Origin of the sequence: Variovorax boronicumulans (assembly GCF_009811375.1) — a bacterium.
Classification (GTDB): domain Bacteria; phylum Pseudomonadota; class Gammaproteobacteria; order Burkholderiales; family Burkholderiaceae_C; genus Variovorax; species Variovorax boronicumulans.
Window position 1 is genome coordinate 1 of record NZ_BKDH01000005.1, and the last position, 57,671, is coordinate 57,671.

General features: G+C 67.3%; 49 protein-coding genes (1 of these 49 running past the window's edge). 30 read left to right on the plus strand and 19 right to left on the minus strand.

The window, feature by feature from the left end:
* The 5 genes from VHAB30_RS27350 to VHAB30_RS27370 form a co-directional block, all read left to right on the plus strand.
* Positions 1-479: ABC transporter ATP-binding protein (locus tag VHAB30_RS27350; RefSeq protein WP_174250301.1), on the plus strand; the 479-nt coding region annotated here is incomplete at its 5' end.
* Complete coding sequence (locus VHAB30_RS27355) at positions 479-1,474, plus strand: ABC transporter ATP-binding protein (protein WP_159279272.1); 996 nt, start codon at positions 479-481, stop codon at positions 1,472-1,474. The genes VHAB30_RS27350 and VHAB30_RS27355, both read left to right, overlap by 1 nt.
* Entirely contained in the window at positions 1,471-2,778 is a 1,308-nt protein-coding gene (locus VHAB30_RS27360; RefSeq protein ID WP_159279273.1) for an alanine racemase, read from the plus strand. The genes VHAB30_RS27355 and VHAB30_RS27360 overlap by 4 nt, the downstream gene beginning before the upstream one ends.
* A 19-nt stretch (positions 2,779-2,797) precedes the next feature.
* A complete protein-coding gene (locus VHAB30_RS27365) occupies positions 2,798-4,282 on the plus strand; it encodes an N-acyl-D-amino-acid deacylase family protein (protein WP_159279274.1) in 1,485 nt (494 codons plus the stop codon).
* Positions 4,283-4,328: 46 nt separating this feature from the next.
* The gene (locus VHAB30_RS27370; RefSeq protein ID WP_159279275.1) at positions 4,329-5,285 is read left to right on the plus strand and encodes a LysR family transcriptional regulator; all 957 of its coding nucleotides are present in this window, start codon (positions 4,329-4,331) and stop codon (positions 5,283-5,285) included.
* 33 nt (positions 5,286-5,318) lie between these two features.
* Here VHAB30_RS27370 and VHAB30_RS27375 read toward each other — a convergent pair whose 3' ends face one another.
* From VHAB30_RS27375 to VHAB30_RS27385, 3 genes are read right to left on the minus strand one after another with little or no spacing between them, the layout of a single operon-like run.
* On the minus strand, positions 5,319-6,761 hold the full coding sequence (locus VHAB30_RS27375; RefSeq protein WP_216850753.1) for an aldehyde dehydrogenase family protein: 1,443 nt from the start codon (positions 6,759-6,761) through the stop codon (positions 5,319-5,321).
* 18 nt (positions 6,762-6,779) lie between these two features.
* The gene (locus VHAB30_RS27380; RefSeq protein ID WP_159279277.1) at positions 6,780-7,976 is read right to left on the minus strand and encodes an ABC transporter ATP-binding protein; all 1,197 of its coding nucleotides are present in this window, start codon (positions 7,974-7,976) and stop codon (positions 6,780-6,782) included.
* A 36-nt stretch (positions 7,977-8,012) separates the two neighbouring features.
* Positions 8,013-8,801: an SDR family oxidoreductase gene (locus VHAB30_RS27385; protein ID WP_390904059.1), complete on the minus strand. Its 789-nt coding sequence runs from the start codon at positions 8,799-8,801 to the stop codon at positions 8,013-8,015.
* A gap of 330 nt (positions 8,802-9,131) precedes the next feature.
* Here VHAB30_RS27385 and VHAB30_RS27390 point away from each other — a divergent pair, with 330 nt between their 5' ends.
* From VHAB30_RS27390 to VHAB30_RS27410, 5 genes are all read left to right on the plus strand, one after another.
* A complete protein-coding gene (locus tag VHAB30_RS27390; protein WP_070062654.1) occupies positions 9,132-10,355 on the plus strand; it encodes an ABC transporter substrate-binding protein in 1,224 nt (407 codons plus the stop codon).
* Between the two features lie 91 nt (positions 10,356-10,446).
* Positions 10,447-11,337: a carbohydrate ABC transporter permease gene (locus tag VHAB30_RS27395; protein WP_159279278.1), complete on the plus strand. Its 891-nt coding sequence runs from the start codon at positions 10,447-10,449 to the stop codon at positions 11,335-11,337.
* Positions 11,334-12,188 carry a carbohydrate ABC transporter permease gene (locus VHAB30_RS27400; protein WP_095948089.1) on the plus strand — a complete coding sequence of 285 codons (855 nt, stop codon included), beginning with the start codon at positions 11,334-11,336 and terminating at the stop codon, positions 12,186-12,188. Before VHAB30_RS27395 ends, VHAB30_RS27400 begins: the two co-directional genes overlap by 4 nt.
* A 127-nt stretch (positions 12,189-12,315) precedes the next feature.
* Positions 12,316-12,894 (plus strand): DJ-1/PfpI family protein, encoded by a 579-nt coding sequence (locus VHAB30_RS27405; protein ID WP_139704853.1) that lies wholly within the window; start codon positions 12,316-12,318, stop codon positions 12,892-12,894.
* 76 nt (positions 12,895-12,970) lie between these two features.
* Positions 12,971-13,390 (plus strand): ribbon-helix-helix domain-containing protein, encoded by a 420-nt coding sequence (locus VHAB30_RS27410; RefSeq protein ID WP_070062657.1) that lies wholly within the window; start codon positions 12,971-12,973, stop codon positions 13,388-13,390.
* A 20-nt stretch (positions 13,391-13,410) separates the two neighbouring features.
* Here the strand turns inward: VHAB30_RS27410 and VHAB30_RS27415 are convergent, their stop codons facing one another.
* The 6 genes from VHAB30_RS27415 to VHAB30_RS27440 all read right to left on the minus strand — a co-directional run bounded on the left by VHAB30_RS27415 (position 13,411) and on the right by VHAB30_RS27440 (position 21,506).
* Positions 13,411-16,521 carry an autotransporter outer membrane beta-barrel domain-containing protein gene (locus tag VHAB30_RS27415; RefSeq protein ID WP_159279279.1) on the minus strand — a complete coding sequence of 1,037 codons (3,111 nt, stop codon included), beginning with the start codon at positions 16,519-16,521 and terminating at the stop codon, positions 13,411-13,413.
* A 350-nt stretch (positions 16,522-16,871) separates the two neighbouring features.
* Positions 16,872-17,885, minus strand: a complete 1,014-nt coding sequence (locus VHAB30_RS27420) for a Bug family tripartite tricarboxylate transporter substrate binding protein (protein ID WP_159279280.1) — start codon at positions 17,883-17,885, stop codon at positions 16,872-16,874.
* A gap of 56 nt (positions 17,886-17,941) precedes the next feature.
* Positions 17,942-18,919, minus strand: a complete 978-nt coding sequence (locus VHAB30_RS27425; protein ID WP_159279281.1) for a Bug family tripartite tricarboxylate transporter substrate binding protein — start codon at positions 18,917-18,919, stop codon at positions 17,942-17,944.
* On the minus strand, positions 18,919-20,124 hold the full coding sequence (gene pcaF / locus VHAB30_RS27430) for a 3-oxoadipyl-CoA thiolase (protein WP_070062661.1): 1,206 nt from the start codon (positions 20,122-20,124) through the stop codon (positions 18,919-18,921). Before pcaF ends, VHAB30_RS27425 begins: the two co-directional genes overlap by 1 nt.
* Before the next feature lie 33 nt (positions 20,125-20,157).
* A complete protein-coding gene (locus tag VHAB30_RS27435) occupies positions 20,158-20,799 on the minus strand; it encodes a 3-oxoacid CoA-transferase subunit B (RefSeq protein ID WP_174250304.1) in 642 nt (213 codons plus the stop codon).
* Between the two features lie 5 nt (positions 20,800-20,804).
* Positions 20,805-21,506: a 3-oxoacid CoA-transferase subunit A gene (locus VHAB30_RS27440; RefSeq protein WP_159279283.1), complete on the minus strand. Its 702-nt coding sequence runs from the start codon at positions 21,504-21,506 to the stop codon at positions 20,805-20,807.
* Between the two features lie 137 nt (positions 21,507-21,643).
* Here VHAB30_RS27440 and VHAB30_RS27445 point away from each other — a divergent pair, with 137 nt between their 5' ends.
* Positions 21,644-22,441: an IclR family transcriptional regulator domain-containing protein gene (locus VHAB30_RS27445; protein ID WP_159279284.1), complete on the plus strand. Its 798-nt coding sequence runs from the start codon at positions 21,644-21,646 to the stop codon at positions 22,439-22,441.
* Between the two features lie 27 nt (positions 22,442-22,468).
* Here the strand turns inward: VHAB30_RS27445 and VHAB30_RS27450 are convergent, their stop codons facing one another.
* The gene (locus VHAB30_RS27450; protein WP_159279285.1) at positions 22,469-23,473 is read right to left on the minus strand and encodes a Bug family tripartite tricarboxylate transporter substrate binding protein; all 1,005 of its coding nucleotides are present in this window, start codon (positions 23,471-23,473) and stop codon (positions 22,469-22,471) included.
* Positions 23,474-23,678: 205 nt separating this feature from the next.
* On the opposite strand from VHAB30_RS27450, the gene VHAB30_RS27455 reads away from it, so the two are divergent.
* From VHAB30_RS27455 to VHAB30_RS27530, 16 genes are all read left to right on the plus strand, one after another.
* A complete protein-coding gene (locus tag VHAB30_RS27455) occupies positions 23,679-24,860 on the plus strand; it encodes a nuclear transport factor 2 family protein (protein ID WP_159279286.1) in 1,182 nt (393 codons plus the stop codon).
* Positions 24,860-26,332 carry a L,D-transpeptidase family protein gene (locus tag VHAB30_RS27460; RefSeq protein WP_390904060.1) on the plus strand — a complete coding sequence of 491 codons (1,473 nt, stop codon included), beginning with the start codon at positions 24,860-24,862 and terminating at the stop codon, positions 26,330-26,332. The genes VHAB30_RS27455 and VHAB30_RS27460 overlap by 1 nt, the downstream gene beginning before the upstream one ends.
* A gap of 373 nt (positions 26,333-26,705) precedes the next feature.
* A complete protein-coding gene (locus VHAB30_RS27465; RefSeq protein ID WP_308789340.1) occupies positions 26,706-26,930 on the plus strand; it encodes a Flp family type IVb pilin in 225 nt (74 codons plus the stop codon).
* Between the two features lie 10 nt (positions 26,931-26,940).
* A complete protein-coding gene (locus tag VHAB30_RS27470; RefSeq protein WP_159279288.1) occupies positions 26,941-27,438 on the plus strand; it encodes an A24 family peptidase in 498 nt (165 codons plus the stop codon).
* A 79-nt stretch (positions 27,439-27,517) separates the two neighbouring features.
* Complete coding sequence (gene cpaB, locus VHAB30_RS27475; protein WP_159279289.1) at positions 27,518-28,531, plus strand: Flp pilus assembly protein CpaB; 1,014 nt, start codon at positions 27,518-27,520, stop codon at positions 28,529-28,531.
* A 139-nt stretch (positions 28,532-28,670) separates the two neighbouring features.
* Positions 28,671-29,960, plus strand: a complete 1,290-nt coding sequence (locus tag VHAB30_RS27480) for a type II and III secretion system protein family protein (RefSeq protein WP_235926960.1) — start codon at positions 28,671-28,673, stop codon at positions 29,958-29,960.
* Positions 29,961-29,997: 37 nt separating this feature from the next.
* The gene (locus tag VHAB30_RS27485; protein ID WP_159279291.1) at positions 29,998-31,284 is read left to right on the plus strand and encodes a histidine kinase; all 1,287 of its coding nucleotides are present in this window, start codon (positions 29,998-30,000) and stop codon (positions 31,282-31,284) included.
* 4 nt (positions 31,285-31,288) lie between these two features.
* A complete protein-coding gene (locus VHAB30_RS27490; protein WP_159279292.1) occupies positions 31,289-32,602 on the plus strand; it encodes a CpaF family protein in 1,314 nt (437 codons plus the stop codon).
* Entirely contained in the window at positions 32,595-33,590 is a 996-nt protein-coding gene (locus VHAB30_RS27495) for a type II secretion system F family protein (protein WP_159279293.1), read from the plus strand. The genes VHAB30_RS27490 and VHAB30_RS27495 overlap by 8 nt, the downstream gene beginning before the upstream one ends.
* A complete protein-coding gene (locus VHAB30_RS27500; protein WP_159279294.1) occupies positions 33,587-34,543 on the plus strand; it encodes a type II secretion system F family protein in 957 nt (318 codons plus the stop codon). The genes VHAB30_RS27495 and VHAB30_RS27500 overlap by 4 nt, the downstream gene beginning before the upstream one ends.
* Positions 34,540-35,397 carry a tetratricopeptide repeat protein gene (locus VHAB30_RS27505; RefSeq protein ID WP_159279295.1) on the plus strand — a complete coding sequence of 286 codons (858 nt, stop codon included), beginning with the start codon at positions 34,540-34,542 and terminating at the stop codon, positions 35,395-35,397. Before VHAB30_RS27500 ends, VHAB30_RS27505 begins: the two co-directional genes overlap by 4 nt.
* Entirely contained in the window at positions 35,394-35,792 is a 399-nt protein-coding gene (locus VHAB30_RS27510; protein WP_159279296.1) for a DUF3613 domain-containing protein, read from the plus strand. Before VHAB30_RS27505 ends, VHAB30_RS27510 begins: the two co-directional genes overlap by 4 nt.
* Positions 35,793-35,831: 39 nt before the next feature.
* The gene (locus VHAB30_RS27515; protein WP_159279297.1) at positions 35,832-36,314 is read left to right on the plus strand and encodes a TadE/TadG family type IV pilus assembly protein; all 483 of its coding nucleotides are present in this window, start codon (positions 35,832-35,834) and stop codon (positions 36,312-36,314) included.
* Positions 36,311-36,805 carry a TadE/TadG family type IV pilus assembly protein gene (locus VHAB30_RS27520; RefSeq protein WP_235926939.1) on the plus strand — a complete coding sequence of 165 codons (495 nt, stop codon included), beginning with the start codon at positions 36,311-36,313 and terminating at the stop codon, positions 36,803-36,805. Before VHAB30_RS27515 ends, VHAB30_RS27520 begins: the two co-directional genes overlap by 4 nt.
* 18 nt (positions 36,806-36,823) lie before the next feature.
* On the plus strand, positions 36,824-39,016 hold the full coding sequence (locus VHAB30_RS27525; protein ID WP_159279298.1) for a TadG family pilus assembly protein: 2,193 nt from the start codon (positions 36,824-36,826) through the stop codon (positions 39,014-39,016).
* Positions 39,017-39,049: 33 nt separating this feature from the next.
* Positions 39,050-40,465, plus strand: coding sequence for a sigma 54-interacting transcriptional regulator (locus tag VHAB30_RS27530; protein WP_095746755.1), 1,416 nt, complete (start codon positions 39,050-39,052; stop codon positions 40,463-40,465).
* 132 nt (positions 40,466-40,597) lie between these two features.
* On the opposite strand, the gene VHAB30_RS27535 is transcribed toward VHAB30_RS27530, so the two are convergent.
* The 7 genes from VHAB30_RS27535 to VHAB30_RS27565 all read right to left on the minus strand — a co-directional run bounded on the left by VHAB30_RS27535 (position 40,598) and on the right by VHAB30_RS27565 (position 53,987).
* Entirely contained in the window at positions 40,598-42,172 is a 1,575-nt protein-coding gene (locus tag VHAB30_RS27535) for a TolC family protein (RefSeq protein WP_159279299.1), read from the minus strand.
* Positions 42,169-43,464: an HlyD family type I secretion periplasmic adaptor subunit gene (locus tag VHAB30_RS27540; protein ID WP_235926961.1), complete on the minus strand. Its 1,296-nt coding sequence runs from the start codon at positions 43,462-43,464 to the stop codon at positions 42,169-42,171. Before VHAB30_RS27540 ends, VHAB30_RS27535 begins: the two co-directional genes overlap by 4 nt.
* Positions 43,465-43,563: 99 nt before the next feature.
* Positions 43,564-45,402, minus strand: a complete 1,839-nt coding sequence (locus tag VHAB30_RS27545) for a peptidase domain-containing ABC transporter (protein WP_159279301.1) — start codon at positions 45,400-45,402, stop codon at positions 43,564-43,566.
* A gap of 91 nt (positions 45,403-45,493) precedes the next feature.
* Positions 45,494-45,772, minus strand: coding sequence for a hypothetical protein (locus tag VHAB30_RS27550; protein WP_174250300.1), 279 nt, complete (start codon positions 45,770-45,772; stop codon positions 45,494-45,496).
* 11 nt (positions 45,773-45,783) lie between these two features.
* Positions 45,784-48,879: a glutamate ligase domain-containing protein gene (locus tag VHAB30_RS27555; protein WP_095746759.1), complete on the minus strand. Its 3,096-nt coding sequence runs from the start codon at positions 48,877-48,879 to the stop codon at positions 45,784-45,786.
* Between the two features lie 111 nt (positions 48,880-48,990).
* A complete protein-coding gene (locus VHAB30_RS27560) occupies positions 48,991-49,488 on the minus strand; it encodes an OmpA family protein (RefSeq protein ID WP_062479666.1) in 498 nt (165 codons plus the stop codon).
* Between the two features lie 89 nt (positions 49,489-49,577).
* The gene (locus tag VHAB30_RS27565) at positions 49,578-53,987 is read right to left on the minus strand and encodes a hypothetical protein (RefSeq protein ID WP_235926941.1); all 4,410 of its coding nucleotides are present in this window, start codon (positions 53,985-53,987) and stop codon (positions 49,578-49,580) included.
* Positions 53,988-54,285: 298 nt separating this feature from the next.
* Between VHAB30_RS27565 and VHAB30_RS27570 the strand changes: the two genes are divergently transcribed.
* Positions 54,286-54,720, plus strand: a complete 435-nt coding sequence (locus VHAB30_RS27570) for a DUF1841 family protein (protein WP_062482964.1) — start codon at positions 54,286-54,288, stop codon at positions 54,718-54,720.
* A gap of 7 nt (positions 54,721-54,727) precedes the next feature.
* Here VHAB30_RS27570 and VHAB30_RS27575 read toward each other — a convergent pair whose 3' ends face one another.
* Positions 54,728-55,726 (minus strand): LysR substrate-binding domain-containing protein, encoded by a 999-nt coding sequence (locus VHAB30_RS27575; protein ID WP_235926942.1) that lies wholly within the window; start codon positions 55,724-55,726, stop codon positions 54,728-54,730.
* 103 nt (positions 55,727-55,829) lie between these two features.
* Here VHAB30_RS27575 and pcaH point away from each other — a divergent pair, with 103 nt between their 5' ends.
* Together pcaH and pcaG are read left to right on the plus strand one after the other, a co-directional pair.
* Positions 55,830-56,552, plus strand: a complete 723-nt coding sequence (pcaH, locus tag VHAB30_RS27580; protein WP_062482599.1) for a protocatechuate 3,4-dioxygenase subunit beta — start codon at positions 55,830-55,832, stop codon at positions 56,550-56,552.
* Between the two features lie 12 nt (positions 56,553-56,564).
* Positions 56,565-57,176 (plus strand): protocatechuate 3,4-dioxygenase subunit alpha, encoded by a 612-nt coding sequence (gene pcaG, locus VHAB30_RS27585; RefSeq protein WP_159279303.1) that lies wholly within the window; start codon positions 56,565-56,567, stop codon positions 57,174-57,176.
* Between the two features lie 81 nt (positions 57,177-57,257).
* On the opposite strand, the gene VHAB30_RS27590 is transcribed toward pcaG, so the two are convergent.
* Positions 57,258-57,671, minus strand: the 3' portion of a protein-coding gene (locus tag VHAB30_RS27590) for a c-type cytochrome (RefSeq protein WP_070062690.1). It continues 279 nt past the right edge of the window; the window shows 414 of its 693 coding nt (coding positions 280-693); its start codon lies beyond the right edge, outside the window; its stop codon occupies positions 57,258-57,260.

Consider the following 57,671-nt stretch of genomic DNA (forward strand, 5'->3'; position numbering starts at 1 on the left):
TGATCGCCGACGAGCCCACCACGGCGCTGGACGTGACCATCCAGGCGCAGATCCTCGAACTCATGCGCCGGCTGCAGGCCGAGACGGGCATGAGCATCCTGTTCATCACGCACAACCTGGGCGTGGTCGCGCACCATGCCGACGACGTGGTGGTCATGTACTCGGGCCGCGTGGTTGAGCGTGCGCCGGTGCGGCCGCTGTTCGCGCAGCCTGAGCATCCGTACACGCAGGGCCTGTTGGCCTGCCTGCCGGGCAAGGCGCGGGTTCCTGGGCAACCGAAGCCCAAGCGGCTGTTCGCCATCCGCGGGCAGGTGTCGAGCCCGCTGGCGCCGCCGCCCGGCTGCGCTTTCGAGCCGCGCTGCGACCAGGCGCTGGCGAGCTGCAAGGACGCCATGCCGCCCCTGATCGACATTCGGCAAGACCGCCAGGCGCGCTGTGTGCGCGTGCAGCCCGACCAACCGCTCGCGAGGGCTGCATGATGACCACCGCTGTTTCTTCCTCGCCCCTCATCGAAGTCCGCGGGCTTAAAAAATACTTCGGCAGCAGCGAGCGCCCCGTGCGCGCAGTCGACGACGTGTCCTTCGCGATTCACCCCGGCGAGACGCTGGGCCTGGTCGGCGAATCGGGCTCGGGCAAGAGCACCATCGGGCGCACCGTGCTGCGCCTGGTCGAGCGCACCGAGGGCCAGGTGCTGTACCGGGGCGACGACATCGGAGATCTTTCCGGCGAGCGCATGCGCAAGCTGCGCAGCAAGCTGCAGATCATCTTCCAGGACCCGTACGCCAGCCTGAACCCGAAGATGCGCATCAGCGCCATTCTGGGCGAGGCGCTGTCCACGCACGGCCTGCACAAGGGCGCGGCGGCGCGCGACAAGCGCATCGCCGAGCTGCTCGAAACCGTGGGCCTGCGCCCCGAGCATGCGAGCCGCTTTCCGCACGAGTTCTCGGGCGGCCAGCGACAGCGCATCGGCGTGGCGCGCGCGCTGGCCGTGGAGCCCGAGTTCATCGTGGCCGACGAGCCGCTCTCGGCGCTGGACGTGTCGATTCAATCGCAGGTGATCAACCTGCTGGCCGACCTGCGCGAGCGCCTGGGGCTGACGATGCTCTTCATCTCGCACGACCTCGATGTGGTCGAGTACCTGTGCGACCGCGTGGTGGTGCTGTACCTGGGCAAGGTGATGGAAGTGGCCACCACCGAGGAGCTGTTCGCGAACCCCTCGCACCCCTACACCCAGGCGCTGCTGGCTGCGAGCCCGAAGCCCGACCCCGAGATGGCGACCGAGCGCATCGCCTTGAAGGGCGACATTCCCAGCCCGATCTCGCCGCCCTCGGGCTGCGTGTTTCGCACGCGCTGCCCGCATGCCATCGAGGCCTGCGCGCAGACGGTACCCAGCCTGGATGAGGTTTCCGCAGGACACTACAGCGCCTGCATCCGCAAAGAACTGCTCTCCCACATCGCCGTTGCACGACCATGACCGACACCGTTTCTGCTACCCAAGACTTCATCGACCCGCTGCTCAGCGACCGTTTCAAGGGCTACCCGCGCACCCAGCCGCCGCGCCTGCGCAGTGAAGTCGGCGCGGCCGGCTGGAACGTGCTGGCCGGCGACCTGCCGCTGCCGCTGGCCGTGCTCAAGCGCGAGGCGCTCGAGCACAACCTGGCGTGGATGCAGGCGCGCGTGCGCGAATGGGGCATCGACCTGGCACCGCACGGCAAGACCACCATGTCGCCGCAGTTGTTCCAGCGCCAGCTCGATGCCGGCGCCTGGGGCCTGACCTTTGCCACCGTCACGCAGCTGGCGGTGGGGGTGGCTGCCGGCGCGCGCCGCACGTTGATCGCCAACCAGGTCGTGAGCGACGAAGACCTCGCGGGCATCCAGCTGCTGCTGGCCGACCATGCGGACCTGCGTGTGGTGTTTCTGGTCGATTCGATCGCGCAGCTGGCGTTGATCGAAGACTGGTCGAAACGCAACCCTGCGAGCGTGCCCTTTGAAGTCATGCTCGAGATCGGCATCGACGGCGGACGCACGGGTTGCCGCACGCATGCGGAAGCGGTCGCCGTGGCGAGCGCGGTGCGTGCCAGCAGCGCCGCGAAGCTGGTGGGCATCGAGAGCTACGAGGGCCTGAATGCCACCGGGTCCACCGAACAGGACACCGCCTTTGCCAAGGCCCTGATGGACCGGATCGAAGCCGTGGCCCGCCATTGCGACACGCATCAGCTCTTCGAGACCGACGAGGTGCTGGTCTCGGCCGGCGGCTCGGCCATCTTCGACCTCGTGGCCGGGCGCCTGAAGCCCGCGCTGGGTGCGCCGGTGCGTGGCCTGCTGCGCTCGGGCTGCTACGTCACGCACGACCATGGCTTCTACAAGCGCATGGTGAACGTGGTCGACGAGCGCCTGGGCTGCGAATGCGGCGAGGGCCTGACGCCGGCGATGGAGGTCTGGGCCAACGTGCAGTCGCGGCCCGAGCCGGGACTGGCGATCCTGTCGGTGGGCAAGCGCGACATCTCTTTCGACATGTCCATGCCCATCCCCATTGCGCACGCGGCACGCGGTGCATTGCAGTCGCACGCTGTGCCCGCCAGCTGGAAGGTCACCGCACTGAACGACCAGCACGCCTACCTGCGCTGGGACGCGAACGACGAAGCGCAGGCACCGGTCGTCGGCGACCGCGTGGGCCTGGGCATTTCGCACCCCTGCACCACCTTCGACAAATGGCACTGGATGCCCGTGGTCGAGAACGACTACCGCGTGAGCGATGCGGTCGTGATCCATTTCTGAGCAAGACGACGCCTCCCCCATGAACACACAGAAGAACAGCGCGACACTGCTCGAAGGCGGCCTCGTGGTCGACGGCTCGGGCGGCCCTTCGTGGCCCGGCGACGTGCTGCTGCAGGGCGACCGCATCCTCGCGTTAGGCGAAGGCCTGCGCACGCGGCTGCCAGCAGGGCTGGACATCGCCGACGTCGACGTGGTCGACTGCCGCGGCAAGGTGATCGCGCCCGGCTTCATCGACGCGCACACGCATGACGACGCCATCGTGCTGCGCGATCCGCTGTGCCTGCCCAAGGTGTCGCAGGGCATCACGACCGTGGTCACGGGCAACTGCGGCATCTCGCTGGCACCGTACCGCACGCCGCAGTCGAAGCCGCCGCTCACGCTGCTGGGTGCCGACTCGTTCAAGCACGCAACCATGGCCGAGTACCGCGCCGCCGTCGATGCGGTGCAGCCTGCGCTCAACGTGGCCGCGCTCGTAGGCCACACCACGCTGCGCTTCGCGGCCATGCAGGCACTCGACCGGCCCGCGAACGGCGACGAACTGGCACACATGGCCGCACTGCTCGACGACTGCATGGCCGCCGGCGCGCACGGCCTGTCATCGGGCCTGTTCTACGAAGAAGCCTTTGCTGCGCCGGCCGAAGAAGTCACCGCGCTCGCGCGCGTCGTGGCACGCCATGGCGGCGTGTACGCCACGCACCTGCGCAGCGAGATGCAGCAGATCATCGAAGCGATGCATGAGGCCGGCGACTCGGCGTTCGAGGCCGGCGTGCCCTTGATCATCTCGCACCACAAATGCGCAAGCCCCGCCAACTGGGGCCGCACCAAGGAGACGCTGCCGCTGATCGACGCCCTGTCGCAGCGCCAGGAGATCGCGATGGACGTGTATCCCTACGTGGCCGGTTCCACCGTGCTGCGCGAGGACATGGTGGACGGCGTCATCGACGTGCTGCTGACCTGGTCCGAGCCCCACCCGGAGATGACCGGGCGCCTGATCTCCGATATCGCACGCGAATGGGGCACGACGGAGAAGGAAGCCAGCCTGCGCCTGAAGCCCGGCGGTGCGTGCTATTTCCTGATGCAGGAAGAAGACGTGGAGCGCGTCATCGCCCATCCGCGCAGCATGATCGGCAGCGACGGCCTGCCGCACGACCGCCATCCGCACCCGCGCCTGTGGGGCGCGTTCCCCCGCGTGTTCGCACGCTACTGGCGCCAGCGCAAGCTCTTCACGCTGGAGCAGGCGGTGCACAAGATGACGGGCATGACGGCGCGCAACCTGCGCATCGCCGATCGCGGCCTGCTGCGCGTCGGCACCATGGCCGACGTGGTGGTGTTCGACCCCGAGACCATCACCGACACCGCGACCTACGACCAGCCGCTGGGCGTGAGCGAAGGGATCGAACGGGTGTTCGTGAACGGCGTGCTCGCGTACCGCGGTGCGAGCGAGGCGCGCGTGCTCGCGCGCGCGGGGCGCATGCTGACACGGCAGGCACGCGCCGCGAACTAACTGAACGTCGCCGCGCCCCTTCCCCGCCATCCCGTAGAGTGCACGCATGATCGAATCCACCACCCTTCGGTACTTCTACGAGGTCGCGGCCTTCGGCTCCGTGCGCGTGGCGGCGGAAAAGCTCTTCGTGGCCCAGAGCGCCGTGAGCCGGCAGATCGCGCTGCTGGAAGACGAACTGGGCGTGCCCGTCTTCGAGCGCCATGCACGGGGCATGGCGCTGACCGCGGCCGGCGAACTGCTGCTGCGCTATGCGCAGGACAACAAGACGCAGCTGGCCGACCTGAAGGGCCAGATCCACGAGTACGAGACGCTGGCCAAAGGCCACGTGCGGGTGGGGTGCGTGGAAGGCATCCTGCACGGCCTGCTCACCAGCTTCATGCCGAGCTTCATCCGCACGCACCCGGGCATCACCTTCTCGCTCGATCTCATGGGCTCGCATGCGGTGGGCGAGTCGGTGGCGGAGCACAAGTACGACCTGGGCATCCTGTTCGGCGCCTCGCCGCGCCCCGACCTCATCGAGCTGCAGAAGATCGAGCAGCCGCTGTGCGTGATCGCTTCGACGCAGCATCCCCTGGCACAACAGCGCAGCTGCACGCTCGCGGAAGTCGCCGACGCGCCGCTGGCGTTGCCCGACCGCTCCTTCGGCCTGCGCCAGCTGGTCGACCGCGTCAGCTCCAAAGGCAAGTTCAAGCTGAACATTGCGGTCGAGACGAATTCCCTGTCCTTCGCGAGCCGGCTGGTCGCGGAGTCGGACCTCATCACCTTCCAGCCGAGCGACGTGGTCGCGCCGCTGATCGAGGCCGGCAAGGTGGTGGCCATTCCGCTCACCGATGCGTCGCTGCGCTCGGCGCGCGCCACGCTGGTGGCGAGCTATTCCCGGCGGCTGTCGCTCGCGGCCAATCACCTGTCGCAGTCGCTGATCGCCTACATGCAAGGGTGGCAGCGGCCCGTGAAGCCGGGGCGCGCCGCCGCTCGCACGCCCGCCAGGGGAAAGCCGGACTAGTTCCGGCGCGCGGGATCGTCGGCATCGAAAGGCTCAACCCGGCAGCGTGACCGTGATCATCTTGATCTCGGTCATCGCCTCCAGCGTGTGCATGCCGCCCAGCCGGCCGATGCCGCTCTTCTTGCCAGAGCCGCCGCCGAAGGGCAGGTGGATTTCCCACCAGGTGGTGCCCGCGTTGATGTTGACGATGCCGGCGGGAATCGCCTTGGCCATGGCGATGCCGCGGCCGATGTCTTGCGTGAAGACGCCCACCGAGAGTCCGTAGTCGTTCTGCAAGGCCAGCGCCAGGGCCTGCGCTTCATCCTGGAAGGCGATGACCGGCACGACGGGGCCGAAGGTTTCTTCCCGGCACAGCCGCATGGCGGGCGTGACGTCGCGCACCACGGTGGGTTCGAAGAAGAGGTCGCTGCCCAGGTCCGGCCGCGCGCGGCCGCCGCACAGCACGCGTGCACCCTGTTCAACGGCATCGTCCACATGCGCGCGCACCTTGGCCGCCACCTGGGCGTTGTTGAGCGGCCCCATGGTCGTCGCGGGATGCAGGGGATCGCCCAGCACCTGCTCGGCGGCCTTGGCGACCAGCTTGTCGCACAGGCGGTCCACCACGCTGGCATGGGCCAGCACGCACCCTGTCGCCGCGCACACCTGCCCGGCATTGAAGAACGCGCCGCCTGCCGCTGCAGCGGCTGCCGCATCGAGGTCGGCGTCCTCGAAAACGATCAGGGGGCCATTGCCTCCGAGCTCGAGCAGCAGGGGCTTTCCGGCGCCCCGCTCGGCGATGCGCTGGCCCGTCGCGGTGCTGCCGGTGAAGGCGATGGCGGTCACGTCCGGATGCACCACCACCGCATCGCCCACGGTCGCGCCCTCACCGATCACCAGATTGAGAACGCCAGCAGGCAGGCCTGCCCTTTCGATGGCCGCCATGAGCGCGCAGGCCACGAGTGCAGTGGACGGCGCAGGCACCCAGACGAGGGTGTTGCCGGTGGCGATGCCGGGAGCGATGTACTCCACCGGAATGTTGACCGGGAAGTTCCAGGGCGTGATGACGCCATACACGCCGCGCGGCTGCCGCAGCGTCATGACGAGCTTGCCCGGGTCTTCCGCCGGCAGCGTCTTGCCGCCCATCTGCTTGACGAGTTCGGCGGCGAGCCGGAAGCCGTCGGCGGCCTTGGCGACCTCGCCCAACGCCTCGGCCAGGACCTTGCCCTGCTCGCACGACAGCGTGTGCGCGAGGGCCTCGCGCGCGGCATCGATCTCGGCCGCGATCGCCATGCACATCGCGGCGCGCTCGAACACGGGCGTGGCGGCCCATGCCTTGGCCGCGGCCTTGGCGGCGGCCACTGCCTCGTCCGCCGTCTCGCGGCCCGAACGGGGCACGGTGGCGATGGTGTCGCCGTTGGCCGGGTTGACCACCGGCAGGGTGTCGGCGGTGGTCGACCAGCGCCCGCCGATGTGGTTGCCCGTTTCGACTTCGGACATGCAGTGGTTGCGCATGGCCTAGCCGTACGAATACGCGATCGACGCGGCATGGCGCTGGCCGTCACTGCCGCCGGCACGCGCGTCCACGCTGGACGCGGACGGCCTGTACCCGGCCGGCGCCGGGGCCGCGACGCCCACATGGCGCTCGGTCTGTGCATCGAAGCAATGGGTCGACGCGGCCTCGCGGACCTGCAGGTGCACGAGGTCGCCAGGCTTGAGGGCCACGCGGTCGTGCACGGACACGCACCAGGGCGTCTCGCTGCCCGCCACGGTGCCGTAGATCTGCGTCTTGTCGCCCGTCGACTCCGTGAGGATCACGCGCAACGCCAGGCCCTCCGGAGCCAACTGCAGGTGCTCGGGCCGCAGCCCCAGCAGCACGTGCTGTCCATCGGCCAGCAGCGGCGTGCACCCGGACGTGGGCAAGTCCCAGGCCTGCCCGTCGGGCAGCGCGAGCCAGGTGCGGCCGTGTGCGCGATGCACCTGCCCCTGCGTGAAGTTCATGGCGGGCGAGCCGATGAAGCCCGCCACGAAGCGGTTGACCGGGCGGTCGTAGAGCTCGAGCGGTGCACCGACCTGCTCCACCCGGCCCGCGCGCATCACGACGATGCGGTCGGCCATGGTCATGGCTTCCACCTGGTCGTGCGTGACGTAGACCATGGTGTTGCCCAGGCGCTGGTGCAGGGCCTTGATCTCGGCGCGCATCTGCACGCGCAGCTGCGCATCCAGGTTGGACAGCGGCTCGTCGAAGAGAAACAGCGCGGGCTCGCGCACCACGGCGCGGCCCATGGCGACGCGCTGGCGCTGTCCGCCCGAGAGCGCGCGCGGCAGGCGGTCCAGGGAGGGCGTGAGGTTGAGCAGGCTGGCGGCCTTTTCGATGCGCGGGCGGAAGTCGCTTTCGGCCTCGCCGCGCGTGCGCGGGCCGAAGGCGATGTTCTCGTAGACCGACAGGTGCGGGTAGAGCGCATAGCTCTGGAACACCATCGAGATGTTGCGCTTTTGCGGCGACAGGTCGTTGGCGCGTGCGCCGCCGATGCGCAGCTCGCCGCCGCTGATGGGCTCCAGCCCCGCGATCATGCGCAGCAGCGTCGACTTGCCGCAGCCCGAGGGGCCGACGAGCACGACGAACTCGCCGTGGGCAATGTCCAGGTCGATGCCGTGCACGACGGGCACGCCCGCGAAATCCTTGCGCAGTTGCTTGAGTTGAACCTGAGCCATGGGGTCTCCTTGTCTTTGTGGAAGTGAATCGCTGGCTCAGTAGTCTTCGACGGTGATCTCGCGGGCCATGGGCAGGACGCCCGCCATGAGGCCCGCGTCCACCGGCAACGCCACGCCGGTGATGACGCGCGCGGCAGGCGACGCCAGGAACAGCACGGCATCGGCCACATCGTCCGGTGTCGCGAAATCGCCCAGGGGGTACCACTTCTTCAGCTGCTCGAACACCTGCGGGTTCTTGTCGGCCCGTGCCTGCCAGGCGGGCGTCTTGACGGTGCCCGGCAGCACGATGTTGGCGCGGATGCCGTAGGCGCCCAGCTCCATCGCGAGCGAGCGGGTGTAGCTGACCAGCGCGGCCTTGGCCGCGCTGTAGGCCGGGTGGCCGAGCGTGGTCAGCGCGTTGACCGAGCCGATGAGCACCAGCTGCCCGCTGCGGCGCTCGACCATGGCGCGGCGCACCGCCTCCACGCAATGGAACGCGCCATTCAGGTTGAGCTGGATGTCGGCCTGCCAGTCCTGCGGCGTGGTCTTGCGTACCGTCGGCCCGCGCGCGGCGCCCACGTTCGACACCAGCACATCCACCGGCCCGACCGTGGCGACGGCCGCGGCCACCTTGTCGCACAGGCCTGCGCAGTCGGTGACGTCCGCCACCAAAGGATGCAGCCGCGCCAGATCGTCGGCACTCACGCCCTGCCCGGCCAACACGGCCGCCAGGCCTTCCAGCGCGCCCGCGTCGTGGTCCAGCGCGATCAGCCGGTCGCCGGCCTGCAGCACGCGGCGGCACAGGGCCTGGCCGATGCCGCCCGCGGCGCCCGTGACCAGCGTCACGCGCCGGGACGGCGCGTGGGGATGAACAGGAGACGGAGTCGAAATTGATGTGTCCACGCAATGCGCCCTGTGAATTGCCAATACCTCTCCCGACCGGGCGGCAATGAATTACCGCGCGCAATTCGAGCTCGAATTTTGAAGCGTACAGGACGCCACGGGAATTTGTCCTTCAATATTTCGCAGGCAGGGTTCTGTTTTTTAGAAATCGAGGGTTAGCTCTATCTATGGCGCCATTCGACCGACTCGTAAGATAAAAAAGCGCAAGCATTGATCGCAGCAGATCCCGACGTGTATTCAATTAATTTTCAATCACTTCACGAGGAATTAAATATGAAAAAACGAAATACAACTCTATTGGCAGGTGCAATTCTTCTGGGTCTTTCCTCCCTCACGGCCCAGGCGGGAAATATCCGCATCGCCATGTCCAGCTACAGCGACAACACGCGCCCCTGGCTGGAGGCGCTGGCCCGGGACTACGAAAAGGCCAACCCGGGAGACAAGGTCAAGGTCGAGGTGGGAAGCTGGGAGAACATGCAGCAGAAACTGCAGGCGGAAATCGCCAGCAACAACCCGCCCGACCTGGCCCACGTCGCGACCCGCTGGGTGGGCGATTTCGTGAACGACGGCCTGGTGGAGCCGGTCGACAATTACGCCAATGCGGCGTTCAAGGACCAATTCATTCCGGCTTTCCTGAAAGCCGGCAATATCAATGGCAAGCCTTATGCGCTGCCTATTGCGGCCAGCGTGCGCGCCATGTTCTATAACAAGGACATGCTGAGCAAGGCAGGCTTTCCCAATGGCCCCAAGACCTGGGACGACGTGATTGCCGCCGCGAAAAAGATCAAGGCCACGGGCGCCTACGGCTACGGCATTCAGGGCAAAGACCTGGATACCGACACTTATTTCTACTACGCGCTGTGGAGCATGGGCGGCGACGTGCTGGATGCGGGCAACAAGGCCGCCTTCAATTCGCCGACCGGCGTGAAAGCCGCCACGCTCTACAAAAGCATGATCGACCAGGGCCTGACCGAGCCCGGCGTGGCCGGCAACACGCGCTACGACCTGCACAACCTGTTCAAGCAGGGGCGCCTGGGCATGGTCATTTCGCTGCCGCCGCTGGCCAAGGAAATCGCCAAGGACGCGCCGCAACTGAAATACGGCATCACCGGCGTGCCCAATGGCGGCAAGGACATCACCTTCGGCGTGACCGATTCGATCATGATGTTCAAGACCTCGAAGAACAAGGAAACCGCCCAGAAATTCCTGAACTTCATGTTCTCGAAAACCGCGCGGCTGAAGTTCGACCAGGGCGAAGGCTTCATGCCGGTGACGCGAGAGGTGGCCAACGACCCCGTGTTCAAGGACGACCCGGTGCTCTCCGAGTTCGTGACCCTGCTGCCCAACGCACGCTTCGCCCCGCTGGTCGCCGGCTGGGAAGACTCGGCGCAGGCCGTCACCAACGCGCTGCAGGCCATCTACCAGGGCAAGGCGGAACCGAAGGCGGCGCTGGACAAGGCCGCGGCCGAAGCCAACACCAAGCTCAACAAGAAGTAAGCCAGCAAGCCCCGGGGCGCAGCCGCCGGGCTGCGCCGGCTTTCCGCGTGTCGCACCACGCCCAACCACGCCTATCCGATCGAATCGACCTATGCAGAATCCCGTTCGAGGCCCTGCCCTGGCTTGGGGGCTGATTGCGCCGAGCCTGTTGCTCACCCTCTTCATCCTGGCCTACCCGCTGTCCACCCTGGTGTTCCAGTCGGTGCACGACATCTCGCGCTTCGGCCTGCTGCGGGCCTTCAACGGCCTGGACAACTTTCGCACCGTGTTCACCGATCCGGTGTTCGCCCATGTGGTGTGGCGCACGGTGCAATGGACCGTGTGCGTGGTCGGCGGTGCCGTGTTGTGCGCTGTGCCGATCGCGCTCATCCTGCAGCAGGATTTCTATGGCCGGGGCGTGGCGCGCACGATCGTGATGCTGCCCTGGGCGGTGTCGCTGACCATGACGGCCATCGTCTGGACCTGGTCCTTCAACGGCCAGTACGGCATGGTCAATGCGAGCCTCGCGATGGTCGGGATCATCCAGGAGCCGATCAACTGGCTGGCCGACGGACAGCTCGCTTTCTGGGTCGAGGTGGGCGTGGGCATCCTGGTGTCCATCCCCTTCACCGTCACCATCTTTCTTGGTGGCCTGTCGTCGGTGTCGCAGGACATCTACGAAGCGGCCGGCATCGAAGGCGCGTCGCGCTGGCAGCAGTTTCGCCGGCTCACGCTGCCACTGCTCAAGCCCTTCATCCACATGGCGATCGTGCTGAACGTGATCTACGTCTTCAACTCGTTCCCCATCATCTGGATCATGACGCAGGGCGGGCCGGACAACGCCACGCACATCCTCGTCACCTGGCTGTACCAGCTGGGCTTTCGTATGGGCCGCCCCGGCGAGGCAGCCGCCATTTCGCTCGTGATGCTGGCCTTGCTGCTGGCCTTCACCGTGTTCTACCTGCGCCTGCAAAAGCGCCAGTCCGCGAAGGCCGCCGCATGATCCGCCCCGACAAACTCGTGCGCAGCCTCTGGTGCTGGCTGCTGCTCGCGCCGCTGGTGGCCGTGGTCGTCTTTCCGCTCGCGGTGATGTTCTTCACGGCGCTCAAGCCGGCGTCCGAGATCTACGTCTATCCGGCGCGCTGGTTGCCGCAGCAGTGGCAGTGGAGCAACTTCTCCGCCATGTGGACGCAGACCGGCTTCGGGCGCGCGCTGCTGAACAGCCTGCTGGTGTCGCTCTCTGCGACCGTGCTGACGATTGCCGTCAGCGTGCCTTCCGCCTACGCGCTGGCGCGCCTGAAGTTTCGCGGCCAGGGCGGCTACCGGCAGTTCCTGCTCATCACCCAGATGATCTCGCCCGTGCTGCTGGTGGTGGGCCTGTTCAAGATGGCGGCCAGCCTGCCCTGGTTCGAGGGCGGCAACATGACCGACTCGCGCCTGTCCGTGGTGGTGGCCTATGGCGCCTTCGGCATTGCCTTTGCCGTCTGGATGATGACCTCCTACTTCGAGACCATTCCGCGCGACCTGGAGGAGTCGGCCTGGCTCGAAGGCTCGGGCCCGGTGCGCACGGTCTGCAAGGTGTTCCTGCCGCTGGCCTTGCCGGCCATGGCGGTCACGGCGCTGGTCACCTTCGTCAATGCCTGGAACGAGTTCGCCGTGGTCTACACGCTGATCCGCTCCACGGAGAAGCAGACGCTGACCGTGCTCGTCACCAACATGGTCGCGGGCCAGTACGTGGTGCAGTGGGAGCTGGTGATGGCCGCCGCCATCTGCGCCGTGGTCCCGGTCGCCATTTTGTTTGCGTGGATGCAGCGCTACATGGTGCAGGGCCTGACCGCAGGCTCGGTCAAATAGCGACCGCAGCGGCATCACAGCCCGCTGCTACCCGCTGCGCCCGCCCCCTTCGAATAATGCGGCCACGGCCGGCGCGCACCCTGCGCCGGCCGGTTTCGCTACACCTCATCCGAAGGAGACAAACCCGATGGCTCGCAAGATCCTGATGCTCTGCGGCGACTACGCCGAAGACTACGAAACCATGGTGCCGTTCCAGACCCTGCTGGCCGTCGGCCACACCGTGCATGCGGTGGCGCCCGACAAGAAGGCCGGCGACTGGGTACACACCGCCATCCACGATTTCGAAGGCGCACAGACCTACAGCGAGAAGCCGGGCCACCGCTTCACGCTGAACGCCAGCTTCGACGAGGTGCGTCCCGAGGCCTACGACGCGCTCGTGATCCCCGGCGGCCGCGCGCCCGAGTACCTGCGCATGCACCCCCGCGTGGTCGAGATCGCGCGCCACTTCCTGGCGACCGACAAGCCGGTGGCCGCCGTCTGCCACGGCGCGCAGCTGCTCGCGGCCACGGGCCTCATCAAGGGCCGCAAGGTGTCGGCCTACCCAGCCTGCCAGGTCGAGGTGGAACTGGCCGGCGCCGAGTACATGGGCATCCCGGTCGACCAGGCCGTGACCGACCGCAACCTCGTCACGGCACCGGCCTGGCCGGCGCATCCGGCGTGGCTGTCGCAGTTCCTGGTGGTGCTCGGCACCCGCATCGAACACTGACCTGAACGGATGGACGCGGGCGGCGCTACAGTGCCGCGTCGCCCCGATTCACCCCCGCCTCTCGAGGAGATGGCCCATGTGCGAAGTCTTCATCAGCGCCGATCCGCAAAGCTACGACGCGCGCACGCGCTCGGTGCGGCTGCACGGCGTGGTCACCAGCATCCGGCTCGAGAACCTGTTCTGGCAGGTGCTCGAAGAGATCGCGCAGCGCGACGGCATGGCCGTGGTGCAGCTCATCGAGCGGCTGTACGACGAGCTGGTGGCGGCGCGCGGCGAGGTCGGCAACTTCGCGTCGTTCCTGCGCGTGTGCGCGCTGCGCTACGAGGCGATGGTGGCGCAGGGGCGGATTCCGGCCGACACCTCGGTCGCGATCCGCTCGCTCGATGCGAACGCCGTGCTGCATGAACTGCCGCAGGGTTGGGGGCGACCTTCGCCTGCGCAGCCCGGCGAGGCCCGCGTGCACACGCTCCACGCCGCCGCGCGGCGGCATGCGTAGACGCCGCCCGGCGCACGAGATCACCAGCGCATCTTCACGCCGACGCTCGCATTGACCCCGCTCTTGATGCGCGAGTCGCCGCCGGAGCCCGACCACAGCTTGCCCAGCTCCACATACACGCTCGTGTTCTCGGCCACCTGCAGCGTGGCCCCCGCCGCCAGCTCGGTGCTGCTGCCGCCGGTGCGCGTCGCGATGTCGGTGAAGCCGGCCGGGCCGACGAAGCGGGTGACGTCGGTGCCGCGGCTGCTGCGGTGGAAATTGACCCGCACATAAGGCTGCAGCACCCCGGCGCTGGTGACGAACTCGCCCTTCACGCGCACGCCGGCGCGTGCCCGCCAGCCGTTGTGGCTGTTCTGCTGCACGAGCGCGCCGGAGATGCCCGTGTCGCCCAGGCTCACCCGCTGGTGCACCAATTGCACCTGCGGCTCGACGGTCCAGTTCTGCGCGATGGGAATCGACTGCCCCACCTCGATGGACGCCAGCAGGCTGTTGCCCTTGCCGCCCCGGGAGAAGCCCAGCGTGGGCCTGGCGGTGTAGCGGTGGCGCCCGGCCTGCAGCACGCCGTCGACGTACACGCCGCTGGCGTGCTTCCAGGTGGCATAGGCGCCCAGGTACTCGCTCTTCTGGTTGTTGGTGCCCACGCCGAGGTTCGCCAGGCCGCTGGCAAAGCCGTTCACGCGCATGTCGCCGTCGAGCTGGCCGACGTACACGCCCGCGTGCCAGTCGGGGTTGGCCCACAGGTCGGTGCCGGCCTGGAAGCCCGTGAGGCGCCCCTTGCTCGTGGGGCTCACGGTGCCGCCCTGCGCGATGGTGCGGTCGGTGCTGATGATGCGCCCCCACGCCTCGCGGTAGCCCTGCGTGGGCTTGGCCGGGTTTGCGCCCGCTACAAGGTCCTCGCCCATGCGCAGGCGCCTGTTGCCGAGCATCGCGAAGCTGGACTGGCGCAGCTGCTCGGGCAGCGCGGCGTACAGCGGCACTTCGGCGCGGTAGGTGGGCACGGCGAACACGGGCACGACGCCGGTGCCGCCAGTGCCCGAGCCGCCACCGCCGGCAGGCGGCGTGACGGGCGGGACAGGCGTCACGGGCGTCACGGGTGCAGCGGTCGAGCGCAGGTACCAGTTCTCGCCCGCGCCGGCCGCGTCGGCCGCATGCAGCCGGTACTCGTAGGCGCCCGCATCGACGTGCGTGCCGGCCAGCACGAACGCGCTCTTGGTGGTCTGCGCAGTGGTGGTCGCGCCGTTGAGGGCGCTGATCACTTCGATGCCGTTGCCGGTGGTGAGTGCGCCCAGGCCGCCCAGGTTGGTGATCTGCACATTCGTCGTGCCGCTGGCGACGGCGGTGGCGCCGCTCAGGATGAGCCGGTCGCTCGCGCTCGCGCTGCCGCCCAGCGCGGTGCCCAGCCGCAGCGTGCCGCCGTTGCCCACCCACGGGCCGTTGACGGTGAGCGTGGTGCCCGGCACCGCGCCCACCAGCGAGACGGTGCCGCTGTGGGCCATCGATGCGAGGGTCTGGCTGTTGCCGGCCAGGTCGAGCGTCGCGCCGGTGGCCACGGTGAAGGGACTCGCGCTGCTGAGCACGTTGGCCGCGCCCGCGCGCAGGGTGCCCGCCGCGACGTTGGTGGCGCCCGAGTGGGTGTCGGCACCGCTGAGCGTCAGCACGCCCGCGCCGATCTTCACCAGATCGCTGGCGCCGGAGATCGCGCCGGTCCACGTCAGGGCGTTCCCGTTGGTGTCGATGGTGCCCGTGCCGCCCAGCAGCAGGGCGTTGTTGACGCTGAGGCCGCCGGCGCCCGCGATGACGCTGGCGATGGCGCCCGCGCCGATCGAAATCGCGCCCGTCATCGACGAGCCGGTGTTCAGCGTGAGGCTGTTGGTGCCGCCCGTGAATGCGACCGCCGCAGCGCGCGTGACGCCGTCGCCGCCCAGGCCGCCCGAGATGGTTCCGCCATTGGTCAACGCGAGGTTCGCGCCCGTCACCCCGACGCCGCCCACGCCGTTGGCACCGCTCGGTCCGCCGTTGCTGTTGGCCCCGCCAGCGCCGCCCGCCCCACCGGCGATGGTGCCGGTGTTGGTGAGGGTTGCGCCCGCGCCGGTCGACGCGAGGCCCGCCCCGCCGTCGCCGCCGCCGCCCGGTGAACCGGTGCCGCCCGCACCGCCGCCGGCCGCACCGCCCGCGCCCCCCGCACCGCCCGTGATCGCGCCGGAGTTGTTGACGGTGACGGCGACACCCGCCAACGTCGCGCCGATGCCCCCTGCGCCGCCACCACCGCCCGAGGCGTTGGAACGGGCGGGCGCCAGTTCGGCCCCGCCGGCACCGCCCGCCCCGCCCGTGAGGGGGCCGGTGTTGGTGAAGCTGAGCCCCGGGTTGGTCGCGTTCAGGTAGAACCCGCCGCCCCCGCTGCCGCCGCCGCCGCCCTGCGAGAAGGCGTCGCCGCCCTTGCCGCCGGCGCCGCCCGTGGAAGATCCCGTGGCCGTGTAGCTGCCGAGCGGGCCGCTGAGGATCGAACCGTAGCCGCCCGCGCCGCCACCACCCGCTGCCCAGTACCCGTTGCCGCCCGCGCCACCGATGCCGCCGGTGTAGCTGTCGGACGAATTGGCCACGTTGTTGGCGATCGACATGCCCTGGAAGCCACCGCCGCCACCCCCGCCATAGCCGTTGCCGTTGGCCGCGTCACCGGTCTGCGCCTGGCCCGCGCCGCCGGCGTCGCCCTGGAACGCCCCGGGGCCGGTTGGTGTGCTGGCCGCGCCGGCCGCGCCGCCGGTGCCCGGCGTGGCACCGCCGAAGCCGCCGATGCTGGCGTTGGCCCCCGCCGTGACGCCGCCCGGCGTGGACGATCCGCCCGCGCCGCCGAAGGCATTGACCGTGGTGTCGTTGAGCCCGCCGCTGCCGCCCGTGCCGTCGCTGCCGCCCGTGCCCGCGTTCAGCGACGCGTCACCGACCGGCTGGCCACCCGCACCGCCGGCCGCGAGCACCGGCACGACGCAGACCCACAGCGCCGCCGTTGCCGCCGCTGCAGCCACCGCGCGCACGCCGCCCCCGCTGCACGATCGCGCGTGGCCACGCGCGATTTCCGGCGCGGCCACCCAGGTGCCGGCGGTGGGACTCCACAGGGTTCGGAAGATCTTGTTCATGACTCAACTCCCTCTTCGTTCACTGACTGAGCAGGTGGACCTCCGTGTGCAGCAGCAATGGCTTGCTCCTCCCCACGGCGACGATTTCGGATGTGCAAGTCAAAAATGTAAGAACGGGTGCCGGTTACGCGTATCCCTGCAAGGGGCTACCCTGAAACGGGAGCGACCGCCCCATGCGGGGCCACTCCGCCTCTGTCAGGCCCTTCGGTAGACGGTCTACCCTGTCGCGTATCTATACGTAACATGTGACTTTTGGACAGCACAATCTCTCGCCCTTGGCGCAGCGCCCAAAAGAAAAGGCACCCTCGCGGGTGCCTTGTTCGTTGCGGATGCGCCCGGGGCGCGCGCCGTCAGTCCAGCGACACGTTCGCCTTGCGGATCACGTCCGTGAAGCGCTTCGTCTCCGTCGCCACGAACTGGTCGAACTGCGGGCGCGTGGTCGGGAACGGCTCGTAGCCGAAGCTCTTGAACTTCTCCAGCACGTCGGGTTCGGCCAGGCCCTTCTCGATGTCGCGCTTGATCTTGTCGGTGACCGCGGCGGGCAGGCCCTTGGGCACGGCGATGGCGTTCCAGCCGATGACCTCGAAGCCCTTCGGGCCGCCCGATTCGCTCACGGTCGGCACGTCGGGGAAGGCGGCCACGCGCTGGGGCGCTGCGGCTGCCAGGAAGCGCAGCTTGTTGGCGCGCTGCAGCGGGCCGGCGGTGGCGCTGCTGCCCAGCGCAAAGGCCAGCTCGCCGGTGGCGACCGAGGTGTACAGCTGCGTGGTCTCCTTGTAGATCACGTGCTCCATCTGCGTGCCGGTGGCCGACTCGAACAGTTCCGAGCCCAGGTGCACCGGGTTGCCGACCGACCACGAGCCGTAGTCGAGCTTGCCGGGGTTGGCCTTGGCGTCGGCGATCAGGTCGCCCACGGTCTTGTACTTGCTGTTGGTCGCGACGGTGAAGAAGAAGTAGGTCTTGAACAGCGGCAGCAGCGCGTCGAAGTCCTTCGATGCGTCGTAGGGCAGCTTCTTGAACAGCGCCGGGTACGCGGCCAGGTGCACGTTGTCCAGAACGATGATGTCGTGGCCGTCTTTCGCACCCCGCTTGAAGGCGTCGATGGCGATGAAGCCGTTGCCGCCCGGGCGGTTCTCGACCACCACCGGCTGGCCCCAGGCGCGCGAGAGCTTGTCGGCCACGAGGCGAGCCACGCCGTCCGGACCACCACCGACCGGGAACGGCGTGATGATGCGCACGGGCTTGGTCGGGAAGGCCGCAGGCTGCTGTTGTGCCGAAGCGGTCAGCGGCAGCAGGCCGCCGGCGGTCAGGGCCAGCACGGCCGCTGCGATGGCGCGGCGCGAAAGCGACGAACGGAAGAAGGACATGAGGGAAGTCTCCGGTTTGATGAATCGTTGATGGGTGGGAAGCGGTGCGTCGCCGCTCAGTCGACCGACGCGCCCGAGGCCTTGACGATGCCGGCCCACAGCGCGCTTTCCTTCGCGATGAGCGCGGCGTAGTCGGCCGGCCCGCCGAGCAGCGGCACGGCGCCCTCCACGTCCAGGCGCGACTGGAACTCGGCGCCGCCCGCCACCTGCAGCATCTGCGCCGACAGCGTCTTCACGAACGCGTCGGACGTGCCGCGCGGCGCGAGGATGCCGTAGGTGAGCGTGCTCTCGAAGCCCGCGAGTTCGCGCAGGCCCGACTCGGCCACGGTGGGCACGTCGGGCAGCGACGGCAGGCGTTTGGCGCCCGTGACGGCAATGGCGCGCAGCCGCCCGCCCTTGACCAGCGCGAGCGCGGGCGGGATGACGCTGAACATCATCTGCACCTGGCCGCCCGCGAGGTCGGTGAGCGCGGGGTTGGTGCCCTTGTAGGGAATGTGATTGATCTTCGTACCGGTGCGCTGCGCGAAGAGCTCGCCCGTGAGGTGGCCGCCGGTGCCGCTACCGCTCGATGCGTAGTCGAGCAGGCCCGGGCGCACCTTGGCCTCCTTGACGAGGTCGGCCACGCTGCGCACCTTCGAGGCCGCAGGCACCACGAGCACGAGCGCGGACGAGGCGAACATGGCCACGGGCAGCAGGTCCTTGCGGGCGTCGAACTTCAGGCCCTTGTACAGCGCAGGGTTGATCGACACGGTGCCCGTGTGGCCCAGCAGCAGCGTGCTGCCGTCGGGCGTGCTGCGCACCACCTGCTCGGTGCCGAGGTTGCCGCCCGCGCCGGGCTTGTTGTCGACGATGACGCCGGACTTGCGCACCTCGCCCAGGCCCTTGGCCATCTGGCGCGCGAACACGTCGTTGCCGCCGCCGGCCGCGAAGGGCACGACGATGCGGATCGGCTTTGCATCGCTCTGCTGCGCATGCGCGGGCAGGCCCGCTGCGGCCAGCAGGCCCAGCAGCAGCTCGCGTCGGGCGAGCGCCATCAGACGCGTTCCAGGATCACGGCAATGCCTTGCCCCACGCCGATGCACATCGTGCACAGCGCGTAGCGGCCGCCACCCTTGTGCAACTGGTTCACCGCGGTGGTGGCCAGGCGTGCGCCGCTGGCGCCGAGCGGGTGGCCCAGGGCGATGGCGCCGCCGTTGATGTTCACGCGCGCGTCGTCGTCCTTCAGGCCCAGGAGGCGCAGCACGGCGAGGCCTTGTGCGGCGAAGGCTTCGTTGAGTTCGATGACGTCGATCTGGTCGAGCGTGAGGCCGGTGAGCGCCAGCACCTTCTGCGTGGCAGGCGCCGGGCCGATGCCCATGATGCGCGGCGCGACGCCGGCCGTGGCCATGCCGACCACGCGGGCGCGCGGCGTGAGGCCGTGCTTGGCGGCGCTGGCTTCATCGGCCAGCAGCAGCGCGCAGGCGCCGTCGTTCACGCCGCTGGCATTGCCGGCGGTGACGGTGCCGTCGGGACGCACGATGGGCTTGAGCTTGGCCAGCGCCTCCAGCGTGGTGTCACGCGGATGCTCGTCCTTGTTGACGATGAGGGCGTCGCCCTTCTTCTGCGGCACGCTCACGGGCACGATCTCGGCATCGAAGAAGCCGGACTTCTGCGAAGCGACGGCGCGCAGCTGCGAGTTGAGCGCCATCAGGTCTTGCGCTTCGCGCTCGATCTTGTAGTCAGTGGCGACGTTCTCGGCCGTCTCGGGCATCGAGTCGACGCCGTACTGCGCCTTCATGAGCTTGTTGACGAAGCGCCAGCCGATGGTGGTGTCGTACACCGCGTTGTTGCGGCTGAAGGCGCTCTCGGCCTTGGGCATGACGAAGGGCGCGCGGCTCATGCTCTCGACGCCGCCAGCGATCATGAGGCCGGCTTCACCGGCGCGGATGGCGCGCGCGGCGGTGCCCAGTGCATCGAGGCCCGAACCGCACAGGCGGTTGATGGTGCCGCCGCCCACTTCGATCGGCAGGCCCGCGAGCAGCGCCGACATGCGCGCGACGTTGCGGTTGTCTTCGCCGGCCTGGTTGGCGCAGCCGTAGAGCACGTCGCTCACGGCCTGCCAGTCGACGTTCTTGTTGCGCTCGATCAGTGCACGCAGGGGCACGGCGCCGAGGTCGTCGGTGCGCACGCTGCTGAGCGAACCGCCGTAGCGGCCGAAGGGGGTGCGGACGGCGTCGCAGATGAAGGCTTGATTGGTCATGTGATGTGTCTCTCTCTGATGACTTGGATGGGATCAGGCAGCGATCGGAAGGCCGACCAGCTTTTCGAGTTCTTCGCGGCTCAGGCCCTCGACGGTGTCGACGAGCTTCAGGCCCTGCGGCGTGCATTCGAGCGTGGCGAGGTCGGAGTAGACGCGCTTGACGCAGCCGATGCCGGTGAGCGGATAGGTGCACTGCTGCACCAGCTTGCTCGCGCCCTGCTTGGTGAGCAGATCCATCATGACCCACGTCTGCTTGGCGCCGATGGCCAGGTCCATCGCGCCGCCGACCGCGGGAATGGCGTCTTTCTCGCCGGTGTGCCAGTTGGCCAGGTCGCCGGTGGCCGACACCTGGAACGCGCCGAGCACGCAGATGTCGAGGTGGCCGCCGCGCATCATCGCGAAGCTGTCCGAATGGTGGAAGAACGAGCCGCCCGGCAGCAGCGTGACAGGCTGCTTGCCGGCGTTGATGAGGTCGTAGTCTTCTTCGCCGGCCTCGGGCGCGGGGCCCATGCCGAGGATGCCGTTCTCGCTTTGCAGGATGACCTCGCGGCCCTGCGGCAGGTGGTTGGCCACGAGCGTGGGCTGGCCGATGCCGAGGTTGACGACGGCGCCGTCGAAGATGTCTTGTGCGACGCGGGCTGCCAACTGGTCTTTGGTGCGACGGGTGTATGCCATGGTGGTCATGCTGCCTTCTTGAAGCCACCCGCTTGCGTGGCGACGCGTTCGATGCGCACCACCTGGTGCACGAAGATGCCCGGAGTCACGATGGTCTCGGGGTCGAGGGTGCCGAGCTCGGCGATGTCGTGCACGGTGGCGATGGTCTTCTTCGCGGCCATGGCCATCACCGGGCCGAAGTTGCGCGCGGCCTTGCGGTAGACCAGGTTGCCCCAGCGGTCGCCGCGCTCGGCTTTGATGAGCGCCACGTCGCCGTGGATGGGGTACTCGAGCACGTACTGCACGCCGTCGATCTCGCGGGTTTCGCGGTCGCCGGCGAGCTGCGTGCCGTAGCCCGTGGGGCAGAAGAAGGCGCCGATGCCGGCACCCGCCGCGCGGATGCGTTCGGCGAGGTTGCCCTGGGGCACGAGTTCGAGTTCGATCTTGCCGCTGCGGTACAGGCCGTCGAACACCTGGCTGTCGGCTTGGCGCGGAAAGCTGCAGATGATCTTGCGCACGCGCCCGGCCTTGAGCAGCGCCGCCAGGCCCGTCTCTCCGTTGCCTGCGTTGTTGTTGACGACCGTGAGGTCCTTGGCGCCCTGCTCGACGAGGCCGTCGATGAGTTCGCCTGGAATGCCGGCGGTGCCGAAACCGCCGATGAGCACCGTGGCGCCGTCTTGGATGCCTGCCAGGGCATCGGCGACCGAGCGCGCGATCTTGTTGATCATGAAGCCTGTCTCCGGGAGTGAAGGAAGAAACCGAACGGTGCGAACACCCTGCCGAATTCACGAACCCTCGCAAACCGCAATTTGTTCGCCTAAAGAACTTTTGTTCGTATAATGAATTTTAGAGAGGATCGCTCGCCATGGCAACCCACCCCGTTTCCGTCACTTCCACCGCCGACACGCCCGCCCCTGGCGACAGCTACGTGCAGTCTTTTGCGCGCGGCCTGCAGGTGATCCGCTCGTTCAGCGCGAGCGCGCCGCACCAGACCCTGAGCGAGGTGGCGGCCGGCAGCGGACTCACACGCGCGGGGGCGCGGCGCATTCTTCTCACGCTGCAGACGCTGGGCTATGTGGTGACCGACGGCAAGCTCTTCACGCTCACGCCGCGCATCCTCGACCTGGGCTTTGCCTACCTGTCGTCGATGCCGATCTGGAACCGCGCCGAACCCGTGATGGAGGCGCTGGTGCAGCAGGTGCAGGAATCGTGCTCGGCCGCCGTGCTCGACGCGACCGACATCGTCTATGTGCTGCGCGTGCCGACGCAGAAGATCATGCGCATCAGCCTGGGCGTGGGCTCGCGGCTGCCGGCGTACTGCACCTCGCTGGGCCGCCTGCTGCTGGCCGACCTGGACGACGACGAGGTGCGCGCGCGGCTCGAGGCCTCGAACCTCGAGGCGCTGACCAAGCACACCGTGACCGACATCGACGCGCTCATGGCCAAGGTGGCCCAGGCGCGCAAGCAGCAGTGGTGCCTGGTGAACCAGGAACTGGAAGAAGGCCTGATCTCCGTGGCCGCGCCCATCGTGAACCGGCAGGGCCGCATGGTGGCCGCGCTGAACATCAGCGGGCAGGCGAACCGCACGAGCGCGAAGGTGATGCAGGAGACGATGCTGCCGGCGCTGATCGATGCGGCGCGGCAGGTGTCTGCGCTGCTGTAGCCGCAGCGCGATCGCGCTGGCACTGGCTCAGGCCTCTGAGCGAATGCCCTTCATGAGGATCACGCCGCCCAGGCGCGTGGTGTCGGCGCGCATGCGCTTGGCCAGCGTGTCGGGCGAACCGGGCTGCGCCTGCCAACCGGTCTTGAGCAGCTCGCCGCTCACCTCGGGCGAACTGATCACCTCGACCAGCGCGGCGTTCAGCCGGGCCACGGCGGCCGGCTTCATGCTCGCGGGCGCGGCGAGCGCGGTCCAGATCTCGAGGTCGGCGCCACGCACGTCGGCGTCGCGGATCGTCGGCAGCTCGTTGACCAGCGGGCTGCGCTCGGGCGAGGTCACGCCGATGGCCTTGAGCTTGCCCGACTTCACGTGCGGCATCGCCAGCCCGGGCGGCAGCAGTGCCAACTGGATCTCGCCCGCGAGGATGCCGGCGATCACCTGCGGGTTGCCGGTGTAGGGCTTGTGCTGCGCGGTGATGGCCGCGCGGCTCTTGAGCAGTTCCATGCCCAGGTGGCCCACCGTGCCCACGCCCGGCGTGCCGTATTTGCCGGCGCTGCCCAGGTTGCGCACCCACAGCAGCAGGTCGGCTGCAGACTTACCCGTGGCGCTGCCCGACACCACCAGCACCAGCGGCGCGGTGCCGATCAGGCCGACGGGGGCGAAGTCTTTCTCGGGGTCGAAGTCGAGCGAGGGGTTCAGCAGCTTGGCGATCGTGAGGTTGCCGTTGATGAGCGCGCCGATCGTGTGGTCGTCCGTGGCCTTGGCCACTTCGGCGGCCACGAGGTTGCCGCTGGCGCCGGGCTTGTTCTCCACCGTCACCGGCTGGCGCAGGAGCTTCGAGAGCGGCTCCGCGATGGCGCGCGCCGCCAGGTCGGGCGAAGCGCCGGCCGGAAAGCCCACGAGGATGCGCACGGGCTTGGTTGGCCAGGCGGCATCGCCGCCTGCTGCGCGCTGGGCCCACGAGGCCGGCGTGAACAGCGAGGTGGCAATGGCTGCAGCGCCGCCTTCGAGCAGGCGGCGTTTGGTGATCTTCAAGACGGACTCCAGAGGGATGGAAAAATCAGGGTAAACACGTGCATTTTGCTTACGAGACGTTACATGATGATGCTGCAGCGCACAAGTTCGGCACAACTGTGAATAGGGCCATCGCAGGGCTCCGTCAGCTTGGTATCCAGAGGTGACGGGCGCATTTACAATGCCTGCCGCATTCCCCTTCCCCACCAACGAGGTCTTGTCCGCAATGCCCAAGAGCCCCCGGCCTCGCGCCCGCTTCAGCTTCTCCCCCACCGTGCGCGCCCTGTTCCTGGCCGTTGCGGCCTGCGGCGCCGCGCTTCCCGCGCTGGCCGCGACCGAGCACGAAGAGGTCGACCGCCTGATGCAGTCCGGCAAGCTCGACGAGGCCATGACCAGGGCCGAGGCCTTCCTCAAGGACAAGCCGCGCGATCCGCAGATGCGCTTCCTGAAAGGCGTGATCCAGCTCGACACCGGCAAGCGCGCCGAGGCCATCGCCGCCTTCACCCAGCTCACGCAGGATGCGCCCGAGCTGCCCGAGCCGTTCAACAACCTCGCCGTCATCTACGCGAGCCAGAACCAGTTCGACAAGGCCCGCAACGCCCTCGAAAGTGCCATTCGCACCAACCCCAGCTACGCCACCGCCCAGGAAAACCTCGGCGACGTGTACGCGCGGCTGGCCAGCCAGGCCTACAGCAAGGCGCTGCAGCTCGACCAGAACAACACCGCGGTGCAGCCCAAGCTGGCCGTGATCCGCACGCTCTTCACCGCCCCGCCGGCGGCTGGCTCCAAGGGCTCGACCCTCGTGGCCTCGGCCACGACGACGCCCGCACCGGCACCGGCTGCGAAGGCCCCTGCCCCTACCCCGGCGCCTGCGCCCGCACCAGTCGCCAAGGCACCTGCCCCGGCACCCGTGCCCGCGCCTGCGCCCGTAGCCAAGGCCCCGCCTGCGCCCGCGCCGGCCCCCGCCGCCGCGCCTGTCGCGCCGCCCGTCAAGGTGGCCGCAGCCCCCGCGCCGGTCGCAAAGACGCCTGAACCGGCACCGGCACCAGCGCCTGCTGCAGCCCCGGCTTCCAACGCCGAGATCGAATCCGTCGTGCGCGGCTGGGCCTCGGCCTGGGCCAGCCAGGACATGGACCGCTACCTCGCCGCCTACGGCAGCGACTTCGTGCCCGCCGGCGGCCAGAGCCGCAAGGCCTGGGAAGAAGACCGCCGCGCGCGCATCGTCGGCAAGTCCAGCATCAGCGTGAACCTCGAGAACCTCGCGATCAAGGTCGACGGACAGACCGCCACCGCCAAGTTCCGCCAGATCTACCGCGCCGACAACCTCAACATCGCGAGCCGTAAGACGCTCGAGCTGCAACGCTCCGGCAACCAGTGGCACATTCGCAAGGAAAGCGTCGGCGGCTAGTGGCAGACATCGTCCGGCACGGCCGGCTTCAGACCCTCCCGTTCCCGCTGCGGAGCGGGAAGCTGCTCGCGGCCTTGACGGCCGCTTCTGCGCTCCTGCTGGCCACGCCCGGCGCCGCGCTCGCAGCCAACAACAGCAACAGTTCCAGCAAGTCGGCCACCGCCAAGACCAGCGGCACCAAGGCCGCCAAGGCGGGCGGCAGCCGTGCGTCCGCCAAGGAAGCCAGGGGCGGCAAGGCCAGCAGCGGCGCCAGCAAGACGCAGCTGCAAGCCAAGGGCAAGCGGTCCGCCGTCGCGGCAGACAACGCCGGCGCCACGCGCCCGGCCCGCAAGACCGCCAGAACCGCCGCGCCGCTGCAGGAAGCCAGCGGCGCCGAGGCCCGCCTGATCGGCGTCTACGAACTGTTCGGTCGCGGCAAGACCCGCGAGGCGCTGGCCAAGGCCCAGACCCTCGTGCGCGACCACCCGAACTTCCAGCTCGCGCAGCTCGTGTACGGCGACTTGCTCGCAGCGCAGGTGCCGCCGTCGAACGCCATGCCCGACACCGCTGGCATCGCGCGCCTGCGCGGCAACCCGGCCATGGTCGAGCTGCACGAGGAATCGCGCCGCCGCCTGCAGGCCCTGCGCGAACGCCCGCCCGCCGGCACCGTGCCCTCGCAGTTCCTCACCCTCTCGACCCGCAGCCGCTTCGCCATTGCCGTCGACGCCTCGCGCTCGCGGCTGTACCTGTTCGAGAACTCCGACAAGGGCCTGAAGCTCGTTGCCGACTACTACATCTCCGTCGGCAAGTCGGGCACCGACAAGGCCGTCGAAGGCGACGCGCGCACCCCGCTGGGCGTGTACTACATCACCAGCAGCCTCGACCCGCGCTCGCTGAAAGACTTCTACGGCGCCGGCGCCCTGCCCATCAACTACCCCAACCCGTACGACGTGCGGCGCGGCAAGACCGGCAGCGGCATCTGGCTGCACGGCACCCCGCCCCAGCAGTTCGCGCGAGCGCCGCTGGCCAGCGACGGCTGCGTCGTCATGGCCAACCCCGACCTCAAGCAGCTGCTGCGCAAGGTCCAGATCGGCGCCACGCCGGTCGTCACCGCGCGCAGCCTGCAATGGATTTCGCAGCCGCAGGCCGAAAAAGAAACAAAGAAATTCGCCGATTCAATTGCCGCCTGGAAAGACGCGCGCGCCAGCGGCAATGAAGCGCAATTGAAAAAATTCTATTTGCCGGATTTCCAGCGCGCCAGCCGCAAGCCCGTCGATGCCGATGCGGTACTCCGCGACGAATTGACCTACGCACAAGGTAAACGAGTGCAAATCAAGGACACGTCGTACCTGCACTGGCGCGACACCGAGGACACCATGGTCGCCACCTTCGGCGAGGTGTTCGAGGGCGAGAAGAACGGCCGCACCCGCCGCCAGTACTGGCTGCGCCAGGGCGGCGAGTGGAAGCTCTTCCACGAAGAAATCCTCGGCTGAGCCCACATCACCGAAGGGGTCTCGGCCCCAAAAGTGTGATTTATTGCCCAAACGGAGCCACCTTGTCGAGTGTTACAAATTGCACTCCTAGGTACCGCGCTACGTAACACGTAACGGGCATGTTCCCGTAACGCTCAACGTCCGAACGTTCCCACGCCCGTAACGTGTTCCCCTCGTCCATGCAAGGCTGCATGCGGTTTACAGAGGGAAACGAACATCTCCAGACTGTGAATAAGTGACCTTTTCCGCCCCGTTGTGGGGGCCGAACGAGGCTGGCCGCCTTCCTGCTTTACCCCTCCGAGTAGCACATCTGGGACTCGATCCAGTGTGTTTCTCCTGTTGATACACGGAGTTACGCTGTATAACATCCACCGTGCCAGCCTTTGTTAACACTTCCTTTCAGGAGATCACCATGCTTAGTTCTATTACTCGTTTTCTGCGCGATGAAGAAGGTGCTACTGCAATTGAATATGGAATTATTGCGGGGCTGATGGCCACGATTCTTATTGCAGTGTTCGGCACTGGCACGGGCACTGGCGTCGGAAAAGTTCTGAACGATATTTTCCAGTCCATCAAAACCCGCGTCGCCATCGTCTGACAAGGACTTGATGCCTCATTTGTGGCTGTTATGGCTGCTGCTGGTCACGGTTTATGACGCCCGACAACGTCGCGTTCCCAACTGGCTCGTGCTGCTGGGTGCTGCGATCGCGTTGGGTGCTCTCGCCATGAACACACAACCATTCGGCATCAAGTGGCCTGATGCATTGATCGGCGCCACACTGGGGTTCGTCTTTCTGCTTTTTTTTTACGTCGCCGGCCTGATGGGCGCGGGGGACGTGAAATTTGCCGGTGCGTTGGGCCTCTGGGTTGGCTGGCAACCGCTGCTGCCAATCTGGGCTGTCGCCAGCCTGCTGGCCGCCGTCCACGGCATTACCTGGCTGCTTCTCCAGCGCTGGGCCCTGTTTCCCAAGCTTGCCACTTTGCTTTCCGGCAAGCCGCGCAATGCAGACGCCTCGGGCCTCTCAAAGCGAGCACGCCCCATCCCTTATGCGGCCTATCTCGCGTTGGCCGCCACCGTTTGGATGATCTGGGGCCGACAGAGTTAACGGTCGTCATGCCGCCTCGCCGCTGTCGGCCCTCCATCAATCCGTCAAGCGCCTGCTCTCACCTCTTTCCCCATTGCCCATGATTCACCTGACAAAAATCATTGCAGCCGTGCTGGTGCTTCTGGCCATCGCCCTCGGGGGCTATGCATGGGTACTGAGCCGTACGCCAGCCAAGCCCCCTCCCGTCGCTGAGGCATTGGCAACTACATCTACCGCGAAAACACCTTCCGCACCGGTCTATGCCGTGGTCATCGCGGTGAAGCCCATCGCTGCAGGGCAGCCCATCACGGCTGAAGCGCTGCGCGTGGAGCAATTGCCTATCAACCCGACCGGCGCATTCAAGGAGATCGCACCGCTCCTCGGTCGCGTACCGGTGTTCGACCTGGGCGAAGGAACACCGCTGCTTGAAGGCCAGCTGGCTTCCGGCCTTGCGATGCGCGTCGAAGAAGGCGAACGCGCGGTTGCCATTAAGGCTGACGAAGTCATGGGCGTCGGCAACAAGGTGCAGCCCGGGGACTTCGTCGATGTGTTCGTGATGCTCAAGTTCGATGGCAAGGACGTTGACAGGAGTCAGGCCCGCTTGCTGCTGTCGCGCAAGCGAGTGTTGGCATTCGGAAACTCTTCTGTCGACGCCCTTCCCTCCAAGACAGCGGACGGCAATGGCAATCCTGCAGCTGCGCAGCAGCAGCGGAACGACGCTGCCCGTACAGCGGTTCTGGCCGTGCCGGTCGAAGACATCAACCGGTTGACGCTGGGCGAATCCACTGGTCGGTTGCTGCTTGCGCTTCGTAATCCGCTCGACACGAACCTGCCCGATCCCTCACTGCTGGCTGTATTACCCGTAGCCCTCCCCCCTCCACCACTCAAGCGCGGCGAGCAACCACGAGGACCACTGGAAGGCCTCGACAGCGCACAGGCGGGCCTTACGGCAGCTGACCTCGTAACTGGCGGCACGGCCGCAGGTCGTCGCCAATCCGAGCCACGTATTTATGCCGCCCCAGCCTCATTGCCACGCCAGGCTGGTAGCGGCGCTCGACCCGGCCTTGAAGTCGAAATGATTCGTGGCGACCGAAGCGAAACACTGCGCTACTGACCGCCCGAGCAACGCCGCCCCAGACATGACCGCCCCTGTCCAAGAAAGAACATCCATGCCGGACCTGCCCTGTGCGACGACGCCATCTGTCACACGACGCCCCGCACCCTTGCGCCCGCTCGTGCTGCGCCATGCTTTGATGGCGCTAGGACTGCTAGCGCCCGCAACTTGGCCCATCGCATCGTCCGCCCCGGGGGTATTGGCTCAAGTGCCGTTCACCGTGACAGCCGGCACCCAACGAGAGCTGCTCATCGATAAAGGCGTCGACCGCATCGCCATCGCCGACGAAACAGTCGCTGGTGTGACCATCACGCGGAAGACCTCAAGTTCGGCCGCGGCGCGCCTCATCGTCACAGGCAAGCTGCCAGGCCGCACCACGCTGATGGTCTGGGAAAAGGGACAGCCTGCAGCCACGACTTACACACTCGATGTGCAGCGACGCATCGCTGCCGTTTCCGGCACAACCAGCAGCGTGCCCGCGTATCAGCAGATGCGCGATGCGGCACTCGCCGTCCAACCGGACAAGACACCCGTCAGTGACCTGGGCACAGTGACTGTGCGCAGCCACACCGTCCAGGTCGCTGTGAAAGTAGTCGAGTTCAACCGCAGCGTGCTCAAACAAGCGGGCCTGAACATCTTCAGCACCAGAACCAACTCCAATGGCTTCAGCTTTGGTGCTTTCGCGCCGGCAACGCTCACCAAATCAAGCTTTGGCCCCGATGGTTCCATCGCCACCGAGGCCAATCAGCCACTGGCGCAGGCCTTCAGTCTGCTGCTCAACTTCCGCAAGGCAGGCATCGGCTTGAACATGGGTTTTCTGGAAGGCAACGGTATGGCTCGTGTCCTTGCGGAACCCACGCTGGTGGCGATGTCGGGACAAAGTGCGAGCTTTCTTTCGGGCGGCGAACTCCCGGTGCCTGTACCACAGGGGCTTGGCTCCACGGCCATCGACTACAAGCCATTCGGCATCGGGCTGACGCTGACACCTACCGTGCTCTCGAACGAGCGCATCGTTCTCAAGGTCGCACCAGAAGCCAGCGACCTCGACTACACCAACTCGTTGAGCATCAATGGTGTGGCAGTACCTGCCATCACCACGCGCCGCGCGGACACCACCGTCGAGTTGGGCGACGGTGAGAGTTTCGTCATTGGTGGCTTGGTGAGCCGCACGACCACATCGAATGCAGACAAGGTGCCTCTCCTAGGCGACCTGCCGATCCTCGGCACTTTCTTCAAGCAGAACAAGTACCAGATGAGCGAGAAAGAGCTAGTCATCGTAGTCACGCCGCATCTCGTCAAGCCGATCGCGCGCGACACCGACCTGACTCCCTATCTTCCCGGCAGCGCTGAGCAGAGGGACGGTGCGGTTTGGCGCTCGATCTTCCTAGGCGGGGCGAGCAATACGCAGGTTCCAGGTTTCTCGCGCTGATGCAACCAGTGCGTGAACCTTACGGCTGGCCGGCACCATGAACGCTCCACGCGACAGCATCCCCGAAACAGGCGCAGAGACCTACCTGTTCGCATCAAGCAACAACGGCCACATCACTTGGTTGACCGACGCGCTCGGGCGCCTCGGATCGGTGGTGGTGCTTGCACCCGATGCCCAATCAGTCGATGAGCGCATCACTCTCCTGGGACCTGCGGCGGTGTTCATTGACTTCTCGCCGGACCAGAGCATCTCAGCAAGCCAGCTGCATCAGCGCCTCAAGCGCGACTGGCCAGCCCTGCCCGTGCTGGCCACCGGCGTTTCGGCCGAACCGGCTGCCATGCTCGCGGCGCTGCGTGCAGGTGTCGACGACTTCATCGATATCACCGCGCCGCCGACGGAAGCGGTGAGCACGCTGCGCATGCTGCTCGAACGACGCAGCGGCACGCAGAGCAGCACGCGCGGCTGCACGCTGACATTGCTTGGCGCCCGCGCAGGGCTCGGCGTCACCACGCTGGCCACGAGCCTCGCATTGGCACTCAACGACCAATCGGCGGCACAAGCGCCCGCCCGCCCCTCGGGGCGGGCTTCCCGACAAGGTATTGCGTTGCTCGACTTGGGGTTACCCGCCCGTGACGGCCTGCTTTATCTCGACACGCAAAGCGGCTTCAGTTTTGTCGACGGCGTGCGCAACCTGCGCAGGCTCGACCAGACCCTGTTGCACACCGCTGTCGCTCATCACACGAGCGGTGTCGCAGTCCTTCCGTTGCCTTCCAGCCTTGCGCAAGTACGTGAAATCTCGCACGCCGATTCGGTTGCCCTCATCAAGCGCTTGTCTGATTTTTACGATTTCCAGATTGCGGATCTGGGCGGCTTCTCGACGATCGATTTTGTGGCACAGACCGTGCGTGAGGCCCAGCACAACTGGGTCGTGTGCGACCAGAGTATCGGTGCCATTGTGTCCACAGCCACCCTGCTCAAGGAACTGCGCACACGTGGCATCGAAACGGAGCGCCTTGCGCTGGTGGTCAACAAGTTCGACAGCCATGTAGGCCTGTCAGCCAAGGACATCGCCGAGCGCCTGGAGCTTTCGCTTCACCACGTACTGCCTGCCCGAAGCGCTCCTCTTCTGTCTGCTGCCAGCCGCGGCGAGATGCTGATTCGCACCACGCGTAACGACCCCTACTCGCAATCCGTGACAGGGCTGGCCCGCAGCCTGTCCCAGAAATACCTGCCCTCCACGGGCCAATCGCCGGCCAAAGATTCCCGCTGGTTTGCGCTGAAGTCGCAAATTTCGGGGCTCTGGAAGAGTTCAAGTGAAGGTTGAGCCCATGTCCTCCGATATCGAATTTGCCGACGACGACCAGGCGTTCATCAACTCCCAGCAGTTCCAGGACATCAAGAGCTGGACGCACGATCATCTGCTGAGCCGCATCGAAGAGCTGGGCGCGGAGTTCGGCCGCTGGTCGCGCGCATCGATCCAGCAGTTCGTCGAACTGGAGGTCGACAGCTTCGTGCGCCTGCGCCGTGTGCCGATCAACGACCGTGAGATGCAGCTCATCGCCGATGCGCTGACCAAGGAGCTTGCAGGCTTCGGCCCCCTGGAAGATCTACTCAACGATCCCGCGGTTGAAGACATTTTGATCAACGGCCACACGAACGTGTACGTGTCGCGCAACGGCATACTGGAACGCGAGACCTTGCGCTTCGCCGACACCGAGCACGTGATGCGCATCGTTCGTCGCATCCTCGCTCCGTTGGGCCGCCGACTCGACGAAGCCAATCCGATGGTCGATGCACGCCTGCCCGATGGCGGCCGCATCAACGTCATCATTGAACCACTGGCCATCGATGGCCTCTCGGTGTCGATTCGCAAGTTCCGCAAGGAGCCGCTCACACCGGCCGACTTGGTCAAACTCGGCACCTTCGATGCAGGCATGGCGCAATTGCTCGAGATCGCGGTGCGCGCGCGCTGCAACATCCTGGTCAGCGGCGGCACGAGCTCAGGCAAGACCTCGTTGCTCAACGCGCTCGCCAGCTTCATTCCACATGCCGAGCGCGTAATCACCATCGAAGACACCGCCGAACTTTCGCTGGGCCATACGCACGTGGTGCGGCTCGAAAGCAGGCCCGGCGGCTTCGACGGCACTGGCGTTGTATCGATCCGCGACCTGCTTCGCAACAGCCTGCGCATGCGACCTGACCGCATCATCGTCGGCGAAGTGCGTGGCGCCGAAGTCATCGAGATGATGCAGGCGATGAACACGGGCCACGAAGGCTCCATGGGCACCATCCACGCAAGCTCGCCGCGCGAATGCCTCTACCGCCTGGAGATGCTGGCTGGCTTCGCGGGCTACCAGGGTAGCGAGACCAGCCTGCGCCGCCAGATTGCCAACGCCATCGACTTCATCGTGCAGATCGGCCGCCTGTCCAACGGACAGCGACGCATTCTTTCACTCAGCGAAGTCACTGGTGTGAACGACAACGTGGTCGCGATGCAGGAACTGTATCGCTACGAGCCCGTGGTGGCGCCTGATGGCGAAGAGCGCGACCGCTGGGTGTCACTCGGCATAGCACCGCATTCGCCGAAGATCACGCGGTTCCGCCAGACGCTGGCACGAGGATCAGGAGACCGTCGTGCGTGAGGGTCTGCTTGTCGTGGCCTGTATCGCGCTGCTACTCGCGGCGGCGGGCCTGCTGTTGTGGCAATGGGCCACGACGCGCCAGGCAAGGCAAGCCACCGGTCAGCATCTGCAACAACAGATCCATGCGAGCCTCGCGCCCCAGGCACCAGTGCTCGCACCTTTGCGCGACGCCCCGGCGGCCTCGACGTCTGGGACGCCCTTGTCCGATCCATGGACCGAGGCTGCCACTGCCGAGTCTGCCGCAGTCCCCACTAAAAGCCGCCTTGAGCGGTGGATGCCTTCATCGCTTGAAGGCGTGATCGGCGCGCCAGCAGTCGCGCTCGGCACCATGGCAATCGTTCTGCTCACTGCCATTGCTGCATCGTTAGGCGGCTGGCCGGCAGCGATTGCTTCTCTGTTGTTTCTACTGATTATTGCCTCTTTTGCAGTATGGCTGCGCCTACAGAAGTTTCGCCGCCAACTCGTGAGCCAACTTCCGGCCTTCATCGATGCCATGGTGCGCCTGATCACCATCGGCAACTCCACACAGGCATCTTTCCAGCTGGCAATCGCCTCGTCACGCGCCCCCTTGCGCGACTACCTCGATCGTGCCGCCGGGCTGGTACGCGCTGGCGTAGATCTGGATCGGGCACTGCTCCAGATGGCTTCGCGGGTGCGCGTAGAGGAAATGTTCCTGCTGGCATCCATTCTTGGCCTTGGCGTTCGTTACGGCGGTCGCGCCGACCTGCTTCTTGAACGCGTTGGAAATTTCATGCGCGACCGTGAACAAGCCGAGCACGAGTTGGTGGCGCTGTCAGCCGAAACACGGCTTTCCGCTTGGATCCTGGGCTTGCTTCCAATATGCGTGGGTGCCGTCATCATCACGCTGAATCCTGCTTACTTTCTGAGGATGTGGCACGACGGTTTCGGGCAGTACATGGTGTTCGGCGCAGTTGCGCTCCAGATCACAGGCGCCATCATGCTCTATCGCCTGGCGAGGTTCGCATGACACTTGTGCCCACTCAACTCGCCACTGCCAGCCTGGTATTTCTGGCCCTCGGTCTGCTCGTTGCAGCGGGTTTGCTCATTGCCGCCGAGCTACGCCGAGCCCGACGAGGTGAAGTTCTGGGGCGCGCCATTCGCCGAAGCGTGGACACGCCCGCCGCGGCGGTCGAGACGGAGCCGGCACTCAATGCATCACCTCGCCCCGAAGTCGAACTCCCGTTTCACTGGCTGGACACCCGGGTCGGTCGCATGCTGGTTGCCGATGAAGACCGCAAGCTGATCGATCAATGCGGTTTCCCATCGTTGAGAGCGCAACTCATTTTTCTGGTCCTGCGCATTGCGATGGCACTGCTCTTGCCTGTCCTCGCTTATTTCGTCTGGGCCGGCGGACAACCTCAACGGCAACTTGTCTCTGTCTTGGCCGGTGCTTTCGTCATAGGGTTTATGGCGCCGAAATGGCTGCTTGCACGACAAGCGGCGAGCCGGCGCGAACGTGTGGGGCGTGAGTTGCCGCTGTTCATCGACCTGCTTCGCCTGTTGCAAGGCGTTGGCCTGAGCCTGGATCAAAGCCTGCAAATCATGGCGACAGATTTCTCGCACGTACTGCGTGTCCTAGGGTTTGAACTGACGCTTGCCAACCGGCAATACAGCCAGGGCCGCACGCGCGAGCACTCGCTGCTCAGGTTGGCAACGCTGCACGACAACGAGAACCTTGCCGGTCTGGTGGCATTGCTCGTGCAAGTCGACCGCCATGGCGGCGCAGTGCAGGAGCCCTTGCGCCAGTTCAGCGACCGGCTCCGGGAGCACCGCCGCGCTGAAATGAAAGAGCGCATCGGAAAAATCACTGTGAAGATGACCGGCGTGATGGTGGTCACGTTGTTGCCGGCGTTGGTCATCGTCACCGCTGGCCCCGGATTTCTCGCCGTCTTCCGCTCTTTGGGAGCCCTTGCCAAATGACCGAACACACTGACCGACCAAGAACCCACCTGCTCGGCTGTGTTGCCATCGTGGCAGCGCTCGCAGCGGGCGGCTGCACCAGCATGAAAGACGCTTATCCGGCTGCCACGGAAGCGCAGCAGCGCCAAGCAGCCGAGGAGAATGTGAACACAAAGGCTAGCGCCAACATCGACACGCAGCCAACCTATCTCCGGTTGGTAGAGCAGATGCAACAGGAGGGCCTCTGGTTTGCCTCGCTCGCGCATATCGATGCACTTGAGCAGCGATGGGGAGTGAGCCCTGAATCCACACGCGCACGCGCCGAAGCCTTGCGCCACGCCGACCAGGCAGCACAGAGCGAAGCTGCCTATCGGCGGCTTCTCGGTACGCCGCTCGATGCATCCGGCTATCGCGGTCTTGGACTATTGGCCGGCGCGCGCGGTGACTACGCCGAAGCTGTTCGCATGCTCAAGCAGGCCGTCCAAAAAACTCCAACTGATGCGCTGCTGCTGAACGACCTCGGGTACGCGAGCCTGCGCGCTGGCCTCATTGCCGACGCGCGACTGCCCCTGATGCAGGCGCTGCAACTCAAACCCGACAACCCGCAGGCGCAGGCCAATCTTGCGATGTACCTCGAGATGACCCAACAACACGAGGAAGCAAGGGCGCTGATGGATGCAAACAAGATCCCAGCGGCAACTCGAGTGATCATTCAAAACGCAGCCCGGCAACTCGGTGTTTCGACACCGAGGCCTTCAGAAATACCAGCAGCCGACGTTTCCCTCGCCAGCAACGGCTCGGCCCCACTGGCACTCAAGGCTTCGCGCTCCAGCAATCTGTTCTCGTCCGGCCAGCCCGCAAGAGGTACCCCATGAAGCAATCCCGACTCCATCTCAGCCTGGCACTTCCGACCGCCGCTCTCGCGTTCATGGCGTTCTCACCTACGGTCACGGCACAGGAACCGGTGAACAAAGCAGTGGACCGCCCGCCTGTGTCCGAGGCCCCCCAAACCGTTGAAGCCCAGGCGCCAGCGGTGCCCACAACATCGGTCGGCGAGTCCGAACCGGAATACCGCTCCCTGCAAGTCGGCGACGCAACTCATGACTTGCTAGCGTGGCAACGCGCCGGCGTCATCGCGTCGCCCACGCCTCGCCCCATTCCAGGCGCCATTGCCTACCGCAGCTATGAGCGCTACCTGAAGAGCTTCGAGTACCCGATTCCGGAACACCTGAACTCATCGGTGAAGACGCAATCGGGCGCCGGCAAGTAACGATCCCCGTCCAGCCTTCGCGACTTCCTTGGCACCGTCATGAAACGCCTCATCCTTCGTCCTTCCGCCCGCGGGCAGCGGGGGGTCTATGCGATCGAGTTCTCCATCGTCTTCATCTTTCTGTTCACGATGCTGTATGCGCTGATCTGCTACGGCATCATGTTCACGCTGAGGTTCAGCTTACAGAATGCTGCCGAAGATGGTGCTCGTGCAGCCTTGCGATATCAGACGAGTTGGACGGCTCGAAAGAACGAAGCCGAACGGGTCGCCCTCGCGCAGGTTCCCGTCAAGCTGCCGGGCGGACCGAACATCCTCGCCCAGCGCTGCCAAGTGCTTCCCTCCGGGGAGGCTGATTGCTCCAGCACGGTGAACTGCACCTCAAACTGGGAGCAGCGCTGCCAGGTGGTTGTGACCGTCAAGGCCACGGGCATTGCGGAGTTGCTTCCTCCCTTGCCGCTTTTCGTTGTGCCTGACACGCTTGTAGGGCAGGCCAGCATGCTCCTCGACGGAGGATTGCCATGACGCTCGTGCATTGTCCCTCCGCGAAATGCCAACGCGGAATCGCGGCCATCGAGTTTGCATTCGTTTTCATGGCGCTTTTCTTCGTGATCTACGGCATCGCGACGTTCGGCGCCGTGCTCTACACGCAACAGATCATCTCGCGCGCGGCGGAAGACGGTGCACGCGCCGTTCCCATGATCCTGTCGCCGCCGCTCGCGACTGACGATGCTCGGATCGAAGCCACAGTACGCGATTCGCTGGCAGCTGCGCTGATCGCGCCTGTCTCGGCCAACGCATCCCCCGGTAGCAGGCGGAACTGGCTCGCCGACAACACGACGGTGAAAACGGAGCTGACGGGCGCCAGCGGCGGCGGCCCGAATACGACGGCGATCGTGACCGTGACATACCGCTACAGCGCCAATCGCCTGTTGCCGACGCTACCCGTGCTCGACACAAGCCGCTGGATGCCTGACAACCTTCTCAGCCGCGCGACAGTCGCGATTCCGTCCTAGACAGGAGCACTGATCGACATGAATACAACCCTCCATGCGGTGCATCACACAGCACGCGGCAGCCCCACATTGCCTCGCCGATCGGCACTGCGCGGCTCGGTCGTCATCAATGCCACCATCGCACTGGCGCTCGTCGTCGTGATCCTGATCGGTTCCGAGCTCGGCTACCTTTTCTACATGAAGCGGGAACTGCAGAAAGCATCCGACCTCGCCGCGCTGGCTGGCGCCCAAATACTCAAGGCGGACAACTGCGACTTCGCTAAAGGAGTCGCCGCAACGAATGCGGCCAAGAACCTGTCGTTCCTGAAACCGGAGCAATACGATTTCACGGCCGTCTGCGGCCGCTGGGATCCGACAACGCGTCCGCCCCCACAGTATTTCGGTACCGCGAGCGGCACCGAAACGAACAACGCGATCAAAGTGACGATCGAGGGAAGACCCAGCCTGCTCTTCCCGTCGATTCCAGGCAACGACGCTCGCGCTGTTGTCGTGCAATCGCTAGCAACGAAGAGCGAGGCTACAGCGGCGTTCTCTGTCGGCGCTCAACTCCTTCGCACCAATGGGAATGCACCACTGGGGCAAGTACTTAAGGCCGTCGGCTTGGACATCACCAAGCTGACCGTGCTGGACTCCGAAGGCCTCGCCAACGCCAAGGTCACACCCGCTGGCCTCTTGAAGGATCTTGGACTCAAGGTCGATCTCGACGCCGGTGTGCTGACGCCGGAAGCTCTTGCGAAGATCCCGAATGTCTCGGTGGGGCAAATCGTGACCGTGGCATTGAATGCTGTGTCGGGTAACGAGGTTCTGAGCGCATCACTGAAAGCGCTTCAAGCTGAACTGGTCAATGTCGGTCTCGACAAGGTTTCGTTAAGCCTTCTGGTCCCTGATACCGGCGGCAACGGACTTTTGACCGTGAAGGCACCCGACGCCACCAACGCGGCGGCCCTTCTGACGCAAGTCGACCTGGGGAGCATTCTGCGTACCACCATCGGCATTGCGACGGCGAGCAAGCGCGGTGTGGCCATCCAAGATCTGAACCTTCTGGGTGTCGACATCCAGGCAGGCATCGTCGAGCCGCCCTCCATCGGCATCGGCGGGGTCGGCACACGGGCTTACAACGCGCAGGTCCGCCTGTACATCGATATCGATTCGAACAAGCTTCTCGGCGGAATTTTGAATCCGTTGGTCAGTGGCTTGCTGGGGACCCGAGTTCATCTTCCGATCTACCTGGATGCCGTGAGTGGACTGGGTCAGATTTCCAAGCTGGATTGCCTTGCTACGCCTCCAACGGCAACCATCGATGTGACCTCCTATATCTTGAAAGCCTGTGTCGGCAAGGTAGACGATCCCATCGTGCGCTTTTCAACCAAGAACCTCTGCAACGACCCTCTCGTCCTGCAGCCTGAACGATTGATTCAGCTTCTCAACCTTCCCGTTCCAGGGCCCACTACGCTCTCGTTGGACGCATTGACGCAAAAGGACACGTTAAAGCTGGCCGTAGGAGAAACCAAATCCAGCCAAGCCAACGGACTCTCTATCGGAGCGACCCTTTCCAATCTCGTCAACGCGTTGCTCAGCACCTTGAACCAACTCCTCACGCCATCCGCCGGTTCGACCTCTGCTGATCGCGCCAACGCGCTCGCAGACTCATACCTCAATGCGACCAAGAAACCGAACGGGTTCTATGACGCAGACAAAGTGGTGGACCTCCTCAAGAACGGCAGTCCAACATCGCCGAACCTCGGTGACTGGACGCGCAAGGTAATGGTTCAGGATCCTGTGCTCGGGCTTTTCCCCGTTGAGAAGACCATGTCGGTCTGGGATGTTTTGACTCTCCAGACCACGCCTTCTGGTGGCCTGCTCGGGCTGCTCGGCCTTGGTCAGTCTTGCGCTGGTCTTCTCCAGCAGCTCCTGCTTTGGAATACATGCGTCAAGAGCAAGGTGGTCGACGCGCTGAACTCCGCGCCGGCAGATGTGGTTAACCATGCCGCAAGCCAGCTGCCGGGGAGCAACGCCCCGACCGGCAGCACCGGCAATGCCGGACTTCTACAAGCACTACTCAGTCCGGTCATCGCCCTTCTCAAGCCGATCCTCGACGGCATCGGCAGCGTATTGTCTTCGGTACTGAGCAATGTCCTCGGTCTTGAACTGGGTCGCACTGACGTGAAGTTGAATGCGCTGCAGTGCGGTCGAGCACAGTTGGTGTATTGACCGCTCTCTTCCGATATCCGTCTTTCAGTTTTAATGTCATCCCCCTCCAACTTCGACGAACTCGACCTCTTTGTCTGGGAAGGCAAAGCCGACATCCTCGACCGCATTGCGCGGTGCATGGCGAGCTTCGACGTGGAAGTCATCCGGGCCGATGGCCTGCCGCCGCCTCAGCAGGACCGCGGTGTCGCACTGCGTCCTTCCGTCGCGATCATCAGCGTCACCGTGATCGATGGTGGCGGCCTGCCGCACGCGACCGAGCTGCTGCAAGGCATGCCCGTGATCTGGGTCGCCGCCGCCTCGCGCGAGCGCGATTCGCGCACGTATCCCCCCGAGTACCTGCACGTCCTGCCCTACGACTTCACCTGCGCCGAGCTGCGCACGATGGTGGCGAAGCTGGTGCGCCAGCTGCGTGCGCGCGATGTCGCGCCGCAGGCGCCCGACGTGCTGGTGGCGCATTCCGATGCGATGAAGGGGCTGCTCGCCGAAGTGGGCGCCTTTGCGGACTGCAACCATCCGGTGCTGGTGCGCGGCGAGACCGGCGTGGGCAAGGAGCGCATTGCGCAGCAACTTCACATCGGCCACCAGCAGTACGGCAAGGGCGCGTTCGTGGCGGTGAACTGCGGTGCGATTCCCGATGGGCTGTTCGAGTCGCTGTTCTTCGGCCACACGAAGGGCTCGTTCACCGGTGCCGTGCATGCGCACCGCGGGTACTTCGAGCAGGCCACGGGGGGCACGTTGTTCCTCGACGAGATCGGTGACCTGCCGCGCTACCAGCAGGTGAAGTTGCTGCGCGTGCTCGAAGACAGCGCGGTCACGCGGCTGGGTGCAACGTCGCCGATCCGCGTCGACTTCCGGCTCGTGGCGGCGACGAACCGCAACCTGCGCGAGATGGTGGCGAGCGGCGAGTTTCGGGCCGATCTGTTCTACCGGCTCGCGGTCATCGAGCTGCATGTGCCGAGCCTCGAGGAGCGCGGCGAGATCGACAAGATCGCGATCTTCAAGGCGCTGCTGGCGAACGTGCTCGGCGACGAGCTCGAGGCCTTGGGCGAAACGCCGCACTGGCTCAGCGATGCGGTGGCCGAAACCTACTTCCCCGGCAACGTGCGGCAGCTGCGCAATCTCGCGGAGCGCGTGGGCGTGATCGCGCGGCAGTTGCACAGCTGGGACCAGAACCTGATCCAGCGTGCGATCGCGCTCACGCGCGGCACGCCGGCGCCCGCTGCGCTGGCCACCGACCGCAATGGCACGGGGGTCCCGCTCGACGCGAATGGCGACCGCAAAGGCTGGAACAGCAGCGAGCGCAACCGCATCATCGCGGCGCTCGAGATCAACGACTGGAAGCGCCAGGACACGGCGCAGCACCTGGGCATCAGCCGCAAGGTGCTGTGGGAGAAGATGCGCAAGTACCAGATCCTCGACGGCGAGCCTGGCATCCCCGAAGAGACGTAACTAGCTCGCCCCCAGGCTGCGCGGCACTTCGTGTCCGCTTCTCCTTCCCCCTACCGGGGGCAACACCTGAGGCCCGGCAAAGCCGGTTCCTCGGTGTTTCGCGAAGGGGCTTCGCTGCGCTTGCCTCGTCGGCTAGTTGGTTCCGAGGCGCGTTGACCGGCGCAGCGGCGGGTTCGCAATCGATGCGCCCGGCGCGCGGTCGACCAACGGTTCGCTCGCGCAGGTCGTGTTGCTCGAGATGCACAGCGCGCCCAGCAGGCCGTCTTCGGTCAGGACGTTCCGGCTCGGGGGGCCGAAGATGCGATCGATCCAGTTGTTGGCGCCGATGGGGTCGATGCGCAGTTCGCCGGTGGTGCGCGCCAGGCGCAACTCCGAAATGCGCAGGTCGAACACGCCGTCGATGTAGTCGAACAGCAGGGTGTAGTAGTCGAGCTGCGCATCGAGCACCTGGGGCAGGGTCTCGCGGCCGAACTCCATGAGGCGGCGGCGGCCGCGGAAGGCCTGGCCCGAGGTGCTGACAGCCTCCATCAACTGGCGCTCGCGTTCGCGGCCGGCCACAGTGCGGGACCATGACGACGCGGTGAGCTCCATCAGGTTGAGCTTCACGCCCTCCATCTTGGCTTCCTGGTTCGCCACTTCGGCCAGGGCACCCTTGAGCTTGAGCTGGCGGTCGAAGCCGTTGCCGAAGTTCCAGTTCAATTCAAACGCGGCGCGCGTGGGGTCTTGCGGCGACACGCCGCGCGGGTCCTTGCTCTTCACGACGACGGCGTCGAGCGTGGGGTACAGGCTGGCTTCGGTCTGATCGACCAGCGCACGCGCACGCGCCACGCGGCCCTGGGCTTCGGCCAGTTCGGTGCTGCGTGCTTCGGCGCGGCGCAGCGCTTCTTCCTGCGAGCCGATGCGCCAGTGCGTCGGCGCGGCGAGCACGGGCAGCGATTCGGGCGCGGGCGAAAACTTGAAGTAGTTGCGGAACTTGGCCAGCGCCTCGTCGCGCTGGGCCTCGAAGTCGGACTCGCGCGCGGCGACGAGGGCGCGGCGCGAGGCGGCCATGTTGAGGTCGTTGTCGCCGCTCACGCCGAGCGCCACGCGGCGTGCCTCGGCCTTCGACAGGTCGGCCACAACTTCGGTGGCGCGGTGTGCGATCTGTTTCTTCAGGTCGAAGCGCTGCACCTGCAGGTAGGCGGTGAGCGCGTCCAGCACCACTTTCTGCGAGGTGGTGGTGACAGCTTCGTCGTCGGCCTGGTTGCCGAATTCGGCGGCGCGTTGCGCCGCGCTCATGGCGCCGCCGTCGATCAGGCTCACGCGCGCTTCGGCGGTGAGCACGGTGTAGTTCTCGCTCTTCGCGTCCTTGGCGCCGCTGCTGTAGGTGCCCGACGACGTGCCGACCTTGAAGCGCGGGTAGCGCGCCATGCGGGCCGCGTCGACGCCGAAGCTGCTGGTGTTGGCCGCGGCCTGCGCGGTCAGCACTTCGGGGTATTCCTGCGACAGCGCGATGAGCGCCTGCTTCACGCGCTGTGCGTAGCTGGCGGCGCCAAGGGACGGTGGCGACAGGCGGCGCGACAATGCCAGCGCTGCAGGCGGCCCCTCCTGCTCCGGCGACGGTTGGGCATACGCGGTGGGCGGCAGCGCCATGCTGACGCACAAGGTCGCGCAGAGCACACCCGGGGCGATGCGCGCGCGCCGGCCCGGCAACACGGGCTTGCTCATGGTTCGCGGAAGGCTTCGCGCCGCAGTTTGAGCACAGGCCGCAGGATGTACCAGATGAACGGATCGGTCCCCACGCGCAGGTCGACTTCGGACTCCATGCCGGCGGTGATGCGGTTTTCCGGCCGCCCCACGTGCGACTGCGACATGCTGATGAGCAGCCGGTAGTACGGCGCGCCGCTGGCAATGGCGGCGTCGCGGTCGGCGTCGGCCGCCACGAGCTTGACCTTGCCGTCGACCGCGCCGTAGCGCAGGTAGTCGTAGGCGGTGATCTTCACGCGCGCCTCCTGCCCCACTTCGACAAAGCCGCGGTCGTTCGGGTTGAGGCGCGCCTCGACCATGATCTCGTCCTCGTCGGGCACCACCTCCAGGATGGATTCGCCGGGCTTCACGACCCAGCCGGCGCTGGAGCTGCGCAGGCCCTTCACGATGCCGTCGGCCGGCGCCTTCACCACCGTGCGCGAGCGCTGGGTGCGGGCGCGCGCGAGGTCTTCGCTCAGGCTGGCGAACTGGCGCTCGACGGTGGCGAGTTCGTCCGACGCGCGGCGGCGAAAGCGGCCCTCGGCCTCGGCCATCTTGGCCTGCGCCTCGGTGATGGCGGCCTGCGCCGAGATCACGCCCTGGCGCGCCACGGCGAGTTCGCTGCGCACGCCTTCGGCCTGGCGGCGCTTCTCGAGCACCTCGACCTGGCCGACGAGTTTTTCGCTCAGCAGCTGTTCGGAGATCTCCAGCTCTTTCTGCATCAGCGCGAGCCGGTCGTTCAGGCCCTTGGCCTTGGCCTGCTGTTCGAGCTGCTTGCTGCGCGCCTGCTCCAGGCCCGACACGGCGCCGGCCATGACGCCGCGCTGCTCGAGCGCGCGCGCCTGGTAGGCGCCGACCTCGCCTTCGAGCACGGCTTCGTCGATGTCGGCATCGAACGAATCACGCTTGAGCGGCTGGCCGCGGCTCTCGGCAATGAGCCGCACGCGCGTGGCCTGCGTGGCGGCATAGCGTGCGGTGAGCTCCTCGAAGTTCAGGCCGCTGCCGCCCAGGTCGATCTCGACCAGCGACTGGCCCTGCTTGACCTTGTCGCCTTCTTTCACGAGCACGTTGCTGACGATGCCGCCTTCCAGATGCTGGATCGACTTCACGCGGTCGGAGGGGATCACGCGGCCCGGTGCGACGACCACGGTTTCCATCGGAAAGCCGAGCCCCACCGCCGCCAGCATCGCGACCGCGCCGCCGATGATCCACTGGCGCCGCCGGCCTTGCGGCGTGGTCTGCGCCGCCTGTTTCTCGCTCTCGCCCTGAAGCACCTGCGGCAAGTCTGGTTTCAAAATCCCGTTCCCCTGTCTCTGTCTGTCAGTCGGTCGATCCGTGGCAACCACGAATCACGCATCGCGTGGCCTTCTTGCTCACGCCATCGAGCGCGAGGCGGCCGGGACACCTGCATTGTTGTTGCCGCTGCCGTCGTCGGTGGTGTCGCCCAGCGCCACCAGCGGCTTCTTCACGCCGAAGAGCTTGGGCACCATGACGGCGGCGGAGCCGATTTCCACATTGCCCTGGCCGGTGACGTGATAGACGGCGGAGGCCGCCGACACGATGCGCAGCGAGTGCGTGACCACGACCACGGTGCGCACCTTGGCCACCGCGAGCATGGTCGCGAGCAGGTTGCGCTCGCTTTGAAAGTCGAGGTCGTTGCTGGGCTCGTCGAGCACCAGCACCGAGGGCTTGCGCAGGAAGCTCATGGCCAGCGCGAGCTTGCGCCGCTCGCCGACCGAGAAGCCGGTGCCGCCCTCGCCCACCACGGTGCGGTAGCCGTCGGGCAGGCGCGAGATGAAGTCGTGCGCGCCCGAGAGCTTGCAGGCCGCGACGATCTGCTCGTCGCTCTGGCCCGGCGCGCCGCGGCGCATGGTGTCGACCAGCGGGCCGCCGAACCAGTACACCTCCTGCGAGAGATAACTGATCCAGCGCGACAGCTCTTCGCGGCCGAACTGCGACAGGTCGTACTCGCCGATGCTCACCACGCCGTGCGTGGGCGTGTACAGGCCCGACAGCAACTTCACGAGCGTCGACTTGCCCGCGCCGTTGCGCCCGACGATCACATGCAGGCCGCCAGGGCCGATGTCGAGGTCGACGTTTTCGAGCACGGGCTGCGGCGCGTCTTCGGTGAAGCTGAAGCTCACGTCTTTCAGCGTGACGCGGCCCAGCGGCTGCGGCAGCGCCATGCCGGTGGGCGCCTTCTCGACCGGCTCGCCGAGCACGGTCTCCAGGCGCTTGGCGGCTTCCTTGGCGGTGGCCAGCGCGCGCCAGTTCGACACCAGCCCGGCCACCGGCTGCAGCGCCTTCAGCGCGAGCATGTTGGAAGCAACGAGGCCGCCCACCGTCATCCACTGCTGCATGACGGCGATGGCGCCGACAGTGACGACGATCACCGAGAACACGGTGAGCAGCACGGTGGTGCCGTCGCGCGCGGTTTCGATCTGGCCGTTCTTGCCGAAGCTCTCGCTGAGCCAGGCGTTGTAGGTCTGCTGCCAGACCTCGATGGTCGGGCCGTCGTTGGACTGCGCCTTGAGCGTCTCGCGCGCATGGCAGATCTCGGAGGTGATGCGATCGAGCCCGCGCCCGCGCAGCACTTCTTCGACGCGACCGGCGCGCACTTCGTCGGCCCACCACCAGGCCAGGAACGCCATGATGGCCAGGAAGGCCGCCACCACGGGCAGCACCGGCAGCGCGACGATGCCGATCACGATCAGCGCGAAGATCGCCATCGGCAGGTCGAAGATCGATTGCGCGAGCCCGCCGGTGACGGTGCCGCGCACCGCGCCCACGTCGCGAAAGAACAGCTGCCAGGATGAGGCCGGCCGCGCCTCGAGCGCGCGCAGCGGCCGCCCGAGCATGGAGTGCAGCAGCGCGCCCGACACACCGTGATCGACGGTGGCACCCGCGTTGCGCAGCAGGCGCGAGCGGCGCGTGCGCAGCCAGAACTCGATGCACAGGAAGAACAGGATGCCGCTCACCAGCGCGGCGAGCGTGGAGACGCCGCTGCGCGAGAGCACGCGGTCATACACCTGCAGCAGGAAGATCGAAGGCAGCAGCCCGAACAGGCTGATGGGCAGCGACAGCCAGGCCGCGCTCTTGACGAGCGGGTAGGCCGCGCGAAACGCATCGTTCAGCGCACTGGCATACGGACTGGCGCCGGGGACTTCCGGCCTGTCGGCAACCAGCTGGCTGGGCAAGAGGAACTTGATCATGGAAAAAGACCGATCCGTCGGGCAACGACGCCTGCATCATTATCAACTGTTACCCGACTGTTACAAGGCAAAAATTCGCCTCTGACGCCTCTCAGCATCGGTGGGTGCGAACCTGCGCCGGACCGGTCGTTTCCGTGCCGCGCGCTGCTTGCGGCGCGGCGTTTTCCCTGAGCGTGCAATTCATCGTTTTGTGGGTGTGGCTGTGGGTGGCCGTGCGGCCGGATGAGCCCGGCAGGCCTTCGGCAAAAACCAGGGCGATGTTGGCGCACAGCAGCATCAGCAGCACCCAGGCGCACAGCAGCTGCAGCCAGCCCAGCCACCAGCGCCGCGGGGGTACCTCGCGTTCGGATTCATAGGGGATGTGGACCAATGCGTTCCATCTCATGGCAGTGCTTTCAAAACCCGGGCCAGCCGGGAAAGACCGACACCCGCGGAGCTTTTCGCCAGCACCCAGTCGCCTGGTTGCAGCAGCCCGCCGAGTGCGGTGGAGAGGTCGGACACATCGACAAACCAATGGGAGCGGACCTTGGTGCGGATGCGCGTGTGAAGCGCCCGCATCAAAGGTCCGCACAGGAGCACGCGGTCAGGTTGCGACGCCAGCAACTCGGCCTCCAGATCGAGGTGATGGCGTTGCGCCGCGGGCCCCAGCTCCTGCATGTCGCCCAGGATGGCCACCCGGCGCGCAGGCTCGCAGGGGGCTTGTGACAGCAACTCAAGCGCCGCCCGCATCGAACTCGGGTTGGCGTCGTAGGTTTCATCGATCAGCTTGAAGCTTCCGCCGCCGATGTGAATGGTGTGCAGCGCACCGCGTCCGCCCGGCGGCTCGAAGTGCGCAAAGGGTTCGACGGCGGCGGCCAGCGGCAGGCGCAGCGCCTGCAGCGCGGCCAGCGCGGCCACGGCGCTCGCGCCCATGTGGCGGCCCGGCGCGTTCAGGCGCAGCTGGAAGGGCTCGCCGGCCACCTCGGCCTGCACCTCGCCGTGGTCGAAGGCGAGCAGGCGCACGTCGGCGTCCTTGTGCTCGCCGTAGGTCACGATCTGCAGCTGGTGCGCCATGGCCGCTTCGGCGAAGGTGGCGAACTCGGGCATGTCGCGGTTGAGCACCACGCGGTCGCCCGCAGCCATGGCCTGGAACATGCGGCAATCCAGCCGCGCGGCAGCCTCCGACGGGCCGCGGTGCTTCTGCGATGCGGCCGACAGCCCCGTCACCACGATGAGCGAGGGCCGCATCAGCTGCGCCGAGGCCGGCATGTGCGAGGTACCCATCTCGAGCACCCAGTAGGCGGCATGGCGCGGCATGCAGGTGAGGTTCCACGCGATGCCCGACGGCAGGCTGATGTTGCCTTCGGGCTGCGCCACCTCGCCCCACACGGTGAGCGCGCCGGCCAGCATGGCGGCCACGGTGCTGCTGCCCGCGCCGCTGCCCAGCACGCCGCACACGCGGCCGGTGAACTCGGTGCGTGCGTGGTCGCCCAGCTCGAGCACGGCCTGCAGCACGTTGGCCACCTGCAGCACGGGCACGCGCTTGTCCAGGTGCGGCTTGGGGTCGGTGCACAGCACGGCCGCGGCCGGCTGCAGCACGCCCTTGAGCGTGACGGCGGCCAGCGGCGTCTTCGAGGGCCGGGCCTGGTGTTCGAACACGACGCGGCCCTTGCGCATGAAGGTGCGCTGGGTCACGCCGGTGGCGCGCCAGCCGTCCTCGGGCTTGACCACCCATTCGCCGCCGGTGACGCGCGCCATCTCGCTGGCGGTCCACACGGCGCCGTCGTCGCGCACGCCGCCACCACCGCCGCCGCCGGGACCCGCGCCGCCGGGCTGGCTGCGCCGGTCGAGCAGGTAGCGGTGGTAGGCCGCGAAGCCCGTCACGTACTGCTCGACGTCGTCGATGCGCACGCGGAACGAGTGGTGCCGCACGAAGAAGGCGCCGACGACCGTGGACGGCCGGCGGAAGTACATCGCCATCTCGGGCCAGAAGAAGCCGTTGAGCAGGTAGTGCGCGCGGTAGTCGAGCGCGCGGTAGAACTTCTCGGTGTCCAGCTCGTCGAGCAGGTGCCGCATGGCGGGCATGCTCTCCAGCCGCTGCAGCATCTGCTGCGCCGCCAGCATGAGGCTGAGCAGCGTGGGAAAGGTGGTCTTGCGATCGAGCACGAAGTCCAGGTAGCCCGCCACGTTCTGCAGCCCGAAACGGAAGTAGCGCTCCTGCGGGCTCCACTGCGTGAGCTCGTTCACGCAGCCGCTGAGCCAGTGGTCATGCGACTGCCAGTGCTGGCTCGCAATGAAGTGGTCGAAGGCTTTCTCGACCGCGGCCAGCCAGCGCGGATCGCGCGTGAGGCCGTACAGGCGCATGAGGCCGAAGGCCGCTTCGCCGTCGTAGAAGATGACGCGCGAGGCCTGCTTGAGCGACAGGTCGGCGGCGTGCAGCACGTGGTCGAAACGCCCGCTGGCCGGGTCCTGCAGCGCCACGATGCCCAGCGCGAGCTTCTCCAGCAGCGGCAGCCAGTGGCGCGTTTCCATCAGCTCGCAGTAGCGCACGAACATGCGCACGCAGGCCGCGTTGCCGCCCAGGCGGATCTCGCCGCCGGTGTCGACCAGGTAGGCCACCTCGCGGCCGTCGGGCAGCGTGTAGTCGCGGATCAGCGCGTCGGTGAGGTGGTCGATGGCGCGGTCGATGGCCGCGCGCAGCGTGTCGTCGCGCGTGAGCTCCCAGGCCTCGAGCATGGCGTGCACGGTGCCCGCATGGCGCATCGCGTCGTAGGTCGGGATGCGACGGTCGAAGCACGGGAAGTAGCCGTACACGAACAGGCCGTCGCTTTGCATCTGGCGCGCCAGGTACGACGAGCCGCTGCGCACCAGCTCGAGCACCGCCTGCGGGTTGAGCGCCGGCAGCTGGCGGCGACCCGCGTCGAGCCCCGTGCCCACGAGCTTGTGCACCACGCCGTCGGGCTGGCAGAACACGCCGACCGTGGCCAGCAGGTACACCGTGCGCTCGGACGACTCTTCCAGCGGCAGCGTGCGCTCGAAGCGCGCCTGCGCATAGACGTCGAAGTTGCGCACGTTCACCACCGAGTGCGCGATGGTCGAATCGCCGCACAGCATGGCGTTGGCGTTGAGTTCCTGCTCGGTGAAGGCGAAGCCGAAGTCCTGGTCGAAGGCCAGGCCGAGCCGGAAGTAGTTGCGCTTGACCGCGGTGAGCTGGGTCTTGAACTGCGTCCAGTCCATGGGACTGGCGCCCTCGACCCAGTCGATGCGCAGCCAGGGCGAGACGATGCCGCGCTCGCGCACCCATCGCTCGACGAGGTCGGCGCCTTCGCGCCAGGCGGTCTCGAAGTCGTCGGCCCGCGCATGCACGACGTGCGCACGCTGGGAGCCGTCGCTCACCGAGAAGAAGAGCGTGAAGGCCGGGTACGGGGCAGGCAACGCCGCGCACACGGACACCAGGCGCTCGTGGCAGGCGTGGAGCTGGTCTGAGAAGGACATCATTCGGCCCCGGTCGAATGCGGGCGAAGGCCGGTCGCGTCCGTCATCTGCTCTCGCTTGAATGACGTGATCGCGGACCGGAAACCGCCCGTGAAATCATCGCGTGCTCCCGATTCAGCGGTAGCTGAACTCGGCGCGACGATTGAGCTGATGGCCCTCCTCGGTGGTGGCAAGCGATGCGGGCTTTTCAATGCCCCAGCTGACGGCTTCGATGCGTTCGCCCGGCACGCCCATCTGCGTGAGCATGCGTTGCACGGCCTCGGCGCGGCGCTGGCCGAGCGCAAGGTTGTACTCGCGGCCGCCGCGCAGGTCGGTGTGGCCTTCGATCACGACCCGGCTCGCCGGCCGGTTGCGCATGTAGCCCGCGTGCGCCTCGACGATGCTGCGGTCGCCCGTCCTGACGTCGTATCGGTCGAAGTCGAAGTAGACGATCTTGGCCGGTGTGTTCGGCGGCGGCGGCGGGGGTGCCGGCTCCACCTTGGGCACTTCGCGCACGCTCTTGTTGGAGTAGTAGTAGGTCGCGTCGTCGCGGCCGCCCTTGGGAGGCACACCGCAGGCAGCGAGGCTTGCGCCCATTGCCACGAGGGCCAGTATCCGGAAATTCTTGTTCATGACGGTCCTTTCGCGGGACGGGCCGCTGACGGCCCGTCCCTGTCTGCTTGCTATCGAGGTTTCCCTTCCTCCTTCTTCGTGTCCTTGGATCAGCCCAGCAGGCCGTGCAGGATGTTCGTCACGGGTGCCAGGGCACCGCCGGCCGGGCTGCTGTGGTCGACCAGGCTGGTGATCGGGGTGAGCACGTTGTCGAGCACCGGAGCCACCGTGTGTTCGACCGTGTCCAGCACACCGGTCACGACCGCGGCCACCGGGGCTGCCGGGGTGCCGGCAAGGATGTCGGTCACCGGTTCGACCGCGTGGGCCACGGTGTCGACCACCGTCGAGACCACCGAGCCGGCCGAGCCGTCCAGGAGGCTCGTCACCGGTTCCAGGATGCCGGCCACCGGTTCGGCGCCACCCGTCAGGCCGCCGAGCAGGCCGCCCACGAGACCGTCGGCACCGAGCAGGCTGCCGACCAGGCCGTCGTCACCGAGGACGCCGCCGAGCAGACCGCCTTCGCCGCCGCCGAGCACGCCGCCCAGGAGGCCGCCGTCACCGCCGAGGACCCCACCGAGCAGGCCGTCGTCGCCCAGCACGCCATCGAGAAGGCCGCCGGCGTCGCCGCCGGTCACGCCGCCGAGGACACCGCCCAGCAGGCCGTCGTCGCCCAGCACGCCGTCGAGCAGGCCGCCAGCGTCGCCGCCGGTCACACCACCGAGGACACCACCCAGCAGGCCGTCGTCACCGAGGATGCCGTCGAGCAGGCCGCCAGCGTCGCCACCGGTCACGCCACCGAGGACACCACCCAGCAGGCCGTCGTCGCCGAGGATGCCGTCGAGCAGGCCGCCAGCATCGCCACCGGTCACGCCACCGAGGACACCGCCCAGCAGGCCGTCGTCGCCGAGGATGCCGTCGAGCAGGCCACCGGCGTCGCCGCCGGTCACGCCGCCGAGGACACCGCCCAGCAGGCCGTCGTCACCGAGGATGCCGTCGAGCAGGCCGCCAGCGTCGCCACCGGTCACGCCACCGAGGACACCGCCCAGCAGGCCGTCGTCGCCGAGGATGCCGCCGAGCAAGCCGCCGTCACCGCCGAGGACGCCACCCAGGAGGCCGTCATCACCCAGCACGCCGCCGAGCAGACCGCCGTCGCCACCGAGGACGCCGCCGAGCAGACCGCCGTCGCCACCGAGGACGCCGCCCAGCAGGCCGTCGTCACCGAGGATGCCGCCGAGCAAGCCGCCGTCACCACCGAGAACGCCACCCAGGAGGCCGTCGTCACCCAACACACCGCCGAGCAGGCCACCGTCACCGCCGAGGACGCCGCCCAAGAGGCCGTCATCACCCAACACACCGCCAAGCAGACCGCCGTCGCCGCCGAGGACACCACCCAGAAGGCCGTCGTCGCCGAGCACGCCGCCGAGCAGACCGCCTTCGCCGCCGAGCAAGCCGCCCAGCAGGCCGTCGTCGCCCAGCACGCCACCGAGCAGGCCACCTTCGCCGCCGAGGACACCACCCAGGAGGCCGCCCTCGCCGAGCAAGCCGCCCAGCAGGCCGTCGTCGCCCAGCACGCCACCGAGCAGGCCACCGTCGCCGCCGAGGACACCGCCCAGCAAGCCGCCGTCGCCACCCAGCACGCCACCCAGCAGGCCATCGCCACCGATCAGGTTGGCCACGCCGTCGGTCACGAAGTCGACCTGCGTGTCCACCGCGTTCAGCAGGCCGTTCGTCGCGCCGGCGCCGAGCAGCTGGTCGACCACCGGGCTGACCAGGCCGCCCACGCCGTCCGTCACGTCGTCGACGAGGCTGTCGGCCGGGTCGAGCACGTTCGGGTCGTTCGGCGTGAAGCTGGAACCGAGCACCGGGGCCAGCAGGCCGTCGACCGTGTCGGTCAGGCTGTCGGTCAGTTGCGAGACCGGGGCCAGCACGTCGCCCAGGCCGAGGTCGCCGAGCACGCCGTTGTTCAGGCCGTTCACCAGGCCGGCCACCACGCTGTCGGCCGGATCGAGCAGGGCAGCGCCGGTGCCGGGGGTGCCGCCACCGCCGATGCCGCCGAGCACGCCGCCCAGCAGACCGCCGACGAGGCCTTCTTCACCGAGCAGGCCGCCCACGGGGCCGTCTTCGCCCAGCAGGCCACCGACCACGCCGTCCGGTCCGAGCAGGCCGCCGACACCGTCGCCACCGAGCAGGCCACCCAGCGGGCCGTTGTCGCCCAGCAGGCCGCCGAGCAGGCCGTCGTCGCCGAGCAGGCCGCCGATGGGGCCGGTGCCGCCGAGCAGACCGCCGACCAGGCCGTTGTCGCCGAGCACGCCGCCCAGCACGCCGTCGCCGCCGAGCAGGCCGCCGATGGGGCCGGCATCGCCGAGCAGGCCACCGACCAGGCCGTCGTCACCCAGCAAGCCGCCCAACGGGCCGTCGCTGCCGAGCACACCGCCCAGCAAGCCGTCGTCGCTCAGCAGGCCGCCGACCAGGCCGTCGTTGCCGAGCAGGCCGCCGATGGGACCGCCTTCGCCGATGACACCGCCGAGCAGGCCGCCCAGCAGGCCGTCGTCGCCGCCGAGCAGGCCGCCCAGCGGGCTGTCGGCGAGCAGGCCGGAGATCGCGCCGTCCTGGCCGAGCAGGTTGTCGATGAGGCCGCCCTGGCCGAGCAGTTCACCGGTGAGGCCTTCCGAGCCGGCCAGGCCGGCCAGTGCGCCGTCGCCGCCGAGCAGGCCGCCCACGAGGCCGTTGTCGCCCAGCAGGCCGCCGATCGCGCCGTCGTCGCCGAGCAGACCGCCCAGCAGGCCGTCCGCGCCGAGCAGGCCGCCGGTCAGGTTGCCGACGGCGCCGTCGCCGAGCAGGCCGCCGACCAGGCCGTCTTCGCCGAGCACGGTGTCGAGCAGGCCGCCGACGGCGGTGTCTTCACCCAGCAGGCCGCCGACCAGGCCGTCCGGTGCCAGCAGGCCACCGACCAGGCCGTCTTCGGCCAGCACGCCAGCCACGAGGCTGCCTTCGCCGAGCACGTTCTCGAGCAGGCCGCCCAGCGCGCCGTCGTCGCCCAGCAGCTGGTCGGTGACGCCGCCCAGGCCGAGGGCGTCGGTGAGGCCGCTGACGATGCCGTTGTCGCCGACGAGGTTCTCGAGCCCGTTGTTGAGCGCGTCGGTCACGTAGTCGACCTGGCCGAGCAGGCCGTCCAGGATGGCACCGGCGGCGCCGGCACCGAGCAGCGGATCGAGCACCGGGCTCAGCGCTTCGCCGAGCGGGTCGGTGATGCTGCCGACGGTGTCGTCGATCGGGTCGAGCTGGTTCGGGTTGTTGGCCTGGAACTCTTCGCCGAGCAGCGGAGCGAGCACGTCGTCGACGACGTCGGTCAGGTCATCCACCACCCCCGCCACCGGGGTCAGTGAGCCACCAAGGCCGAGCGCGTCATCCAGGCCGTCGACCACGCCACCCACGATACCGTCGGCTGGGTCGAGGAGGTGGTCGGCGTCTGCGTCGGAGTCGGAATCGCTGTCCGAGTCGGAGTCGCTATCCGAGTCCGAATCAGAGTCGCTGTCCGAGTCAGAGTCTGAATCCGAGTCACTGTCCGAGTCGGAATCAGAGTCGCTATCCGAGTCGGAGTCGCTGTCCGAATCCGAATCCGAGTCAGAGTCCGAATCAGAGTCGCTGTCCGAATCCGAGTCGCTATCGCTATCGCTATCGCTGTCGGAGTCGCTGTCCGAGTCGGAGTCAGAGTCCGAATCGCTGTCCGAGTCCGAATCGGAATCCGAGTCGCTATCCGAATCCGAATCCGAATCCGAATCCGAGTCAGAGTCAGAGTCAGAGTCAGAGTCAGAGTCAGAGTCGCTGTCCGAATCCGAGTCGCTGTCAGAGTCCGAGTCGGAATCCGAGTCCGAGTCCGAATCAGCGTCCGCATCGGACTCACCGCCCGGGCCGCCCACGAACAGCGGGAAGCCGGTGGTGCCACCGTCGCCGCCACCGCCGCTCAGTGCAGCACCCAGCGCCGCGGCGCCCAGGGCGCCCAGCGCGAATTCACCGAGGCCGATGCCGCTGCCGGCCGCGGTCTTCTTGGTCACTGCCAGGGCGGCCGCATCGGCGTCGCTGTCCGGCGGGGTCACCTGCAGGTCGCCCGAGGCGACGTCCACATTCACTTGTTCGAGGCCGCCGGGCAGCTTGGTCGAACCGATGGTCGCATCGGTGCCGCCGGTGAAGACGCCGGCCAGCGGCGCCTTGTTGGAGGCCGATCCGGGGAACAGCACGTTGGCCTGGCCGCCGTCCGGCACGATCACGCGGTCGCCGGCCATCAGGGTCTGATTGCCGTCCACCGGAATGCGGACACCCTCGCGCATCACTGCAACGCCGGGCGTAGCATTGGACAATGTGCCCACGCTGGGCGACGCCACGGCCGCAGGCGCGGCGGAGGCGCCGGCGCTGATGCCCGGCGTGCCGAGCGGCGTGACGGTGGCTTGGGCGAGAACCACGGGCGCGCCAGTGGCGGCGAGCCCTTCGGTCGAAACGGTCGATGCTTGTGGAGCGGTCATGGCAGCCTCTGTGACAAAAGATGCATCTACAGGGGCAACTTGCGTGCCGCTTTTCCGCCGCCGTGCCAACGCCGCGCCATCGGCGCTTCAAGTGATTGATTTGTATGGATATTTTTCTGAAAACCGCGCAGCGCACCGACCTCCGAAACAGCCCGTAAGGAGGTCAATTCGCGATTCGTTACGTAACGATGTAACGCCTCGTACCCGGAACGCCGGGCATGTCGCGCGCACTTTCCACAGCCCTGGCGCCCACGCCGCGCCACCCGCTTTTTCTCTTTCCTTCTTCTCTCTTCTATATATGTTCAATCCCTCCCAGGAAGACGTGCGCCGCTTCTTCTGCGACGTGTACGCCAAGCACCGGCAGGGCCTGCCGATGGAGCCGCTGGAGACCATCGCGGCCGGCTGGATCGACGAGCACCCCGAGTACCACGAGGACCTGATCGACGCCGACGCGGCCGTGGCGCGGGTCTACGACGGATCGAACGGCCGCGAGAACCCGTTCCTGCATCTGTCGATGCACCTGTCGATCAGCGAGCAGTGCTCCATCGACCAGCCGCGCGGCATCCGCCAGGCCGTCGAGCTGCTGGCCGCGCGCCGCGGCTCGCTGCTGCATGCGCACCACGAGGCGATGGATTGCCTGGGCCAGATGATGTGGGAGAGCCAGCGCGCGGGGCGCCCACCGGATGGCGATGGCTATGTGGCCTGCGTGCAGCGCCGGGCCACGAAGGACTGACGAACCCTCAGCCGGTCGCGCGCGGGGTGGTTCCCTTTCGCGCCGGCAATGCGCCTTGCGCTTTCGCCGCTTCGCGCAGCAGCCCCGCCATCGCGGCGCGCAGCGGCGACGGCTCGGCCTCGCTGCGCTGCAGGAGGCCGACCGGCTCCTCGGTGCCGGTGGTATCGATCGGCAGCCGCACCAGGCGGCCGTCGGCCAGCTCGCTGCGGGCAGCGCCCAGCGGCGTGATCCACACCGCGTCCGACACCGCCACCAGCGCGCGCGCCACCGCCACGTCGAGCGTCTGCAGGGCATTGCGCGGCAGCGCCAGGCCGCGCGCCGACAGGAAGCTCTCGGTGTTGTGGCGCGGGATCGTGCCCTCGCCGTACACCACCAGCGGATAGTCGAGCACCGCCTGCACCGGCGCCGGCTTGAGCGCAAGCGGATGGCCGGCGCGCACGGCGAACACCAGCGGCTCGGTGTGCAGCAGCTCGAAGCTCAGGCCGCCCATCAGGCGCGGGTCGCTCATGCGGCCGACCACGAGGTCGAGTTCGCCGGCGCGCAGCTCGTCGAGCAGCACGGCGTTGGCCGCGCTCTTCACCAGGATCTGCACCGCCGGCCAGCCCTCGCGCAGCCGCGCCAGCGCCACCGGCAGCAGCGCGGGCGCCACGCTGGGCAAGGCGCCGATGCGCAGGCGCTCGATGCGCCCGCCCGCGGCCGGCGCCACGGCCTGGGCGCTGGCGTCGAGCGCTTCGAGCACGCGCAGGGCGTGGACCAGCAGCTGTTCGCCGGCCGGTGTGAGGCCCTGCACGCCACGGCGGCCGGCCTGGCTGCGTTCCACCAGCCGGGTGCCGACCACGGCCTCGAGTTCCGACAGCGTCTTGGACACCGCCGGCTGGCTCAGCGCCAGCCGCTCGGCCGCGCGCGCCAGGTGGCGCTCCTGGGCGACCGCGACGAAGGCGCGCAGGTGCCGCAGCTGCACGTTGCGCACGAAATCCTGGCGAAGCTCGGCGGGAGACTTTTTCAATGCCTTCTGGTTATTGAAACTGGAACAATCTTCAATTTACATCATTGATCACGACTTCTACAGTGCGGGCTTCGGATTCGTCCCACGACAGGAGACAACGTACATGACCAAGACCAGCGGCGTTCAGCCCACCCTCACCCCGCGCGACTGGGACGCCCACCCCAGCTACATCTACCCCGGCTACAAGTCGACCGGCAAGCGCGGCCCGCAGAAGCCGCTCATTCCGCTGAAGGCCTCGCTCGGAGAGCTGCAGCAGCCGGTGTACGGCCACGACAGCATCGGCGAGTTCGACCACGACCTCACGCGCAACGCGCGCGTCAACGGCGAGCCGCTGGGCGAACGCATGATCCTCACCGGCCAGGTGCTCGACGAGCGCCGCCGCCCGGTGGCCAACACGCTGGTCGAGCTGTGGCAGGCCAACGCCTCGGGCCGTTACGTGCACAAGGTCGACCAGCACGACGCCCCGCTGGACCCCAACTTCCTGGGCGCGGGCCGCTGCCTGACCGACAGCGAAGGCCGCTACCGCTTCCTCACCATCAAGCCCGGCGCGTATCCCTGGGGCAACCACCCGAACGCCTGGCGCCCGCAGCACATCCACCTGTCGCTGTTCGGCCAGAGCTTTGCCAGCCGCCTCGTGACGCAGATGTACTTCCCCGGCGACCCACTGCTGCAGTACGACCCGATGGTCACCGGCACGCCCGAGCGCTACCGCAACCGCCTCATTGCCGACTTCAGCCTCGACATCACCGAGGAAGGCTACGCCCTGGGCTACCAGTTCGACATGGTGCTGCGCGGCGCCGATGAAACGCCGTTCGAGAACCGCTGAAAGGAATTCCCCATGCCATTGATGACCGCACAGGAAGCCGACTTCGGCCAGACCCCCTCGCAGACCGTGGGCCCCTACTTCGCCTACGGCCTCACCGCCACGCAGTACGGCTACAACTTCAACCAGCCCTTCGACGCCGTGCTGGCGCTGGACACCGCCAGCGGCCAGCGCATCCGCCTGGAAGGCCGCGTGATCGACGGCGACGGCAACCCGATCAACGACGCGCTGGTCGAGATCAGCCAGCCCGACGGCGAAGGCCGCTACCCGCAGACGCCCGACGAGGCGCGCGCCCTGGGCTTTCGCGCCTTCGGCCGCGTCGGCACGGGCACCGACGCGCAGAACCGCTTCGTGTTCCACACCGTCAAGCCCGGCGCCGAAACGCCCGGCGAAGCCCCGCACATCAACGTGATCGTGCTCATGCGTGGCCTGCTGCTGCATGCCTTCACGCGCGTGTACTTCAGCGACGAGGCCGAGGCCAACGCGAAGGACGCCGTGCTGCAGAGCGTGCCGGCCGATCGCCGCCACACGCTGATCGCCGAGCGCGTGGAACAAGGCGGCGCGGTGACGTACCGCTTCGACATCCGCATGCAAGGCGCGGACGAGACGGCCTTCTTCGACGTCTGACCCCCGGGAAAATCCGGACGAAAAAAAGCCCGCATCAGCGGGCTTTTTCTTTGGAGCACCAGTCTTGCGGACTGGCCCGGCTTACTGAGGCGCGTGATGCAGGCGCGATTCAGGCACGACCTTCAGTTCGCCTGGCAGCGAGCTGATGTAGGTGGCCAGCGTCTTCAGCTCGGCGTTGGTGAACTTCTTGGGTTCGACCTGCGCGGCCATCACGGCGTTCGAACGGCCCAGGTGGGGGTTGTTCTTCACGCGGTACGACTTCAGCGCCACGAACAGGTAGTCGGCGTGCTGGCCGGCCAGCTTGGGCACGGTGCCGTCGTTCGGCGTGTTGAAGTTGGCGCCGTGGCACTTGGTGCAGCTGTTGTCCTTGTCGCGCGCGATGAGCGCCTGGACGTTCTCGGACGCGGCCTTGGCCGGTGTGGCCGCAGGCGCGTCGCCTTCCTTCACGCCCAACTGGCTGTAGTAGGCCGAGAGGTCGGCGATGTCCTGTTCGGT

Bases quoted from the DNA above. Each gene is read 5' to 3' on its own strand.
- VHAB30_RS27545 (WP_159279301.1), bottom strand. From the start codon at position 45,402: ATGATCAAGTTCCTCTTGCCCAGCCAGCTGGTTGCCGACAGGCCGGAA.
- VHAB30_RS27505 (WP_159279295.1), top strand. From the start codon at position 34,540: ATGACCGAACACACTGACCGACCAAGAACCCACCTGCTCGGCTGTGTT.
- VHAB30_RS27515 (WP_159279297.1), top strand. From the start codon at position 35,832: ATGAAACGCCTCATCCTTCGTCCTTCCGCCCGCGGGCAGCGGGGGGTC.
- VHAB30_RS27530 (WP_095746755.1), top strand. From the start codon at position 39,050: ATGTCATCCCCCTCCAACTTCGACGAACTCGACCTCTTTGTCTGGGAA.
- VHAB30_RS27365 (WP_159279274.1), top strand. From the start codon at position 2,798: ATGAACACACAGAAGAACAGCGCGACACTGCTCGAAGGCGGCCTCGTG.
- VHAB30_RS27510 (WP_159279296.1), top strand. From the start codon at position 35,394: ATGAAGCAATCCCGACTCCATCTCAGCCTGGCACTTCCGACCGCCGCT.
- VHAB30_RS27400 (WP_095948089.1), top strand. From the start codon at position 11,334: ATGATCCGCCCCGACAAACTCGTGCGCAGCCTCTGGTGCTGGCTGCTG.
- VHAB30_RS27535 (WP_159279299.1), bottom strand. From the start codon at position 42,172: ATGAGCAAGCCCGTGTTGCCGGGCCGGCGCGCGCGCATCGCCCCGGGT.
- VHAB30_RS27380 (WP_159279277.1), bottom strand. From the start codon at position 7,976: ATGGCTCAGGTTCAACTCAAGCAACTGCGCAAGGATTTCGCGGGCGTG.
- VHAB30_RS27360 (WP_159279273.1), top strand. From the start codon at position 1,471: ATGACCGACACCGTTTCTGCTACCCAAGACTTCATCGACCCGCTGCTC.
- pcaH (WP_062482599.1), top strand. From the start codon at position 55,830: ATGACCAAGACCAGCGGCGTTCAGCCCACCCTCACCCCGCGCGACTGG.
- VHAB30_RS27485 (WP_159279291.1), top strand. From the start codon at position 29,998: ATGAACGCTCCACGCGACAGCATCCCCGAAACAGGCGCAGAGACCTAC.
- VHAB30_RS27355 (WP_159279272.1), top strand. From the start codon at position 479: ATGACCACCGCTGTTTCTTCCTCGCCCCTCATCGAAGTCCGCGGGCTT.
- VHAB30_RS27410 (WP_070062657.1), top strand. From the start codon at position 12,971: ATGTGCGAAGTCTTCATCAGCGCCGATCCGCAAAGCTACGACGCGCGC.
- VHAB30_RS27525 (WP_159279298.1), top strand. From the start codon at position 36,824: ATGAATACAACCCTCCATGCGGTGCATCACACAGCACGCGGCAGCCCC.
- VHAB30_RS27490 (WP_159279292.1), top strand. From the start codon at position 31,289: ATGTCCTCCGATATCGAATTTGCCGACGACGACCAGGCGTTCATCAAC.
- VHAB30_RS27395 (WP_159279278.1), top strand. From the start codon at position 10,447: ATGCAGAATCCCGTTCGAGGCCCTGCCCTGGCTTGGGGGCTGATTGCG.
- VHAB30_RS27445 (WP_159279284.1), top strand. From the start codon at position 21,644: ATGGCAACCCACCCCGTTTCCGTCACTTCCACCGCCGACACGCCCGCC.
- VHAB30_RS27455 (WP_159279286.1), top strand. From the start codon at position 23,679: ATGCCCAAGAGCCCCCGGCCTCGCGCCCGCTTCAGCTTCTCCCCCACC.
- cpaB (WP_159279289.1), top strand. From the start codon at position 27,518: ATGATTCACCTGACAAAAATCATTGCAGCCGTGCTGGTGCTTCTGGCC.
- VHAB30_RS27375 (WP_216850753.1), bottom strand. From the start codon at position 6,761: ATGTCCGAAGTCGAAACGGGCAACCACATCGGCGGGCGCTGGTCGACC.
- VHAB30_RS27420 (WP_159279280.1), bottom strand. From the start codon at position 17,885: ATGTCCTTCTTCCGTTCGTCGCTTTCGCGCCGCGCCATCGCAGCGGCC.
- VHAB30_RS27405 (WP_139704853.1), top strand. From the start codon at position 12,316: ATGGCTCGCAAGATCCTGATGCTCTGCGGCGACTACGCCGAAGACTAC.
- VHAB30_RS27565 (WP_235926941.1), bottom strand. From the start codon at position 53,987: ATGACCGCTCCACAAGCATCGACCGTTTCGACCGAAGGGCTCGCCGCC.
- VHAB30_RS27425 (WP_159279281.1), bottom strand. From the start codon at position 18,919: ATGGCGCTCGCCCGACGCGAGCTGCTGCTGGGCCTGCTGGCCGCAGCG.
- VHAB30_RS27435 (WP_174250304.1), bottom strand. From the start codon at position 20,799: ATGGCATACACCCGTCGCACCAAAGACCAGTTGGCAGCCCGCGTCGCA.
- VHAB30_RS27555 (WP_095746759.1), bottom strand. From the start codon at position 48,879: ATGATGTCCTTCTCAGACCAGCTCCACGCCTGCCACGAGCGCCTGGTG.
- VHAB30_RS27440 (WP_159279283.1), bottom strand. From the start codon at position 21,506: ATGATCAACAAGATCGCGCGCTCGGTCGCCGATGCCCTGGCAGGCATC.
- VHAB30_RS27500 (WP_159279294.1), top strand. From the start codon at position 33,587: ATGACACTTGTGCCCACTCAACTCGCCACTGCCAGCCTGGTATTTCTG.
- VHAB30_RS27390 (WP_070062654.1), top strand. From the start codon at position 9,132: ATGAAAAAACGAAATACAACTCTATTGGCAGGTGCAATTCTTCTGGGT.
- pcaF (WP_070062661.1), bottom strand. From the start codon at position 20,124: ATGACCAATCAAGCCTTCATCTGCGACGCCGTCCGCACCCCCTTCGGC.
- VHAB30_RS27415 (WP_159279279.1), bottom strand. From the start codon at position 16,521: ATGAACAAGATCTTCCGAACCCTGTGGAGTCCCACCGCCGGCACCTGG.
- VHAB30_RS27570 (WP_062482964.1), top strand. From the start codon at position 54,286: ATGTTCAATCCCTCCCAGGAAGACGTGCGCCGCTTCTTCTGCGACGTG.
- VHAB30_RS27480 (WP_235926960.1), top strand. From the start codon at position 28,671: ATGGCGCTAGGACTGCTAGCGCCCGCAACTTGGCCCATCGCATCGTCC.
- VHAB30_RS27520 (WP_235926939.1), top strand. From the start codon at position 36,311: ATGACGCTCGTGCATTGTCCCTCCGCGAAATGCCAACGCGGAATCGCG.
- VHAB30_RS27370 (WP_159279275.1), top strand. From the start codon at position 4,329: ATGATCGAATCCACCACCCTTCGGTACTTCTACGAGGTCGCGGCCTTC.
- VHAB30_RS27560 (WP_062479666.1), bottom strand. From the start codon at position 49,488: ATGAACAAGAATTTCCGGATACTGGCCCTCGTGGCAATGGGCGCAAGC.
- pcaG (WP_159279303.1), top strand. From the start codon at position 56,565: ATGCCATTGATGACCGCACAGGAAGCCGACTTCGGCCAGACCCCCTCG.
- VHAB30_RS27470 (WP_159279288.1), top strand. From the start codon at position 26,941: ATGCCTCATTTGTGGCTGTTATGGCTGCTGCTGGTCACGGTTTATGAC.